A 57,671-nucleotide genomic window follows, 5' to 3' on the forward strand; every position below is an offset into this window, starting at 1 on the left:
GCTCAGCTTCTGGTCGTAGTACCTCGACAGCCCGGACGGCGTGGAACTCGGCAACGCGGCCAGCGCCGTCACCTTCGTCGTGGACGCCGCCGACGAACTCCCGGAGGAGCAGCCGGAGACGAGCAGCGCGGTGGCGGCGAGCAGCACGCCCCCCGCGAGGAGGGGCCGGGACGACCGATGAGTGCGCCTCATGTACATCTCGCGAGCCTAACCCTGAGCGATCGATTGATCACCTTCAGTGGCGACAGAGCCTCGTACGAGTGACTCCGTCAACTCATCCTGCGCTTCCGACGGCCGGGGCGCACCCGCCGGGCGGCCTCAGCCCGCGCGCAGCGCCATGGTCATCGCCTCCACCGCGAGCAGCGGAGCCACATTGCGGTCGAGGGCCTCCCGGCACGCGGCGATCGCGTCGATGCGGCGCAGCGTGGACTCCGGAGTGCCGGCGCCGGCCAGCCGCTCCAGGGTGTCCTCCATCTCCGTGTTGGCCAGAGCCAGACGGGAGCCGAGCTGGAGCGCCAGTACGTCGCGGTAGAGCCCGGTGAGGTCGGTGAGGGCCAGGTCCAGGCTGTCGCGCTGCGTACGCGTTCTTCGCCGCTTCTGCCGGTCCTCCAGCTCCTTCATGACGCCGGCGGTGCCGCGCGGCATGCGGCCGCCCTGGGCCGCACCGAGGGCGGTCTTCAGCTCCTCCGTCTCCTTCACGTCGACTTCCTCGGCGAGCTGCTTGGCGTCCTCGGAGGCCGTGTCGATCAGCTCCTGGGCCGCCTTGAGGCAGCCGCCGACGTCGCCGACCCGCAGCGGGAGCTTGAGGACGGCGGCCCGTCGCTCCCGCGCGCGCGGGTCGGTGGCGAGACGGCGGGCCCGTCCGATGTGGCCCTGCGTGGCGCGCGCGACGGCGGCCGCCACGTCGGGCTCGATGCCGTCACGGCGGACGAGGATGTCGGCGACCGCGTCCACCGGCGGGGTGCGCAGGGTGAGCAGGCGGCAGCGGGAGCGGATGGTGGGCAGGACGTCCTCGACGGACGGGGCGCACAGGAGCCAGACCGTGCGGGGAGCGGGCTCCTCGACGGCCTTCAGCAGGACATTGCCGGCGCCTTCCGTGAGGCGGTCCGCGTCCTCCAGGACGATGGCCTGCCAGCGCCCCCCCGCGGGCGACATCTGGGCACGGCGGACCAGGTCACGGGTCTCCTTCACACCGATGGAGAGGAGATCGGTACGGACGATCTCCACGTCGGCGTGGGTACCCACCAGGCTCGTGTGGCAGCCGTCGCAGAAGCCGCAGCCGGGGACTCCGCCGAGCGCGCGGTCGGGGCTCACGCACTGGAGCGCCGCCGCGAACGCCCGGGCCGCCGTGGAACGGCCCGAGCCGGGCGGGCCCGTGAACAGCCATGCGTGCGTCATCTTGGACGCCTCGGGAGGCGGAGCGTCCGTGGCGGCCGCCGTGACGAGGGCGTCGGCGTCCCGGGCGGCGGCGGCGAGCTGCTCGCTCACCTTCTCCTGACCCACCAGGTCGTCCCACACGGGCACGGGGCACCGCCCTTTCGTCGCACTTTGCCTTGCCGAGTCCATTGTGCGGGTCGCCACTGACATTCGGTCCCGCCCGGGACGGATCGTCCCGGGCCGGCGCCCGGCCCGCCGCCTTCACCCGCGCCGGGATCCGGTCCCGCCGACCGCGACGGGCGTCCCGCCGACCGGCACTCGCGACACCACCGGTCGTCCGCCCCCTGCGCGTCGGGGGACTCCCCCACCCGCCCCCGCAGTGGCCGCCTGCCGGCCCATTGCCGTGCCGATGCCGGTGCCGGACGCCGCGGCCGTCAGCGGCGGCGGCCGCCGCGTCCCTCGTCCCGGTCCTCGTCCTCGCGCGGGCCGAGCAGCTCGTCCGCCAGGGTCGGGAGGTCGTCGAGCGGCGTCTCCTCGGCCCAGTCGGAGCGGGGCCGCCGGCGCACGGTGCCCTCCTCGTCGACCTGGGGCAGCTCACGCGTGCGGTCGTCGGCGCCGTCCGCCCGCGGGGCCGGCCGCTCGTCCCGGAAGAATCCCGGCGGCACCCGGTCCGTCGCGTCCCCGGCCTGCGCACCCGCGCGCCCCTCCCGTACGGGAGGCAGGACGGCCGTCTCGTCGGCGGCACCCGGGGCCACCTGCGGAATCACCGCGGTCTCGTCGGCCGCTCCGGGAGTGACCGGCGGCAGTACGGCCGTCTCGTCGGCGGCGCCCTGCGGCACCGGCGGCTTCGGCAGCTTCGCCGTCTCCTCGCTGTCGGAGCGGGACCCGGTACGCCGACGGGAGCCGGACTCGGCGCGCGAACCGGCGGACCGGTCCTCCTCGTCCCGCACGGTCTCGTCGCCCCGCGGTCCGTCCGACGCGTTCGACGGGGTCACCACCGGGGTGGGCACCGTCGTCTCGTTGTCCGGAACGCCTCCCGGGCGCGTGCCCGACGAGGCGGCCGACGTCCCCGGGGCGGCGGAGGGAGCGACAGTGGGAGCCACGGACGAGGCCGCCGCCTCCGCGGAAGCGGCCGCCGCCGTCGAGGCGGCCGCGGCCTGCGTCGCCGCCCGCCGGGCCTCCTCGGCCCGCAGCAAGGCCTCCTCGGCCTTCCGCTGCTTCTCCAGCCGGCGCGCCTCCGCCTCGGCCCTCAGCCGGGCCTCCTCCTCGGCCTGCCTGCGCAGCCGCTCCTCCTCGGCGGCGCGGGCCTGCTCCTCGGCGAGTCGCCGTACCCGCTCCTCCTCGGCACGACGGCGCGCGTCCTCCGCGCGCTGCCGGGCCTCCTCGGCCTGGCGCTCGGCCTCGCGCCGCTGCGCCTCCTCCAGCTCACGCTGCTTGCGCTCCTCCTCCTCGGCCCGGAGCTTGGCGAGCTGCTCCTGGCGCTCACGCTCCAGCCGCTCCTCCTCGGCCTTGCGGGCGGCCTCTTCCTCGGCCTTGCGCCGGGCTTCCTCCTCGGCCGCCTTACGGGCCTCCTCCTGCGCCTTCACCTCGGCCTCGGACAGCGGCAGCATGATGTCGAGCCGGTGCCGGACGACGGTGGTGACCGCCTCGGGCTCCTGTGCGGCGTCGACGACCAGATAGCGCCCCGGGTCGGCGGCGGCGAGGGTCAGGAAGCCGGACCGCACGCGCGTGTGGAACTCGACGGGCTCCGACTCCAGCCGGTCCGGCGCCTCGGTGAACCGCTCGCGGGCCGCCTCGGGCGACACGTCGAGCAGGACGGTCAGATGCGGAACGAGTCCGTTCGTCGCCCACCGGTTGATGCGGGCGACCTCCGTCGGCGACAGATCGCGGCCGGCGCCCTGGTAGGCGACCGAGGAGTCGATGTACCGGTCGGAGATGACGACGGCACCGCGCGCCAGGGCCGGCCGCACGACGGTGTCGACGTGCTCGGCACGGTCGGCGGCGTACAGCAGGGCCTCGGCGCGGTGCGAGAGGCCCGCCGACGACACGTCCAGCAGGATGGACCTCAGCCGCTTGCCGACCGGGGTGGCGCCCGGCTCCCGGGTGACCACGACCTCGTGGCCCTTGGACCTGATCCACTCGGCGAGCGCTTCCGCCTGGGTGGACTTGCCGGCTCCGTCGCCGCCCTCCAGGGCGATGAAGAAGCCGCTCGTGGCGGGCGTCTGGGCCGGGTCGTCGCCGCCGCGCAGCGCGTCACGCAGGTCGTGCCGCAGCGGCACTCCGGAGCGGTCGTCGACCTTGGCGAGCACCACCACGGCGACCGGCAGCAGCAGGGCGCCGACGAGCATCAGCGTGAAGGCGGCGCCGCCGTGCGCGAACACGAACTTGCCGTTCTCCAGGCGGTGCGGGCCGATCCCGGCGGCCACCAGGGGCGCCAACAGCGCGCCGAGCGCCACGAAGACCCGGACCACGGCGTGCAGGTGCTCGGTGGTGCGGGGGCGGCGATACTCCTCCGTCTCCTGGTCGAGGAGGGTGTGCCCGGTGTTCGCGGCGATGCCGGCGCCGATGCCCGCGAGGGCGAGGATCAGCAGCACGGTGGTGACGTCGGGGACGAGGCCCGCGGCGAGCAGCGCGACGCCCGTGCAGGCGATGGCCAGCGCGAGCAGCCTGCGCCGGGACAGCGACGGCAGCACGGACGGCGCCGTGCGGATGCCGACGACGACGCCTCCCGTGAGGGCCAGTACGAGCAGCCCGTACGTCACCGGGCCGCCGCCCAGGTCCTTGGCGTGCAGCACGCAGACGGCGACGGCGGCGGAGATCGCCCCGGCGACCGCGGCGCAGGCGATCACGAGCAGCGGGATCGCCCCGGTGCGGCCCTTGTCGACGCCGGTGCCGGTCTTGGGGCGGCGCAGTCCTTCGAGCGGTGACCGCGCGCGCGGGGTGCGCGCGTCGGGCAGTTCGAGGAAGGTGAGCACGGACAGCGAGGCGGCGAACAGTCCGGCCGCGACGTACGAGGCGAGCGCCGCCTGGTGCTGGTCGAACCAGACGATCCCGGCGCCCAGCAGATTGTTGACCAGCGACGCGACGACGAGCGTGGCGGCGGCGAGCGGCACCGACAGGAACGCCGTACGCAGCGACAGGCGCCGCAGCGCGTCCATGTGGTCGGGCAGCGGGCGCACCGAGGCGCCCTCCAGCGGCGGCGCGGGCAGCAGGGCGGGGGCCGCGCTCTCCCTGCACACCGTCCAGAACCGCTCGGCGGTACCGGTCACGAACGCGGTGACGAGGAGGACGGCGAGCGCGTCCTCCGGGGCCCAGTCGATCCACAGCGGCGCGATGATGAGCAGCACGGCCCGCAGCGCGTCCGCGCCGACCATGGTCCAGCGCCGGTCGAGCGGCCCGTCCGGCGAGGTCAGCGAGGTGAGCGGCCCGAGGAGCACGGCTCCGAAGAGCAGCGTGGCGAGGATGCGGGCGCCGAAGACGGCTGCCACGGCGAGGGCGGCACCGCGATAACCACCGCCGAACGAGCCCTCGCTGATCGCCGCCTGGAGGACCAGGACGACGAGCACCAGCAGGGCCAGCGCGTCCGCGACACCTCCCACCAGGTGCGCGCTCCACAGTCGCTTCAGCTGCGGCTGGCGCAACAGCGCGCGGACTGCGCGCTCGCGGGAGTCCGCGACCAGGGCGTCGTCGGGGGCGGGATGGTGGGCCGTTGGCTGCTCGGCTCGCGTCATCCTGCAAGCCTATCCGGACCCACTGACTCCCCGAAGGGGTGCCCGAACATACGGCCGCCCCCACACCGGATGGTGTAGGGGCGTACGCATGTCCGGGGCGCGAGCCCCCGGGTCTCAGCCTTCGGAGGCCGCCGTCTTCTTCGCGGCGGTCTTCTTGGCCGGGGCCTTCTTGGCGGCCGTCTTCGAAGCCGTCGTCTTCTTGGCCGCCGTCTTCTTGGCGGGGGCCTTCTTCGCGGGCGCCTTCTTCGCGGCCGTCTTCTTCGCGGTCTTCTTGGCCGGGCCCTTGGCGCGCTTCTCGGCGAGCAGCTCGTAGCCGCGCTCCGGGGTGATGTCCTCGACGCTGTCGCCCGAGCGCAGGGTCGCGTTGGTCTCGCCGTCGGTGACGTAGGGACCGAAGCGGCCGTCCTTGACGACGACGGGCTTCCCGCTGACCGGGTCCTCGCCGAGCTCCTTCAGCGGCGGCTTGGCGGCCGCGCGGCCACGCTGCTTGGGCTGGGAGTAGATCTCCAGCGCCTCTTCGAGCGTGATCGTGAAGAGCTGGTCCTCGGACTGGAGGGAGCGCGAGTCCGTGCCCTTCTTCAGGTACGGCCCGTAGCGGCCGTTCTGCGCGGTGATCTCCACGCCCTCGGCGTCCGCGCCGACCACGCGCGGCAGGGACATGAGCCGCAGCGCGTCCTCCAGCGTCACCGTGTCGAGGGACATCGACTTGAACAGCGACGCCGTACGCGGCTTGACGGCGTTCTTGCCCGTCTTCGGGGTGCCCTCGGGGAGCACCTCGGTGACGTACGGGCCGTACCGGCCGTCCTTGGCGACGATCTGGTGGCCGCTGACCGGGTCGGTGCCCAGCTCGAAGTCGCCGCTCGGCTTGGCGAGCAGTTCCTCAGCGAGCTCGACGGAGAGCTCGTCCGGGGCGAGGTCCTCGGGGATGTCGGCGCGCTGGTGGTTCTCGGCGTCCTTCTCCCCGCGCTCGATGTACGGGCCGTAGCGGCCGACGCGCAGCACGATGTCGTTGCCGACCGGGAAGGACGACACCTCGCGGGCGTCGATGGCGCCCAGGTCGGTGACGAGTTCCTTGAGGCCGCCGAGGTGGTCGCCGTCGCCGTTCCCGGCCTCGGCGGCGCCCGTGGCGTCGCCCTCGCCGAAGTAGAAGCGCTTCAGCCACGGCACGGCCTGGGCCTCACCGCGCGCGATGCGGTCGAGGTCGTCCTCCATCTTGGCGGTGAAGTCGTAGTCGACGAGCCGCCCGAAGTGCTTCTCCAGGAGGTTGACCACGGCGAAGGAGAGGAAGGACGGCACCAGGGCCGTGCCCTTCTTGAAGACGTAGCCGCGGTCGAGGATGGTGCCGATGATCGACGCGTACGTCGACGGGCGGCCGATCTCGCGCTCTTCGAGCTCCTTGACCAGGCTGGCCTCGGTGTAGCGGGCCGGGGGCTTGGTGGCGTGCCCGTCGACCGTGATCTCCTCGGCGGAGAGCGGGTCGCCCTGGTTGACCTGCGGCAGCCGGCGCTCGCGGTCGTCCAGCTCGGCGTTCGGGTCGTCCGCGCCTTCGACGTACGCCTTCAGGAAGCCGTGGAAGGTGATCGTCTTGCCGGACGCGCTGAACTCGGCGTCGCGGCCGTCGGCGGCCGTGCCGCCGATCTTCACCGTCACGCTGTTTCCGGTGGCGTCCTTCATCTGGGAGGCGACGGTGCGCTTCCAGATGAGTTCGTACAGCTTGAACTGGTCGCCGGTCAGCCCCGTCTCGGCGGGCGTGCGGAAACGATCACCCGAGGGGCGGATCGCCTCGTGCGCCTCCTGCGCGTTCTTGACCTTCCCGGCGTACGTACGCGGCTGCGCCGGCAGGTAGTCGGCGCCGTACAGCTGCGTGACCTGCGCACGGGCAGCGGCGACCGCCGTGTCGGACAGGGTCGTGGAGTCCGTACGCATGTAGGTGATGAAGCCGTTCTCGTACAGCTTCTGCGCCACCTGCATGGTGGCCTTGGCCCCGAAGCCGAGCTTGCGCGAGGCCTCCTGCTGGAGCGTCGTCGTACGGAACGGCGCGTACGGCGAGCGGCGGTACGGCTTGGACTCGACCGAGCGGACCGAGAAGTCGGTGTTCTCCAGGGCGGCGGCGAGCGCGCGGGCGTTCGCCTCGTCGAGGTGGAGCGTGTTCGCGCTCTTGAGCTGCCCCAGCGAGTCGAAGTCGCGGCCCTGGGCGACGCGCCTGCCGTCGACCGTCGCGAGACGGGCGACGAGGGTGGACGGGTCGCTCGGGTCGCCGGCCCGGCCGGTGCCGAAGGTGCCGGTCAGGTCCCAGTACTCGGCGGAGCGGAAGGCGATGCGCTCGCGCTCCCGCTCGACGACGAGTCGGGTCGCCACGGACTGGACGCGGCCCGCCGACAGCCGCGGCATGACCTTCTTCCACAGGACGGGCGAGACCTCGTAGCCGTAGAGGCGGTCGAGGATGCGGCGGGTCTCCTGGGCGTCGACCATGCGCTTGTTCAGGTCGCGCGGGTTGGCGACGGCCTCGCGGATCGCGTCCTTGGTGATCTCGTGGAACACCATGCGCTTGACCGGGACCTTGGGCTTCAGGACCTCGAGGAGGTGCCACGCGATGGCTTCGCCCTCGCGGTCCTCATCGGTGGCGAGGAAGAGTTCGTCGGAGTCCTTCAGCAGGTCCTTGAGCTTCTTGACCTGGGCCTTCTTGTCGGCGTTGACCACGTAGATCGGCTGGAAGTCGTGCTCGACGTCCACGCCGAGGCGGCGCACCTCGCCGGTGTACTTCTCGGGCACCTCCGCGGCGCCGTTGGGAAGGTCACGGATGTGCCCGACGCTCGCTTCGACGACATAGCCGGGGCCGAGGTAGCCCTTGATCGTCTTCGCCTTGGCAGGCGACTCGACGATGACGAGTCGGCGGCCGCCATTTGCGGTGTCGCTGGTCGGGGACAACTTCGCTCTTCTCTCCGGTCGACGCGGGGGGGGCTCCCCGGGTTCTCGCTCCCGAGGGTCGGGTCGTGCTGACGCTGCGGAGTGTGACGGTACATCCCGCCCCCGTGTCAAACGGGAAAAGCCCGCAACGGCCACTCGAACGGTAACCCGACTACCGCCATTCCTGCCGCCCGGAGTGCCGACCAGGTCTTTCCGGCTTATCCGGAGTGTGACCTCCCAGTTACTGGAACCGGTGTGCTCACGCGCGCGTGAAACACCACATCCCGAGTGCCAGCGCACCTGTTCCGGCGACGCTCGCGAGGGCCGCCGATGCGACGCGGTTCACACCGTGGGCGACGGGCTCGCCGTGCCGCACCCGGACCGTCGTCCAGGCCAGCAGTCCGCCTCCGAACAGGGCGAACACCGTCCCCACGAAGATCGCCGGTCCGCTTTCCATGAGATCGTCCTTCCGCCCCCGGGTGCTCCGGATCGGGAGGCTGGCACGCCCCGGAAGCGCCCGTGCGAACCCACGGTGAACGCAGGGCGTCCGGCGTCCCATGGCCCGCTCAGACGGTGCCGGGCGTCGGTATCTTTCCGCTCGTCTTTTTCTCGTCGGAGCGGCCCACGGTGCACACGATGGTGGTGAACCCGTCGTTCCAGTCCTCCTCGTCGCCCAGCCATCCGTAGGTCTTCAGCTCCGGACCCGGCGCCCGACTCGACTCGAATTTGTTGCTGCAGAGCTTTCCGCCGTTGTCGATTCCGTTCTTGTACTCCATGTCCTCGGGCGCGGTGACGAATCCGACGACCTGGTCGGTGTGCGGCCGTGCACAGTCCGTGAGGAGGGACGAGAACGAGTCGCCCTCCTTGTCGACGTACGTCCAGCAGTCGCCCACGGCCATCTGCGCGGCGTACAGGTCCATGTCCTGGTCCCGGAACCGCGCCAGTTCGCCCCCGATGGGGACATGCCTGCCCAGTACGAGACATGCCGTACCGCCGTCCGCCGCGGTGAAGCCCGCCTTCGTCGGCACGAGGGCGTAGGAGCCCGCGTCGGGCAGGGCGGTGGCCACGGGCCGGGTCTGCCGCTCGCAGCGGGTCGTGCCCGCGGCGCGGGCGTCGGCGTAGTCGCCGGCCGTGTCGACGGCCACGACCTGGCCGTCCGGCCAGTCCTCGGCGCAGTCCACCACGCCCAGGTTCGGCACCGACTCGAACGGCGTGCCCGACCAGACCGCCTTCACGCAGTCACCGGCCCGCAACGGGTCGGTGAGGCCCGCCTCTTCGCCGTACGGGTACACCGGCCCCGTCGGCTGCGGCGTGCTCGCCGTGGTGGACGGACCCTTCTTCGCCACGGTGCCCTTCTTCTCCCCGTCGCCGTCGCTCAGCGACACGGCCGCCCAGGCACTTCCGGCGATCACCAGAACGACGGCCACGACGAGGGCGATCACGACGGCCGGCCTCTTGCGGCCCGGTCGGGCCGCGGGCGGCGCGACGGGACCACCGCCCAGGTAGGGGTTGCCGGAACCGCCGTACGCGGGCCGCTGGGCCGACGGGTTCCAGGCGGCGTACGGCGACGGGCCGCCGTGGCCGGGTCCCGGCGGACCGCCCGGTGCGGCGGGGCCGCCCGCCGCGGGGGTGTCGGATGCCGGGCCCGCCATGGGGACGGCCGGATCGCCCGGCGTCTGCGGGGTGTTCGGCGTCGGCGGCACCCCCGGGGTCTGCGGGGTGCGTGGCACGCCCGGGGTGTTCGGCGTCGGCCCTCCTGCCGGGACCCCGTACGGCCCTGCCGCCGGGACTCCGTACGGCCCTCCCGCCGAGGCGCCGTACGGGCCGCTCGGCCGGTCCGCGTACGGACCGGAGGGAGAGCCGGGACACGCGCCGCCGTAGGAACCCGGAGCGGGCCCGAATTCGCCCGGCACCGGCCCCTGTTCGGGCGGTGTCCCCCACCCCGGGGAAGCACCGGGCGCCGCGCCGGACGAGCCGCGCAGCACCCGCTGAAGCCCCCGCGCGACCGTCTCCGGCGAAGACCTGCGAACGGGATCCTTGACGAGCAATCCGGCGAGGACGGGCGTCAGTTCGCCGGCCCGGAGCGGCGGGGTGGGCTCCTCCGCGAGCAGGGCCGTCAGCGTGGCGTACTCGCCGTGGCGGTCGAACGGGCCCCGGCCCTCGACCGCGGCGTACAGCGTCGCGCCCAGGGAGAAGAGGTCGGCGGACGGGGTGGGCGGCTCGCCGCGGGCACGCTCGGGAGCCAGGTATCCGGGTGTGCCGAGGATGCCGGCCGTGGCGGTGAGCCGCGGCTCGCGGGACTCCGGCTGGAGCGCGATCCCGTAGTCGGTGAGCAGCACGCGCGCGTGCGGGTCGCCCGAAGCGTCGGGCGCCAGAAGGATGTTGGCCGGTTTCACATCCCTGTGCAGGATGCCGATCCGGTGTCCGGCGGTCAGCGCGTCGAGAACGGCGAGCCCGACCCGGGCGGCCCGGGCGGGCGACAGGGGACCCGCCCGCCGGACGACGGCCTGGAGGTCGACCGCGTCCGGCACGTACTCCATGACGATCCACGGCAGACCCTCGTGCATCACCACGTCGTGCACGGTGGCCACATGGGGATGCCCGCGCAGGCGTGCCGCGTGCCGGGCCTCGCTGCGCGCCCGCGCGATGCGCTGCGCGGGCTCGGCCGCGTCCACCGGGGCGTCCGGCAGGGCGATCTCCTTCATGGAGACCTCGCAGGCCAACTCCTCGTCGTACGCGAGCCATACGCGCCCCATGCCGCCCGCACCGAGCGTCCGCAGCAGTCGATATCGGCCATTGATGACCCGGCCCGCACCTTGATCCGGCGTATCCCCCATCACGCCTCCCCCGAGACAGCGCGCCTCCCCCGAGGACGCGTGGAATCCGTCTCTCGAAGGTAGCCTCGCACGCACCACCGACAGGAGCCCTTTTGCGGACCAATCCTGTCCAATCCCGTCAGAACGGGCACATGTGGCTCAGGGGTGCGAATGCGTCTCAGGAGCTACGCCTCCGCCGTCCCCGGCGCCGCGGGCGGCGGCCGGGGTGACGGGCTCTCACACGGCAGGCTCGAGGAATCCCTGCTCCACCAGCAGCCGGATCTGCGCGGGCGTCCGGTCGCGCAGCAACACCGGGTCCTCGCCGACCAGTTGCGCGATGGCGTCGAGGATCCGGCCCGCGCTCAGCGTGCCGTCGCAGACACCCGCGAAGCCCGCACCGACCGTGTCCACCTGGGTGGCCCGGCGCATTCCGCGGTGCTGACGCAGCACCACGTGCTCCGGGTCCTCCGCGCCCGGCAGGCCGACCTGTTCCTGGACGACCTCCGCCACCAGTCTGAAGTGGCCCGCGAGCAGGGCCGCGTCGTCGTGGGCGCGCAGGAAGTCGACGCGGTCGAAGTGCGCCCGCACTGTCTCGCCGAGCGGCTGCTCGACGGGGTGCGGCCACTCCTCGACCGTGACCGAGGGGTCGGCGGCCGACGTCCGGCGCAGCGTGATCCACCCGAATCCGACGGCCTTGACCTTCCGCGCCTCGAACTCGTCCAGCCATGCGTCGTACCGCGCCTGGTACTCGGCGGGATCGCCGCGATGGTCGCCCGCGTCCCGCAGCCACAACTCGGCGTACTGCGTGACGTCCTGGACCTCGCGCTGCACGATCCACGCGTCGCAGCCGCGCGGCACCCAGGAACGCAGCCGGTCCTGCCAGTCCTCGCCCTCCACGTGCTGCCAGTTGGCCAGGAACTGGGCGTACCCCCCTTCGTTCAACCGGTCGCCCACCTGCTGAACCAGCGTGCGGCACAGGTCGTCCCCGCCCATGCCGCCGTCCCGGTAGGTGAGCCGGGCGCCGGGGGAGATCACGAAGGGCGGGTTCGAGACGATCAGGTCGTACGTCTTGTCGCCGACCGGCTCGAAGAGGGAGCCCTCCCGCAGATCGGCCGCCGGGGCACCGGACAGCGCGAGCGTGAGCGCGGTGATGTGCAGCGCGCGGGGATTGAGGTCGGTGGCCGTCACACGCGTGGCGTGCTGCGCCGCGTGCAGGGCCTGGATCCCGGAACCGGTGCCGAGGTCGAGCGCGGAGGCGACCGGCATGCGGACGGTGATGCCGGCGAGGGTGGTGGAGGCCCCGCCGACGCCGAGCACGACGCCTTCGTCCCGGCTACCGATGCCGCCCGCGCCGCCGACGGCGCACCCGAGGTCGGACACGATGAACCAGTCCTCGCCGCCGGGGCCGCCGTACGGGCGGACGTCCACGGTGGCGGCGATCTCGTCGGCGCCCACCCGGGTCAGCCAGCCACTGTCCAGACACTCCTCGACCGGCAGCACGTCCGTCACGCGCGCGTGCGGCACCGGCTGCTGGAGCAGGAAGAGGCGTACGAGTGTCTCCAGCGGCGTGTCCCCACGGGTCGCCCGGAGCGCGGGGACGGTCTCGCTGCGCGCCAGCGCCGTGTACGCGGGGGCGCCGAGCAGGTCGAGCAGTCCGTCGGCGGTGAAGGAGGCGCCGAGCAGGGCGTCCCGCAGCCGCGCGGCGACATCGACGCGGTCGGACGAGGGCAACGGTGACAGGCTGGTGTTACTCACGCCTCCCATTGTGTCCGCTCACGCCGCCCGGCACGCACTCCTGTGGACGGCCCCACGCCGACGACCCGGTACGCGCGCGTACCGGGCCCTCCTTCGGTCGGTCGAACGATCGCCGTCCCGATCGCCGTCCGGGGTCAGCTCTTGGCGGCCGCCGTCGCGCCGCTGGACGCGGACTTGCAGCTCTGCTGCTGGGCCATCGCCTTGCCGACGTCGCCCTCCTCGAGCTTCTTCAGCGCGTCGTTGCCGCTCCGGCTCAGCTTGTTGAGCTGCGTCGCGATGTCCTTGAGGCCCTCGGCGAACTTGCCCTGGTCCTTGGTGTCGAGCTCGCCGACCTGCTTCTTCAGGTCGACGTACGCCGCGGAGAGGTCGTTGAGCTCCTTGACGGCGTTGGTCTGCTTGGTCTTGCCGTCGTCGACGTTCGGCGCGCCGGCCTTGTCGACCGCGTCGCTGATCGCCTTGTAGGCGTCGGCCATGTCCTGGAAGGCCTGCGAGTCCGTCTTCTTGACGTCCGCCGGTGCGCTGTTGTCCGAGGTCTCCTTCTGGATCGCGGCATTGGCTGCCTCGATCTTCTTGGCCTGCGGCTGCACCGCGCCGCAGACCTGCTTGGCCCAGGCGTTCAGCTTGTCGTTCTCACCGTCGTCGCTGCTGCATCCGGACAGCGCCAGTATCAGTACCGCACCGCCGGACAGCGCGGCCGTGAGCTTCTTGTTCACCGGATTGGTCCCTTCCATGGCCCTCGGCCCCGGAACATACACGCCGCACGGCCGGCAACCCCAGTCCGAATGTCCGCTAAGTGGGCTAATAACGCCTTTTACACCATGCGAGAGAAGGCTCACGAAGAGGGCGCGAACACGCACAGGGCGGGCGGGCGGCGCGTACCGACGCGCCGCCCGCCCGCCCTGTGGCCCGCACCTGACCAGGCACGAGAACGCATGCCTGTGCGGGTGGGACGCGGGAGCTAGGAAACCACCGCGGGGTCGGGCGACTTGCTCGACCGTTCCGCGTTGTCTTCGTCACCCACGGCGATTCCGCGCCGCTTGGAGATGTACACCGCGCCCACGATCACGAGGAGCGCGAGGACGGCGATGAGCACCCGTACCCCGACGTTCTTGTCGTCGCCGTACGAGAACTTGATGACCGCCGGTGCGATCAGCAGCGACACCAGGTTCATCACCTTCAGCAGCGGGTTGATCGCCGGGCCGGCGGTGTCCTTGAAGGGGTCGCCGACCGTGTCGCCGATCACTGTCGCGGCGTGGGCCTCGCTGCCCTTGCCGCCGTGGTGACCGTCCTCGACGAGCTTCTTCGCGTTGTCCCACGCTCCGCCGGAGTTGGCGAGGAAGACCGCCATCAGCGTGCCGGTGCCGATGGCGCCCGCGAGGAAGGAGCCGAGTGCGCCGACCCCGAGCGTGAACCCGATCGCGATCGGGGTGAGCACGGCGAGCAGGCCGGGCGTGGCCAGTTCGCGCAGCGCGTCCTTGGTGCAGATGTCGACGACGCGCCCGTACTCGGGCTTCTCGGTGTAGTCCATGATCCCGGGGTGCTCGCGGAACTGCCGCCGCACCTCGTACACCACGGATCCCGCCGACCGCGAGACCGCGTTGATCGCCAGTCCGGAGAAGAGGAAGACGACCGCGGCGCCCGCGATCAGGCCCACCAGGTTGTTGGGCTGCGAGATGTCCATCATCAGGTTCATCGGAGCACCCGCGCCGGAGACCTTCTCGCCCACGTCGTTCGCGGCCGAGACGATCGCGTCCCGGTACGAGCCGAAGAGGGCCGAGGCGGCCAGGACGGCGGTGGCGATGGCGATGCCCTTGGTGATGGCCTTGGTGGTGTTGCCGACGGCGTCCAGGTCGGTGAGGACCTGTGCGCCCGCGCCCTCGACGTCGCCGGACATCTCCGCGATGCCCTGCGCGTTGTCGGACACCGGACCGAAGGTGTCCATCGCCACGATGACACCGACCGTGGTGAGCAGACCGGTACCGGCCAGGGCCACCGCGAAGAGGGCCAGCATGATCGACGTACCGCCGAGCAGGAAGGCCCCGTAGACGCCGAGGCCGATCAGCAGGGCGGTGTAGACGGCCGATTCGAGGCCCACCGAGATACCGGCCAGGACGACGGTGGCCGGGCCGGTCAGCGACGTCTTGCCGATGTCCCGGACCGGGCGGCGATTGGTCTCCGTGAAGTAGCCGGTCAGCTGCTGGATCAGCGCGGCCAGCACGATGCCGATCGCCACGGCGACGACCGCGAGGATCCGCGGGTCTCCGTCCTTGGCCTTGATCGCCGCGTCGGTGACGCCGTCCAGGTCGGCGTACTTCGCCGGCAGGTAGGCGTAGACGGCCAGTGCCACCAGCGCCAACGAGATCACCGCGGAGATGAAGAAGCCGCGGTTGATCGCGGACATGCCGCTGCGGTCGGACCGCCGGGGCGCGACCGCGAAGATGCCGATCATCGCCGTGATCACGCCGATGGCGGGCACGATCAGCGGGAACGCGAGCCCGGAGTCGCCGAACGCCACCTTGCCGAGGATCAGCGCGGCGACGAGCGTGACGGCGTACGACTCGAAGAGGTCCGCCGCCATGCCCGCACAGTCTCCGACGTTGTCGCCCACGTTGTCGGCGATGGTCGCGGCATTGCGCGGGTCGTCCTCCGGAATGCCCTGCTCGACCTTGCCGACCAGGTCGGCGCCGACGTCGGCGGCCTTGGTGAAGATGCCGCCTCCGACACGCATGAACATGGCGATCAGCGCGGCACCGAGACCGAAGCCCTCCAGGACCTTCGGCGCGTCGGCCGCGTACACCAGCACCACGCAGGAGGCGCCCAGCAGACCGAGCCCCACCGTGAACATGCCGACGACGCCGCCCGTGCGGAAAGCGATCTTCATGGCTTTGTGCGAGACGGCGGTGAGATCCTTTTCGGGCTCACCCTCCGCCGGGGTCGCTTCCCTTGCCGCGGCGGCCACGCGGACATTGCTCCGTACGGCGAGCCACATACCGATATAGCCGGTGGTCGCCGAGAACGCCGCGCCGATCAAGAAGAAGATCGATCGGCCGGCGCGCTGATTCCAGTCGTCCGCGGGTAGCAGCATGAGCAGGAAGAACACCACGACGGCGAATGCGCCGAGCGTGCGCATCTGCCGGCCCAGGTAGGCATTCGCGCCTTCCTGCACCGCCGCCGCGATCTCCTTCATGCTGTCGGTGCCCTCGCCCGCCGCGAGCACCTGGCGCACCAGGACTCCGGCGACCACGAGCGCTGCCAGGGCGACGGCGCCGATCACCATGACGATGAGCCGGTTGTCGTCTGTCAGCACTGCGGCTGCGAAGGTTGTGGGGTGGTCAAACTGATGAGGGGTAGAAAGCCCCGCCATTCGTCCTCCTTGACGCTTGGGCTGAGCTCAAGATGTGGACGGATTGTAGGTACCGGAAGCTGATCAAAACAGTGCGCGGTAAACGGAATTGGCCTTCACATGCTCTTCAGCAAATGATCGACGGGCGTCCATGGAACCCGAAAGAGGTAATGCCCTAAAGGCGTTGACTCGTGATCAAATAATCGCGCGCGGGATCGTGAATTCATTCACGAAAAGGCGGGCGCGGGGCCGCGCGTGCAAAAGGGCCCTGCTCAGCAGGGCCCTTCAGGGTGTTGCGCGTGCGGTCGAGGAGGTCTGCGCGCGGTCAGGAGGCGAGCGTGGCGGGCGGCGTGGTCGGCCAGCTCATCCTGATCAGTCCGCCGTTCTCCCCGGCGGAGACCTCCAGATCGTCGACGAGACCGCTGATGACCGCGAGGCCCATCTCGTCCTCCTCGGCCTCCGCGTCGACGTCGCCGGGGGCGGCGCCGGACGTCGCGCCGCCGGGCAGCGCCCGCGGAGCCTCGTCACCGACCTCGATGGAGAACTGCTTCTCCTCCTCGATCAGCATCACCCGCACCGGCGCCGAGATACCGCTGCTCTGGTGCAGTCCGACGGCACGGGAACAGGCCTCGCCGACGGCGAGCCTGACCTCGTCGAGTACGGCCTCGTCCACTCCGGCCCTGCGCGCCACCGCTGCCGCCACCAGTCGGGCGGTCCTGACGTGCTCGGGCAGCGCGCTGAAGCGGAGTTCAACGGTGGCCATGCATCCCCCTCGGAACTACGGGCGTGCCATCAGGGGGCCGGGCCGCGGGCCCGGACCCCCGCTTCTGCGAACCCGGGCGCGCGACCCGGGGAGACCGGTGGTCAGTCGGTGGCGTTGACCGCCTCCTCCACCGAGGTGTGAATGGGGAACACCTTGGTGAGACCGGTAATACGGAAGATCTTCAGAATGCGCTCCTGGTTGCAGACCAGGCGCAGCGAGCCCTCGTGGGCCCGGACACGCTTCAGGCCGCCCACCAGGACGCCGAGGCCGGTGGAGTCGAGGAAGTCGACGCCCTCCATGTCGACGACGAGGTGGAAACTGCCGTCGTTCACCAGCTCGACCAGCTGCTCGCGCAGCTTGGGCGCGGTATATACATCGATTTCGCCGCCGACCTCGACGACCGTACGGTCGCCGTTAGGGCCGGACACATTGCGAGTCGACAGGGACAGGTCCACGGATCCTCCAGCACCTTGCTATCGAGCGGTCGCCCCATGGGACACCTCGGCAGAGCCCCCGGGACGGTTCGCCAGCCGCGATGGCATTCAATCACTTACCGGCAGGCGTGCACGACGCCTTAGGCCCATTGTCCGTCACGCCAGTGACACACTCGGTGCCGATGGCCAAGAATCACCGATCCGATCGATCCTCGACGGACACCGCTTCCCGCCCCTCGCCAGGCACGGTCCTGAACCGGCTCGCCTCGGGGCCGAGCCGGGCTTCGCGCATCACTCATACGGAGCACTTGCCCCCGCGCGAGGGTCGCCATGCCGTCTGGCCCGACCGGATCCGTCCGGAGGTCATCGCCGCGGTGCAGGCCGCGGGGATCGAACACCCCTGGGCCCATCAGGCACTGGCCGCCGAGCACGCCCTGGACGGCGAGTCGGTGATCGTCGCCACCGGCACGGCCTCGGGCAAGTCCCTGGCCTACCTCGCGCCCGTCCTGACGGCCCTGCTGGACGGCTCCGAGGCCCCGAACGGCCGTGGCGCCACCGCGCTGTACCTGGCGCCGACGAAAGCCCTCGCCGCCGACCAGTGCCGATCCGTGAAGGAACTTTCACAAAGTTTGGGCACTGCCGTACGCCCAGCCGTGTACGACGGGGACACTCCCGTCGAGGAGCGCGAGTGGGTGCGCCAGTACGCGAACTACGTCCTGACCAACCCCGACATGCTCCACCGCGGGATATTGCCCTCCCATCCCCGCTGGTCCTCCTTCCTGCGCGCCCTGCGCTACGTCGTCATCGACGAGTGCCACACCTACCGCGGAGTCTTCGGCTCCCACGTCGCCCAGGTGCTGCGCCGTCTGCGCCGCCTGTGTGCCCGCTACGGCGCCTCTCCCGTCTTCCTGCTGGCCTCCGCCACCGCCGCCGAGCCGTCGGTCGCCGCGGGCCGGCTGACGGGCCTGCCCGTCGTCGAGGTCGCCGACGACGCCTCCCCCCGCGGTGAACTGGTCTTCGCCCTGTGGGAGCCCCCGCTCACCGAACTGCACGGCGAGAAGGGCGCGCCGGTCCGCCGGACGGCCACGGCCGAGACCGCCGACCTGCTGACCGACCTGACCGTGCAGGGCGTGCGTTCGGTCGCCTTCGTACGGTCCCGGCGCGGCGCCGAACTGATCTCGGTGATCGCCCAGGAACGCCTCGCCGAGGTCGACCGCTCCCTCGCCCGGCGTGTCGCGGCCTACCGCGGCGGCTACCTCCCCGAGGAACGCCGCGCCCTCGAACGCGCCCTGCACTCCGGCGAGCTCCTCGGGCTCGCCGCCACCACCGCCCTGGAGCTCGGCGTCGACGTCTCCGGTCTCGACGCCGTCGTCATCGCCGGCTACCCCGGCACCCGCGCGTCGCTGTGGCAGCAGGCGGGGCGGGCGGGACGCTCCGGCCAGGGCGCGCTGGCCGTGCTGGTCGCCCGCGACGACCCGCTGGACACGTTCCTCGTCCACCATCCCGAGGCCCTGTTCGACCAGCCGGTGGAATCCACCGTCCTCGACCCGGACAACCCGTACGTCCTCGCCCCGCACCTGTGCGCCGCCGCCGCCGAGATCCCCCTCACGGAGCACGACCTCGAACTGTTCGGGCCCGCCGCGGCGGACCTGCTGCCGCAGCTGGAGGCCGCGAAACTGCTCCGCCGACGCACGAAGGCCTGGCACTGGACCCGACGGGAACGGGCCGCGGACCTGACCGACATCCGCGGCGAGGGCGGCAGCCCGGTCCAGATCGTCGAAGCCGGCACCGGCCGGCTGCTGGGCACGGTCGACGCCGGCGCCGCCCACACGACGGTCCACGAGGGCGCGGTCCACCTGCACCAGGGCCGTACGTACCTGGTGCGCACGCTGGACCTGGACGACTCCGTGGCCCTGGTCGAGGAGGCCAACCCGCCGTACTCGACGGTCGCCCGCGACACCACCTCCATCTCCGTGCTGGAGACCGACGTCGAAATCCCCTGGGGCGACGGCCGGTTGTGCTACGGCTCCGTCGAAGTGACCAACCAGGTCGTCTCCTTCCTCAGACGGCGCGTCATCACCGGTGAAGTGCTGGGCGAGTCGAAACTCGATCTCCCTCCGCGCACGCTCCGTACGCGTGCGGTCTGGTGGACGGTCACCGAGGACCAGCTGGACGCGGCCCGCATCAACCCGGAGATCCTCGGCGGCGCCCTGCACGCCGCCGAGCACGCGTCGATCGGCATGCTGCCGCTGTTCGCGACCTGCGACCGCTGGGACATCGGCGGCGTCTCCGTCCCCCTCCACCCGGACACGCTCCTGCCCACGGTCTTCGTGTACGACGGCCATCCCGGCGGCGCGGGATTCGCGGAGCGCGCCTTCCACACGGCCCGCGCCTGGCTCGACGCCACCCGGCAGGCCATCGCGTCCTGCGAGTGCGATGCCGGCTGCCCGTCCTGCATCCAGTCCCCCAAGTGCGGCAACGGGAACGACCCCTTGCACAAGAGAGGTGCCGTACGCCTCCTCACGGAGCTGCTGCGGGCGGCACCGGAGAGCTGATCCGGCGCACGGCCGACGGGGCACCACGGGCCGGGGGCCACCTACGGCTGAGCGGTGGCCGCGGGCGCCGGCCGGGACGGCGGACCAGCGGACGGCCCGGGTGGCTGCCCGAGGCCGGGCGAGGCGGCCGGGCCCGCCCTGGCTCTGACCTCCGCGGCGAACGGTCCCCGGCCCGACGCCGCCGTCACGTCCGAGACCTCACCCTCGACCCCGCAACGGACGAGCCGGGCACCCTGCGCCCTCGCCACCCGGTCCGCCAGCGCGCAGGCCCCCGTGCCGCCGTCCATCCAGTGGTCCGCCGCGGCGAGCGCCGCCAGGTCGGCGGCCCCGGCCGCACGATGGCGGACGACGACGGCCTGCCCCATGGCCAGGACAGCTCCGAACACGACGCACAGCGCGGTGATCGCCCCGACCGTCCAGACCGTCGCCGACCCGGCGTCGGAGGCACCCCGCTCCGGCCGGCCCGAGGCGTCCCACGCCAGCCGGCCTGAGGAATCCCACGCCATCCGGCCCGAGGAGCTCGACGGACTCCGGCCCGAAGCGCCCCACGCCGTCCGACCCGAGGAGCTCGACGGACTCCAGCCCGAGGCGCCCCACGCCGTCCGACCCGAGGAGCTCGACGGACTCCGAAGGTGCCGATGCACCCGCAGCGCCCGCGCGGCCAGGTCGTGCCCTCGCCTCTTCATCCGTCCGTCACCCCCGGCGTCGTCACCGTCTCCTCGGCCAGCGCCACGGCTTCGTCGCTCAGGTCCACGGAGAGCGCGCCCGGGCCCGGCGTGCGCGCGGTCACCGTCACGCGGACCAGGTCGTCCTCGCGGTGCACCACGACTTTCGCGCCGCGTGGCGCCGCTTGTCGGGCCGTCGCCAGCACCGCGTCCGGAGGGTCCTGGCGGGCCGCCGCGCGGGCACCCGCCCTCGCCGCGTCCACGCACTGGATCTGCGCGGACGCGGCCAACAGGGCCCAGACCAGCGCCATCCCGACGAGCACCAGCGAGGGCAGCACCACCGCGGCCTCGGCGGTCACAAAGCCCCGGTCCCTCCGCTGTCCAGGGCCTTCGCACCTGCCTCGGGGCGGAGCCGGACCTCGACGCCCGGCGCCCACTCGTGCCGGGACCAGATCCAGCCGCCCGGCGCCCTCGTGGCGCGGGCCCGGATCCCCGTCCTCGGCACCCGCCCGGCGCGCAGCCGAACCGGCGTCCCCCGCGACCCCATGTGCGGCCACCTCACATCCGGACATCGAGCGCCCGCCCCACGATGCCCTGCAGCTCCTCGCTGACCTGCCCGCTCGTCACCACCTTGTAGAGCACGGCCGCGAAGGCCACGGCGGCGATGATCCCCACCGCGTACTCGGACGTGACCATTCCCGTGTCCCGGCGCACCAACCGGAGCATCCACACCCGCATCCGTGCCGGTCCTCGTACGAGACCTCGTACTGTCCTGCGCATCACAACCCCCGTGTCTTTTCGTCTCGTTGTTCGCCTTCCGTGCACCGCGTCCGCCGCGCACGCCTTCCACCGAAACCGCTGGGCGACCGCGTCACCCCTCACCCACCTCCTCCGTGCAGCAGCCCTCCGGCCAGCCCGATCACCACGGGCAGCACGCCGATGGCGAGGAACGCGGGCAGAAAGCACAGCCCGACGGGTGCGGTGACCATGACGGCCGCCCTTCGCGCCCGGGCCGTCGCCGCGCGTCCCCGCTCGGCGCGGGACTCCGCGGCCAGCCGGCCCACCGGCGCCGCCGCCGGGACACCCGAGTCGCCCGCCCGCTCCAGCAGTCGCGCCAGGCCGGGAGCACCCGGCATCGAGGCCAACTTGGCCCACGCCTGCGCCGGTTCGCCCCCGAGCCGCACTTCTGCCGCGCCCCGTGCGAGACGGTCCCCGACCGGCCCGCCCAGGGCCTCGCCCACGGCGCGAGCCGCCACCACGGGGCCGGCGCCGGCCGCGACACAGGCCGCCACCAGGTCCGCCGCCAAGGGGAGTTGCCTGGCGGCATGCGCCCTGTCGTACTCCTCCACGGGCTCGGCCCGTCGGCGCCGCAGCCACTGCCGGGCCGCGCATCCGGCGGCCAGCCCGATCGCCGCCCCGGCGAGGCCCCCGATCAGCACCCAGCCGGCGCACCCCGCGCCCACCACGGGCAGCCATCGCCGTCCGCCACGCGGGATCGCGAAGCGCCGTCGGACGGGCGCTGCCCGCGAGTTCGCCAGTGCGGCGAGCCTCCGGCGCACTCTCCTCTCGTGGCGTGCCGCGCGAAGCGCATGGGCCGTCCAGCCGAGCGCCAGCACCCCGCACACCATTGCCCCCAGCCTGTGGACAACGTCCGCGATCATGCGTTCTCCGCCCCTCTCACGATCCTCAGTGCCCACCACAGCCCGGCCCCTTCCAGCGCCCCGCCGACGAGCAGACAGCCGAGTCCGGGGCCCGTGTGCAGCAGCACGTGCAGCGGGTCGGCGCCCAGCGCGGTGCCGAGCAGCAGGCCCAGGACGGGCAGGGCGGCGAGCATCGCGGCCGTGGAACGCGGTCCGGCCAACTGGGCTCGGAGATCGGCTCTTTGATCGCGTTCCGCGCGCAGCGCTCCCTCCAGCCGGTCGAGCCCCGCCGCGAGCCCCGCACCTCGGTCCACGGCCACCCGCCAGCACGCGGCCAGCCCCACCAGTCCCTCCGCACCGGGCTGCCGCGCCGCCTCGGTGAGCGCGGCGGGGACGTCGCCGCCGAACCGCGCGGCGGCCAGCACGGCCGGCTGTGCCTCGCCGAGCCCGCCCGAGTCGCGTGCGGCCCGCAGCAGTGCCTCCCCCGGCTGGCATCCCGCCCGCACCTCACCGGCAAGAGCACCGCACAGCGCGATGACCGCGTCGACGCGCCGGTCCCGCTCCTGCCACGCCTCGGCGGACCGCCGCACCCGTCGAAGCAGGGGGACGGCGACCGCTCCGAGGAGCAGCGGCACTACGGACGCGCCCAGCAGAGCGATCACCGATCCTGCGGCCGGCGCCCACGCTTCGGCCCGCAGTCGCGCTCGAAGCCGACGCCATCCGGCGACCGCCTTCGCCCAGAGTGGTGGGCCGTGTGCCACCACTCCCCCGCCCGGGCACAGCAGCGACGCCCTGCGCGCCGCCGCATCCCCGACGCTCGTCAACCAGACCGCCGCCCCGGCACACGCCACGGCCACCACCACCGTCGTCGCACCGATCTCCGTCACCACGACCCTCCCCCCTGCGTCCCGTCGCGGAGCAGCCCCTTCAGCCGCTCCCATCCCCGCTCGTGCGCGAAGGCGGCCTCGCCCCACCTCAGCGCCGGCACCGTCACCACCAGACCGGACACGTCGCGCTCCAGCACATGCACCTCGGCGATGCGCCGCCGCCCGGCACGGTCCCGTACCAGGTGCAGGACCACGGACAGCGCCGCCGCCAACTGGCTGTGCAGGGCGGCCCGGTCGAGTCCGGCGGCCGTGCCCAGCGCCTCCAGGCGGGCCGGGACCTGCGCGGCCGCGTTCGCGTGCACGGTGCCGCAGCCGCCTTCGTGACCGGTGTTGAGCGCAGCCAGCAGGGAGACGACCTCGGGCCCGCGGACCTCCCCGACGACCAGCCGGTCCGGTCTCATCCGCAGTGCCTGACGGACGAGGTCCTGGAGCTCGACGAGACCGGCGCCCTCCTGGTTGGCGGGGCGCCCCTCCAGGCGCACCACATGAGGGTGGTCGGGGCGCAGTTCCGCCGAGTCCTCGGCGAGCACGATCCGTTCACCGGCACCGACCAGACCCAGCAGCGCGCTCAGCAAGGTCGTCTTTCCCGAGCCCGTGCCCCCGCTGACGAGGAAGGACAGACGGGCGTCGAGCAGCTCTCTCAGCACCCGGTCCCCGCCGGGCGGCACGGTGCCCGCGGCGACCAGTTCGTCGAGGGTGAACGCGCGCGGCCGGACGACCCGCAGGGACAGGCAGGTGGATCCCACGGCGACCGGTGGCAGCACCGCGTGCAGGCGGGTCCCGTCGGGCAGCCGCGCGTCCACCCAGGGGCGTGCGTCGTCGAGCCGGCGGCCGGCGACGGCCGCGAGGCGCTGCGCGAGGCGCCGGACGGCCGCCGCGTCCGTGAAGGAGACGCCGGTCAGTTCCAGGCCACCGCCCCGGTCCACCCATACCCGGTCCGGGGCCGACACCAGTACGTCGGTCACCGAGGGGTCGGCGAGCAGCGGTTCCAGCGGGCCGCTGCCGACCAGTTCGGATCGCAGTCGCTCCGCCGCGCCGAGGACTTCGGCGTCCCCGAGCACGCGGCCCTGTTCCCGCAGTGCCTGGGCCACCCGCGCGGGTGTGGGCTCGGACCCGCTCTCGGCGAGCCATCGGCGAACGCCGTCCAGCAGTCCCGCGCCGCAGTCGGTGCCCACCGTGGGATCCCAGCTCATACGCCCCCTCCCTCTGCCGGAAGCCGCTGCCACAGGGCGGTGCAGAACCGGGCGAGCGGCCCCCGCGCCGCTCCACCGGGCGGCGCCCCGCCGTCCAACGCCATGGATTCGACGGGCACTTCTCCCACCAGAGGCAGGCCGAGCAGCCGCGCGACCTCCCGGTCGTCAAGGCCCGGCGCGTAGGGCCCGCGCACCGCGACCCGCAGATCGCGCAGGATCATGCCCACCACCGCCGCCACCCGAGCGGCCGCCGCGATCCCGCGCAGGTCGGCGGGGACCACCATGAGTCCCAGATCGATCTGGGCGAGTGCCTCGGCGACGCCCTCGTCGACACGTCGCGGCAGGTCGACGACGACGGTGCCGCCGCGCCGTCGAGCCGCGGCCAGGACCGCTCGGACGGCTTGAGGCGGGATGGCGACGGAGTCACCGCGGTCCCAGCTCAGGACGCGCAGCGCGTGCACTTCGGGCAGGGACTCCTCCAGAGCGCCGCCGCCGACCCGGCCGTGGGACGCGGCGAACGCCGGCCAGCGCAGGCCTTCGGCCGCCTCCCCTCCGAGGAGTACGTCGAGTCCGCCGCCCAGCGGATCCGCGTCGACCAGCAGGGTGCGCCTGCCCTCCCGCGCCGAGGTGACGGCGAGCGCGCACGCCAGCGTGGACGCCCCGGCCCCGCCGCGGCCACCGAGCACGCCGACGGTGAGGGCGGGCGGACCCACCCCTTCGGCCACGTCGGCGATGCGATCGACCAGCCATTGTTCGCCATCCGGCAGCATCAGGACGTGGTCGGCACCGATCTCCACGGCCCGCCGCCAGACCCCGGAGTCGTCCTGATCCCGACCGACCAGCACCACTCCCCGCCGCCGCGCGGCCCCGCGCACACGCCGCGCGGCGTCGTCGCCGACGAGCACGAGAGGCGCCGCCTCCCAGGTGCCCCGTCGCTCCGGAACTCCGTGATGGACCTCCGGTCTGGCGCCTGCCGCCGCGCACAGCCGCAGCAGGTCGTCCAGCAGTTCGGCGTCCTCCGTGACGATCAACGGTCCGCCCTGCCGCCCCTCGGCGGCGGGCGGCCGGTCATGTGTGATGGCTCCCACCACGATCTCCAGCCCCCTTCGCTGCTTGCGCCGCGGGGTCCGCTGCGACCCCGCGATTCCCGCTCGTGTGAAGAACCGGCAACCGGCCTCCATATGAACCGCCGATACGAACCGGCCATACGCGCACCACAATCGGAACCGGCCATGAACTCGCCGCGAGCGGAGCGCGTTGGAATCACAGTGGGGCGAGCCCGGAAATCATGTGGATCTTGGTCGAAAACTGTGGACAACTCAGTGGTTGTGAATATCGCGTTCACCCATACCGGTGACCCCTGTACGACTTCCGCAGAGCAGTCCCACAGCTACGCACAGTGACGAATCATGCGCATGCGACGAGCACGGCCACAGTGGTGCCGAGGAGGCTCCGAGGCCGTGCGAATGAGGGGGAAAATGCGTCCGGACATGCGACGACCCCCGCCGGGGGGGAGAGCGGGGGTCGTCCCCACGGCCGACTCGGGGGGGGAGGAGTCGGACCGGGTTAGCACGGTCGCGAACGATCCGTGACTTCCATGGTATACCCGAGAGCCCTCTCAGGCAAACCCACGCGCCTCACCTTACGCCGAATGGTGGGCGCATATGCTCAGCCTCGTGGAAAACCACTCCTTGCCTCGCACAGCAGCCTTCTTTGACCTGGACAAGACGGTCATTGCGAAGTCGAGCACGCTCACGTTCAGCAAGTCCTTCTACCAAGGCGGGCTGATCAACCGCAGGGCCGCGTTGCGTACCGCATATGCCCAGTTCGTGTTCCTCGCCGGCGGCGCCGACCACGACCAGATGGAGCGGATGCGCAAGTACCTGTCCGCGATGTGCCGCGGCTGGAACGTCCAGCAGGTCAAGGAGATCGTCGCCGAGACACTGCACGACCTGATCGACCCGATCATCTACGACGAGGCCGCGTCCCTCATCGAGGAGCACCACACAGCCGGACGCGACGTGGTGATCGTGTCCACGTCCGGGGCCGAGGTCGTCGAGCCGATCGGCGAGCTGCTCGGCGCGGACCGGGTCGTGGCCACCCGCATGGTCGTCGGGGACGACGGCTGCTTCACCGGCGAGGTGGAGTACTACGCCTACGGACCGACGAAGGCGGAGGCGATAAAGGAGCTGGCCGCCTCCGAGGGGTACGACCTGGACCGCTGCTACGCGTACAGCGACTCGGCGACCGACCTGCCGATGCTGGAGTCCGTCGGCCACCCGCACGCGGTGAACCCGGACCGTGCGCTGCGCCGCGAGGCGATCGCCCGTTCATGGCCGATCCTCGACTTCCACCGCCCCGTCCTGCTGAAGCAGCGACTGCCCTCCTTGTCCGTACCGCCGCGGCCCGCACTCGTCGCGGCCGCCGCCATAGGCGCGGCGGCGGCCACAGCGGGGCTCGTCTGGTACGCGAGCCGACGGCGCGCGACGGCTCTGTAGTCCCGTCAAACAGGTGCGTGCACGGCACATTGACGACCGTTTCACACCCGTTTGAACCTAAAAGTAAAGAAGTAGAGCCAGGGGTTTCACTTCCTCGGGACCTGGAGTACAAAGGGGTTAACGGCCCGCGAGACCAAGGACATCCGAGAGGATCACCTTTAAACGCAACCAAGGCCCCACGGACCGAGCATGAACACCAGGCACCCACGCGACGTCGACCCGTCGATTACGGGCCAGCCGCACCAGGTGACGGGCAACAGTTCCCGGCCTGATGGGCAACATATCGAGGACGCTTGGTAACCCGGTGAGCATGCCAGCGGCGGTACGAGATCTCGTACCGCCGCAACCCTGTTCAGGCAGTCTTCCGCCTCACGCCGCCCCGCGCTGGAGCGCCTCGCAGACCGCCGTCGACTCCCTGGCCCCCAGCACGACCGCCTTGCCGCAGTGCGCGATCCAGGCCGCCATGCCGTCAGGGGTCCCGGAGACATATCCGTCCAGGGCCGCCAGATAGGCCGCGCGGCCGAGCTCGGCGTGGCCCACCTCCGCCGGGCAGATCGACTTCGGGTCGAGGCCGCTGCCCACCAGGACGATCCGCTCGGCCGTGCGTGCCACCAGGCCGTTGTGGGAGGTGAAGGGGCGCAGCGCGAGCAGTTCGCCGTGGACGACCGCCGCGGTCACCAGCGCGGGGGCCGAACCGCCCGCGACGATCAGCCCGGACAGCCCTTCGAGGCGGCCGGCCACCTCGTCCGCGTCCGGCAGCGGCAGCTCGACCAGGGGCTCGTCGACCGGCTCGCCGTCCTGCCGCGGGCGGCCGATCTCGTCGTCCTTGCCCGCAGCCGCCACCAGGTGCAGCCGGGCCAGCACCCGCAGGGGCGACTGCCGCCAGATGGACAGGAGTTGGCCCGCCTCCGCGGTCAGCCGCAGGGCCGCACCGACCGTACGTTCCTCGTCGCCCGCGCTGAAGTCGGTGCGGCGACGCACCTCTTCGAGAGCCCAGTCCGCGCCCGACAGCGCCGCGGAGCCGCGCGCGCCGCGAAGCGCCGCCTCGGAGGTGATCTCGTTGCTGCGGCGCCGCATGATCCGGTGCCCGTAGACCCGGTCCACCGCTTTGCGGACGGACTCCACGGATTCGGCCACTCCGGGAAGGGAACCCAGGGCCGCGAGCGGATCGGCGTGCGCACCTGTCGTACTCATGAGTACGACACTACGCACCCCGGACCCCCGCCCCACGAAGGAGTGGTCTTCTTCACGTGACCCTGACACTCAGGGCGATCGAGCGACTACGCTTGGTGAACATGAAAATTGCTTTCGTCGGGAAGGGCGGCAGCGGCAAGACGACCCTGTCCTCTTTGTTCATCCGCCACCTCGCGGCCACGGGGGCGCCGGTCGTCGCCATCGACGCCGACATCAACCAGCACCTGGGGGCCGCGCTGGGCCTCGAGGAGGCGACAGCCGCGGCACTGCCCGCCATGGGCGAGCGGCTGCCCGTGATCAAGGACTATCTCCGCGGCTCCAACCAGCGCATCGCGTCCGTGGAGACGATGATCAAGACGACCCCGCCCGGCGAGGGTTCGCGCCTGCTGCGGCTGAACGAGAACAATCCGGTCTACGACGCCTGCGCGCGTCCGGTGGAACTGGACGGCGGCACCGTCCGTTTGATGGTCACCGGCCCGTTCACCGAGGCCGACCTGGGAGTGGCCTGCTATCACTCCAAGACCGGTGCAGTGGAGCTCTGCCTGAACCATCTCGTCGACGGCCGCAGCGAGTACGCCGTCGTCGACATGACAGCGGGCTCGGACTCCTTCGCGTCCGGCTTGTTCACCCGCTTCGACATCACCTTCCTGGTCGCCGAGCCGACCAGGAAGGGAGTCTCCGTCTACCGCCAGTACAAGGAATACGCACGCGACTTCGGCGTGGTCCTGAAGGTCGTGGGCAACAAGGTGCAGGGCCAGGACGACATCGACTTCCTGCGCGCCGAGGTCGGCGACGACCTCCTGGTCACGGTCGGGCACTCGGACTGGGTGCGCGCCATGGAGAAGGGCCGCCCGCCCCGGTTCGAGCTCCTGGAGGACTCCAACCGCCGTGCGCTGCGCACGCTGCAGACCGCCGCGGACGCCACGTACGAGCTGCGCGACTGGGAGCGCTACACGCATCAGATGGTGCACTTCCACCTGAAGAACGCCGGGAGTTGGGGCAACGCGAAGACCGGGGCCGACCTGGCCGCGCAGGTCGACCCTGGGTTCGTACTGGGCGAGGGCCTGGTGGCCACCGCGTGAGCCGCGGCCACCAGGCCGCCGTCACGGCTTGACGGCCGGCGCCCCGGGGACACCCTTCGGGGCCGGGGCAGGGCGGCCCGAGAGGAAGGACGCCCAGCCCTGCTTCGGGGCCTCACCGACCTTGAGTCCGCGGAGCCTGTCGAGCGTGGCGGGGTCCTGGGCGTCGAGCCAGTCGGCGAGCTGCCTGAAGGAGACGCAGCGCACCTCGGACTTGGTGCAGACGCTCTCGACGACCTGGTCGATGGCCCGCATGTAGGTGCCGCCGTTCCAGGACTCGAAGTGGTTGCCGATGACCAGCGGCGCACGGTTGCCGTCATAGGCGCGCTGGAAGCCCTTGAGCAGCCCGTCGCGCATCTGGTCGCCCCAGTACTCCTGCTTGTCGGGATCGCCCTGGGTCTCGGTTCCCGACTGGCTGACCATGAAGTTGTAGTCCATGGTCAGCTGCTCGTAGTTGTGGCCGGGGAAGGGCACCAGCTGCATCGACAGGTCCCACAGGCCTTCCTTCTTCTTGGGCCAGACCTGGTTGTTGATGCCGCTGGTGTCGTAGCGGAAGCCCAGCCGGCCGGCCGCCTTGCGGAAGTTCTCCTTGCCTTCCAGGCACGGCGTCCGGGCGCCGATGAGCTCCTTGTCGTAGTCGAACGGCAGCGGTGACGCCTTCGTCATGCCGGTGTTGGTCTTCCAGGACTTCACGAACGACTTCGCCTGGGAGATCTCGCTCTTCCAGTCCGCGACCGACCACTCGCCGACACCGCCGTCGGTCCCGCAGAAGTGGCCGTTGAAGTGCGTGCCGATCTCATTGCCCTCCAACCACGCCCCGCGCAGCTGCGTCACGGTGTCCTTGATGCCCTGCTCGTCGTTGAAGCCGATCTCCGAGCTGCCGGGCGAGTGCTGCGGCGGCCTGTACAGATCGCGCTTGTCCTCCGGCAGCAGGTACAGGCCGCTCAGGAAGTACGTCATCGTCGCGTTGTTGGCCTTGGAGATCTTGCGGAAGTGCGAGAAGAGCTTCTGGCTGTCCTCGCCGGCACCGTCCCACGAGAACACCACGAACTGCGGAGGCTTCTCACCCGGCTTCAGCTTCTTCGGCTCCGGCAGATGCGGCTGCGGACCGGTGAACGCGGTGGACCCGTCACCGATCAGACGGATCGCGCTCTTGGGCGCCGGGGCTCCCGCGCCCTCCTTGGTGCCGTGCGCGCCTTCCTTCGAACCGGTGGCGCCCGTCCCGCAACCTGCGAGCGCCGATGCGCAGGCCGCGGCGACTGCCACGCCCGCGGCGATCCTCTGAGTGGCGGCCATCTTCCGCCCTCCTTCTTCCTTCGGTCGGGGCAACGCCGATCAGGGCGTTCTGTGGTGATGTGCAGTGATCTGCCGACAGCGCCGCCAAGGTCGCACGGGACCGAGAAATGAATAAATATGACAAGCCGATGAAATGCCTGGTTCACTCGCGTGAGTGAATTAATGCCCCATTTGCTCTGATTTCTGGCAAGAATCCTTTACTCTGCATTACGATCCATTTACCGAGCGTTGAAAATCCCGCCGCTGCACGCCGTGACCCACGGCCGCGATCCACCCCCGTCACCTCGGACGGGGGACCACTCGTTCCGCGACCGCGCTGCCCCGGAGGAGACGGGAACCATGTCCGCCTGCGTCCCCACCCGCGCCGCCGACTCGACTCGGCCCGCCCACACCCACCAGCCCCACAGCCCCCCACCGCCCCCGCCCCGCCGATTCCATGTCGCCGGGCCGGACCTGTCGGCCTCGATCGCCGTCTTCCTGATCGCCCTGCCCCTGTCCCTCGGCATCGCTCTCGCCACCGGCGCGCCGCTCCAGGCCGGCCTCGTCGCCGCGGCCGTGGGAGGAATCGTCGCCGGACGGCTCGGTGGCTCACCGCTCCAGGTGAGCGGGCCCGCCGCCGGACTCACCGTCGTCACCGCCGAGCTCATCCATCGCTACGGATGGCGGACGACCTGCGCCATCACCGTCCTCGCCGGAGTCGCCCAACTGGGCCTGGGCTGCCTGCGCGTAGCCCGCACGGCGCTCGCCGTCAGCCCCGCGATCGTGCACGGCATGCTCGCCGGCATCGGCGTGACCATCGCCGTCGCCCAACTGCACATCGTGCTGGGCGGCACGCCGCAGAGCTCCGTCCTCGACAACATCCGCGCGCTGCCCGACCAGCTGGCGCACGTACACCCCGCCGCGGTGACGATGAGCGCGCTGACCCTCGCACTCCTCTTCGCCTGGCCCCGTATCCCCGGCCAGGCCGGGAAGCTCCTGCGCACCATCCCCACCGCGCTCGTCGCCGTCGCCGGAGCCACCGCCGCGGCCACGCTCGCGGGACTGACCCTGCCCAAGGTCGACCTGCCGTCATGGAGCAGCCACGCTCTGGCCGGACTGCCCGAAGGGCCGGTGCTCGGGGTCGCCGCCGCCGTGCTCACCACCACGCTGGTGTGCAGCGTGCAGTCGCTGCTCGGCGCCGTCGCCGTGGACAAGCTCATCGCCGGCCGGCCCGCACAGCAGACCCGGGTGGGCCGCTCCGACCTGAACCGCGAACTGCTCGGTCAGGGCGCCGCCAACATCGCCTCCGGCGCGCTCGGCGGACTGCCGGTCGCCGGCGTGGCCGTACGAAGTTCCGCGAACGTGAACGCCGGCGCCGTGAGCCGGAACTCCACGATGCTGCACGGCGTTCTCGTAGTGATCGCCGCGCTGCTGATGGTCCCGATCCTCGAGCTGATCCCCCTCGCATCGCTCGCCGCCCTGGTGATGGCCGTCGGCATCCAGATGGTGTCCCTGAATCACATTCGCACGGTGACCCGCCACCGCGAGGTCCTGGTCTACGCCGTCACCACCCTCGGCGTCGTCCTCCTGGGAGTCCTCGAAGGCGTGGCGCTGGGGGTCTCCGTGGCCGTCGGCGTCGCCCTGCACCGCCTCGCCCGCACCCGCATCACGCACGAGGAGAGGGGAGATGTCCATCACGTACGCGTACGAGGGCAGCTGACGTTCCTCGCGGTGCCGCGGCTCAGCCGGGCCCTCCACCTCATCCCCCAAGGAGCGCACACCGTGGTCGAGTTGGACGGTTCCTTCATGGACCACGCGGCGTACGAGTCACTGCAGGACTGGCAGAACTCGCACGTCGCGCGGGGCGGCACGGCCGAGTTCACGGGCCGGGCCGGGAGCAGGATCGCGGAGCCCGCGGGCTCCGCGCACTGCCGCTGCAGGCCCTGGACCCCCTGGCGCAATCACCACTGCGAGCCGTCCGCCGCCCCGCAGGGCAGGCCCGCCCGCGAACCCTCCGCCGCCCCGGACGAGGAGGGCTGTCCCCCCGGACCGAGCGGTCATCAACTGGCGCGCGGCATCAGCGCGTTCCAGCGCAACACCGCACCCCTGGTGCGGGGCGAGCTGGCCCGGCTGGCCCGGGAGGGGCAGCGGCCGTCCCAGCTGTTCCTCACCTGCGCCGACTCCCGGCTCGTCACGTCGATGATCACCTCCAGCGGCCCGGGCGACCTCTTCGTCGTACGGAACGTGGGCAATCTCGTGCCGCCGCCCGGGGACGAGAGCGGCGACGACTCGGTCGCCGCCGCGATCGAGTACGCGGTGGACGTGCTGAAGGTGCGGTCCATCACGGTGTGCGGGCACTCCGGGTGCGGGGCGATGCAGGCCCTGCTGGCTTCGGAGCCCGGAGGGGCGCTGACCCCGCTCAAGCGCTGGCTGCGGCACGGGCGCCCGAGTCTGGAGCGGATGGCCGCCGAGGACCGCCCGGGAGCACGGTTCGCCGGACGCGAGCCCGCCGACGCGGTGGAACAGCTCTGCCTGACCAACGTGGTGCAGCAGCTGGAGCACCTGCGGACCCACGAATCCGTGGCACGAGCCCTACGGGAGGGTGCGCTCGAACTGCACGGGATGTACTTCCACGTCGGGGAGGCGCAGGCGTACCTGCTGGACGATCGCGAGGGGACCGAGCTGTTCGAGCACGTGGGGGCGACGGAGGAGCTGCGCCACCCGGCATGACCGCACCACGCCACCCGGCGTGACCGGCTGATGGTGCGCGGCCCCTGTCCGAAGGGGCCGCGCACAGCATGGGTGCCTCCCGCGCGTCGGGGGGCACTTCGTGCGTTCCGGGGGCCGAAGCGGGGAAGCTGAGCCGGTGAACCCGACGGCCGGACCGTACGTGCCCCAGAGTGTGGCCCTCCTCGGCCCGCACGAGGGATGTGCGGGACGTGCCCGAGGGCCAGGACGCGCGGCGAGAGCCGGCTGCCTGGACCAGCACCACTCAACAGGTCTAAACCAATTTGGGATCGGCCCTTGTCATCGAGGCCCCCGGTCTGATGAGCTGTGGCCTGGGACACAACGGACACCCTGGGAAAGGGAGATGTCGTGAGCAACGAAAGCCTGGCCAACCTGCTGAAGGAAGAGCGCAGGTTCGCGCCGCCCGCCGACCTGGCCGCGAACGCCAACGTCACCGCGGAGGCGTATGAGCAGGCCAAGGCTGACAGGCTCGGCTTCTGGGCCGAGCAGGCCCGCCGGCTGACCTGGGCCACCGAGCCGACCGAGACGCTGGACTGGTCGAACCCGCCGTTCGCCAAGTGGTTCAAGGACGGCAAGCTCAACGTCGCGTACAACTGCGTGGACCGGCACGTCGAGGCCGGACACGGCGACCGCGTGGCCATCCACTTCGAGGGCGAGCCGGGCGACGGCCGCGCCATCACCTACGCCGAGCTCAAGGACGAGGTCTCCAAGGCCGCGAACGCCCTGACCGAGCTGGGAGTCGGCAAGGGCGACCGGGTCGCCGTCTACCTGCCGATGATCCCCGAGGCCGTCGTCGCGATGCTGGCCTGCGCCCGCATCGGTGCCGCGCACTCCGTCGTCTTCGGCGGATTCTCCGCGGACGCCATCGCCACCCGCATCAAGGACGCCGACGCCAAGCTGGTCATCACCTCCGACGGCGGCTACCGGCGCGGCAAGCCGTCCGCGCTCAAGCCCGCCGTCGACGAGGCCGTGAACCGCGTCGACGGGGTCGACAAGGTCCTGGTCGTACGGCGTACGGGCCAGGAGGTCGACTGGACCGAGGGCCGCGACGTGTGGTGGCACGAGATCGTCGAGCGGCAGTCGGCCGAGCACACCCCGGAGGCGTTCGACGCCGAGCACCCGCTCTTCATCCTCTACACGTCCGGGACGACGGGGAAGCCGAAGGGCATCCTGCACACCTCCGGCGGCTACCTCACCCAGGCGTCGTACACCCACCACGCCGTCTTCGACCTCAAGCCCGAGACCGACGTCTACTGGTGCACGGCCGACATCGGCTGGGTCACCGGACACTCGTACATCACGTACGGCCCGCTCTCGAACGGCGCGACGCAGGTCATGTACGAGGGCACGCCCGACACCCCGCACCAGGGGCGCTTCTGGGAGATCATCCAGAAGTACGGCGTCACGATCCTGTACACGGCGCCCACGGCCATCCGCACGTTCATGAAGTGGGGCGACGACATCCCCGCGAAGTTCGACCTGTCGTCGCTGCGGGTGCTGGGGTCGGTCGGCGAGCCGATCAACCCCGAGGCCTGGATCTGGTACCGCAAGCACATCGGCGGCGACCGCACCCCGATCGTGGACACCTGGTGGCAGACGGAGACCGGCGCGATGATGATCTCGCCGCTGCCCGCAGTCACCGAGACCAAGCCGGGCTCCGCGCAGCGCCCGCTGCCGGGCATCGCGGCGACGGTCGTCGACGACGAGGCCCACGAAGTACCGAACGGCGGCGGCGGTTACCTCGTCCTGACCGAGCCGTGGCCGTCGATGCTGCGCACCATCTGGGGCGACGACCAGCGGTTCATCGACACGTACTGGTCGCGCTTCGAGGGCAAGTACTTCGCCGGGGACGGCGCCAAGAAGGACGAGGACGGGGACATCTGGCTGCTCGGCCGGGTCGACGACGTCATGCTCGTGTCCGGGCACAACATCTCGACGACCGAGGTCGAATCGGCTCTCGTCTCGCACCCGTCGGTCGCCGAGGCGGCGGTCGTCGGCGCCGCGGACGAGACGACCGGGCAGGCGATCGTGGCCTTCGTGATCCTGCGGGGCTCGGCCTCGGCGGACGACGAGGGACTCGTCGCCGACCTGCGCAACCACGTGGGCTCCACGCTCGGGCCGATCGCCAAGCCCAAGCGGATCCTTCCGGTGGCGGAACTGCCGAAGACGCGGTCCGGCAAGATCATGCGCCGGCTGCTGCGCGACGTGGCCGAGAACCGCGAGCTCGGTGACGTCACCACCCTCACGGACTCCACGGTGATGGACCTCATCCAGGCCAAGCTCCCGGCGGCGCCGAGCGAGGACTGACGACGCGGACTCACCCCGAGGACTCGCGAAGCGGCCGGACGACAAGGTCTCACGACGAGACCTGACGACCCGGCACCGTCCGTTCGGGGGCACCCGGCGCGGCTCTCCCCCAGCCGCGCCGAGTGCCCCCTTTCGCGGTTCATGTGAGGATCGTCGTACAGCAACGGCCACCTGTTAGGTAACCTAAGGAAAGCGTCGACGACGCGACAAGATCCTCATGGTGTGCCGGGAAGTCTGGTCGGCAGGTACTCAGCCCTGCCCACCGACCGGAGGTCTCACCGTGACCGCGCTCCGCGCCCCCGCCCGCAAGTTCCTCGGCCGACTCTCACTGCCCGAGCGGACCTTCGTCGCGGACGCGCTGCGCACCGAGACCGTCGGCGGCGTCCTGCTGCTCCTCGCCACGATCGCCGCGCTGATCTGGGCGAACACGCCACTGCACGACAGCTACGCGAGCGTCGCCCACTTCCACCTCGGCCCCGCCGCGCTCGGGCTCGACCTGTCCGTCGAGCACTGGGCGGCCGACGGCCTGCTCGCCGTGTTCTTCTTCGTCGCCGGCATCGAGCTGAAACGCGAACTGGTGGCCGGTGACCTGCGCGACCCGAAGGCCGCGCTGCTGCCCGTCGTCGCCGCGGTCTGCGGCATGGCCGTGCCCGCGCTCGTCTACGCCCTCACCAACGCGCTCGGCGGCGGCTCGCTCGACGGATGGGCCGTCCCGACCGCCACCGACATCGCCTTCGCGCTCGCCGTCCTCGCCGTCATCGGGACATCGCTGCCGTCCGCCCTGCGGGCCTTCCTGCTGACCCTCGCCGTCGTCGACGACCTGTTCGCCATCCTGATCATCGCGATCTTCTTCACCGAGGACATCGACCTCGCCGCGCTCGGCGGCGCGGTCATCGGCCTCGCCGTGTTCTGGCTGCTGCTGCGCAAGGGCATACGCGGCTGGTACGTGTACGTGCCGCTCGCCCTCGTCATCTGGGGGCTGATGTACAACAGCGGCGTCCACGCCACGATCGCCGGCGTCGCGATGGGCCTGATGCTGCGCTGCCACCGGCGCGAGGGCGAGGAGCACTCCCCCGGCGAGCACATCGAACACCTCGTACGGCCGCTGTCCGCCGGGCTCGCGGTGCCGCTGTTCGCCCTGTTCAGCGCGGGCGTGGTGGTGTCCGGCAGCGCGCTGGGCGACGTCTTCACCCGCCCCGAGACGCTGGGTGTCGTCCTCGGACTCGTCGTCGGCAAGGCGGTCGGCGTCTTCGGCGGCACCTGGCTGACGGCGCGATTCACCCGGGCGACCCTCAACGAGGACCTGGCCTGGGCCGACGTCGCCGCCGTCGCCACCCTGGCCGGCATCGGCTTCACCGTCTCGCTCCTGATCGGCGAACTCGCCTTCCAGGGCGACGAGGCGCTCACCGACGAGATCAAGGCCGCCGTACTGGTCGGCTCGGTCATCGCCGCCGCCCTCGCCACCGCACTGCTGAAGATCCGCAACGCCAAGTACCGCGCACTGTGCGAGGTCGAGGAGCGCGACGACGACCGCGACGGCGTCCCCGACATCTACGAGGAGGACGACCCGGCGTACCACCTGCGGATGGCCGAGATCTACGAACGGAAGGCCGCCGAGCACCGCAGGCTTGCCGAAGTGAAGGGCGGGGCAGGCGCGGGAGACGACGGTCCGGCATGATCTGACCAGACGGTACAAACAGAAGCAGAAGCCGGACCGCACAGACTCAGCAGAAAAGGGAGAACGCGATGAGCGCACCCGACGGCAGCCCGGTCGGCGCCGAACGCAGCATCGGCCAGCTGTTCGCCTCGGCGACGACCGAGATGTCCGCCCTGGTGCACGACGAGATCGCGCTGGCGAAGGCGCAGCTCAAGCGGGACGTCAAGCGCGGCGCGACCAGCGGCGGCGCGTTCTCGGTGGCCGCCGCGGTGCTGATCTTCTCCCTGCCAATGCTGAACTTCGCCCTCGCCTACGGCATCCGGACCTGGAGCAACTGGAACCTGGCGATCTGCTTCCTGCTGTCGTTCGCCGCGAACGTGCTGGTCGCCGCCGTACTGGCGCTGATCGGTGTCGTCTTCGCCAAGAAGGCCAAGAAGAGCCAGGGCCCGCAGAAGGTCGCCGCCTCGATGAAGGAATCGGCGAGCGTCCTGCAGAACGCCAAGCCGCACCCCCGCGCCGAGCGGGTCGATGACGCGGTCGAGGCTGTGGCACGCTCATCCTCATGACCGACCCCGCCACACCTTCGGCGCAACCCGCCTCCGCCGTACGCATCGACCTGCCCGGCGGACGCGAGGTGACCCACCGTGACGTCGCGGCGAACGGTGCCCGCTTCCACATCGCCGAACTGGGGGACGGTCCGCTCGTCCTGCTGCTGCACGGCTTCCCCCAGTTCTGGTGGGCGTGGCGGCACCAGATGACCGCGCTCGCCGACGCCGGGTTCCGGGCCGTGGCCATGGACCTGCGGGGTGTCGGGGGCAGCGACCGCACGCCCCGCGGTTACGACCCCGCGAACCTCGCGCTCGACATCACGGGCGTCGTACGGTCCCTCGGCGAGCCCGACGCCGCACTCGTCGGGCACGACCTGGGCGGGTACCTGGCGTGGACGGCGGCCGTCATGCGCCCCAAGCTGGTCCGCCGGCTCGCCGTGTCGTCCATGCCGCACCCGCGGCGCTGGCGCTCCGCGATGCTGTCCGACGTCAAGCAGACGGCGGCCGGCTCCTACATCTGGGGATTCCAGCGCCCCTGGATCCCGGAACGTCAACTCGTCGCGGACGACGGCGCCCTGGTGGGCCGTCTGGTACGCGACTGGTCCGGGCCGCGACAGCCGGACGACGAGGCCGTGGAGACGTACCGCCGCGCCATGTGCATCCCGTCCACGGCGCACTGCTCGATCGAGCCGTACCGGTGGATGGTGCGGTCCATGGCACGCCCGGACGGCATCCAGTTCAACCGGCGCATGAAGCGGCCCGTGCGGGTGCCGACGCTGCATCTGCACGGCTCGCTCGACCCGGTGATGCGGACGCGGAGCGCGGCGGGATCCGGGGAGTACGTCGAAGCGCCCTACCGCTGGCGGCTGTTCGACGGGCTCGGGCACTTCCCGCACGAGGAGGACCCGGTGGCGTTCTCCACCGAACTGGTCAACTGGCTCAAGGACCCCGAACCGGACAGGTGACCGGGCCGGGGCGGACACCCCGGGCGGACCGACGACCCGCCAACAGCCGCCCGACACTCCGTCAGGAGCGCCCGGGCCCCGCGCGCGGAAGCCGTGACGCGCCCGCGCCGACAGCCGTCGCGCCCGCGCGGACAGCCGGGAGTGACCGCGCGGACGCGCCCGGTATGCGAACGGGAACATCTGTGCTTCGAACGGCCAATTGCCTGGCGCATAGGCCAATTGAGGGCCCCGGGCGCGGTTATGGACCTTGGGGCGGGGGCAGACGTCGGGGTATGGGCTGGACGCACGACTACAGTGACGCAGCACGCAATCGCCGCTCGGCCACGGGCCTGAGCTCCCATCGGAGGGGTGCCCCGCAGATGCCGGGCGCGGACCCTCGCGTGGGGATTCCGCACATCCTGCGCCGCCGGGCCCGCTGGGTCTCGGTACGACTGCGCCACCCGCGCGGCTGAGCGACGGCCCGCCCCCGCGGGGGCGGGCTCAGAGCGCGCAGCTGTCGCTGTCCACCTGCTGGTTGGCGGTACGCCCCTTGGCGACGTCCTCCGCGACCTCGTCCGCGGTGAGCGCGTATCCGGTGTTGGCGTCGTCGAGCGACTTCGCGAAGACCACGCCGTACACCTTGCCTTCGGGTGTCAGCAGCGGGCCGCCGGAATTGCCCTGGCGGACGGTCGCGTAGAGCGAGTACACGTCTCGGCGCACCGTCTTGCGGTGGTAGATGTCCGGGCCGTTGGCCGTGATGCGACCGCGTACGCGTGCGGGCTGGACGTTGTACGCGCCGTTCTGCGGGAAGCCGGCGACGATGGCATCGCTGCCGCTCGTCGCGTCCTGCCGGCTGAACTGCAGCACGGGCGCGTGCAGGTTGGGCACGTCGAGTACGGCGATGTCGCGCTCCCAGTCGTACAGGACGACCGTGGCGTCGTACTTCTTGCCCTCGCCGCCGATCTGCACGGTGGGCTCGTCGACCCCGCCGACGACGTGCGCGTTGGTCATCACACGGCGGTCGCTGAAGACGAACCCGGAGCCTTCGAGCACCTTGCCGCAGCTCTGCGCGGTACCCATCACCTTGACGATGGACCTCTGGGCGCGGGTGGCGACGGGACTGCGGGCGAGCGCCGGGTCGGGCGGCTGCACCTCGGTGATGGGCTCGTTGGCGAAGGGGCTGAAGACCTGGGGGAAGCCGTTCTGCGCGAGCACCGAGGAGAAGTCGGCGAACCAGGTGTTCGCCTGGGTGGGCAGCGCGCGGGACACCCCCAGCAGCACCTTGGAGTTGCGGACCTCCTTGCCGAGCGTCGGCAGCGTCGTACCGGCGAGGGCGGAGCCGATCAGCCAGGCCACGAGGAGCATCGCGACCACGTTCACCAGGGCGCCGCCCGTCGCGTCCAGGGCGCGGGCCGGCGACCAGGTGATGTACCGGCGCAGTTTGTTGCCCAGATGGGTGGTCAGGGCCTGTCCGACCGAGGCACAGACGATCACGACGATCACGGCGACCACGGCGGCGGTCGTACTCACCTCGGTGTCGTCGGTGGCCCACCCCCAGATCAGTGGGAGCAGATAGACGGCGACGAGGCCGCCGCCCAGGAAGCCGATCACCGACAGGATGCCTACGACGAAGCCCTGGCGATAGCCGACGATCGCGAACCACACGGCGGCGACCAGCAACAGGATGTCCAGCACGTTCACTGCTTCAAGCCTCGCCTCATCACTTTCCGGTCGCGATCGTCCGGCCGGGGGTCCAGGGGTCGCCCCCCGGAAAAACACAGCACGGGGGCCACCCTGTCATGAGCGCCAGTCGAGCGGGACCTGCTTCGCGCGGTCCCAGGGACGCTCCCAGCCGGAGTAATGCAGGATCTTGTCGATCACACCGGCCGTGAAACCCCAGACAAGAGCCGATTCGACCAGAAATGCCGGACCTCTGTGGCCGCTGGGGTGCACGGTGGTGGCGCGGTTGGCGGGGTCCGTGAGATCCGCCACGGGGACCGTGAAGACCCTGGCCGTCTCGGCGGGATCGACGACGCCGACCGGTGTCGGACGGCGCCACCAGCCCAGGACCGGAGTCACCACGAAGCTGCTCACCGGGATGTACAGCTTGGGCAGCACGCCGAAGAGCTGGACGCCGCTCGGGTCGAGCCCGGTCTCCTCCTCGGCCTCGCGCAGGGCGGCCCGCAGCGGCCCGTCCCCCTTCGGGTCGCCGTCCTCGGGGTCGAGGGCGCCACCGGGGAAGGAGGGCTGCCCGGCATGCGATCTGAGCGAGCTGGCGCGCTCCATCAGCAGCAGCTCGGGACCTCGCTCCCCCTCGCCGAAGAGGATGAGGACGGCCGACTGGCGCCCCGCCCCGTCCGCCGGCGGCAGGAAGCGGCTCAACTGGAGCGGCTCCACCGTCTCGGCGGCGTGCACGACCGGGGCCAGCCAGTCGGGCAGACCGTCCTTGCTGAGCGTCACCGGCCCGCCCTGCGTGTCACTCGCGTGCGTCATCGCCACCCCCGTTCTGCTGTTCCCAACGCCTGTCGGTGCCGTGTTCGTTCCGTCATCCGGCACCCAGTGGGGGTGCGGGGATGCCGCCGGCGTCCAGATACGACTGCGGCGGCTTGAGCCGCTGGCCGGGGAAGCCGCCCTTCTCGTACTTCAGGAGCTTCTTCGCCTTCTCCGGATCGGTCTCGCCCTCGCCGTACGCCGGGCAGAGGGGCGCGATGGGGCAGGCGCCGCAGGCGGGCTTCCTGGCGTGGCAGATACGGCGGCCGTGGAAGATCACGTGGTGGGACAGCATCGTCCACTCGCTCTTCGGGAAGAGCGCGCCGACGGCCGCCTCGATCTTGTCCGGGTCGGTCTCGTCCGTCCACTGCCAACGGCGCACGAGCCGCTGGAAGTGGGTGTCCACGGTGATCCCGGGCCGCCCGAAGGCATTGCCGAGGACGACGAAGGCGGTCTTGCGCCCCACGCCCGGCAGTTTGACGAGGTCTTCGAGCCTGCCGGGCACCTCGCCGCCGAACTCGTCCCGCAGGGCCTTGGACAGCCCTATCACCGACTTGGTCTTGGCCCGGAAGAACCCGGTCGGGCGCAGGATCTCCTCGACCTCCTCCGGGTTGGCCGCGGCCAGGTCCTCCGGGGTCGGGTACTTGGCGAAGAGCGCCGGGGTCGTCTGGTTCACCCGCAGGTCGGTGGTCTGCGCCGACAGCACCGTGGCGACGATGAGCTGGAAGGGGTTCTCGAAGTCCAGCTCCGGGTGGGCGTACGGGTAGACCTCGGCGAGCTCGCGGTCGATACGGCGGGCGCGGCGCACGAGGGCGGTGCGCGACTCGTTCCTCGGGGGCTTCGCGGCGGCCGCGACGGTCTTCTTGGCGGCGGCGGCTTTCTTCGCGGCGGCAGCCTTCTTCGCGGGAGCGGCGGCGCCCTTCGCCGCGGCCTTCTTCGCGGGAGCGGCGGCGCCCTTCGCCGCGGCCTTCTTCGCGGGAGCGGCCTTCTTCGCGGCCGTGGCCTTCTTCGCGGCCGTGGCCGTCTTCTTCGCCGGAGCCTTCTTCGCCGGCGTCACCTTCTCGGCCGCACCACCGGCTCTCTTCGTGGGCACGGCGGCGGCCTTCTTCCCTGCCCCCGCGGTCACCCGCCCGGCGGACTTCTCAACTGCCGTCCCGGCGGTCTTCTTGGCGGTCTTCTTCGCTGCCGTCGTGTCGGCTGCTGCTGTGTCGGCTGCCGTCTTCTCGGCTGCCGTACTGGCGGTCTTCTTCGCTGCCGGCGTCACGCCGTCGTCCCTTCCCCGCCTTCCGGCGGCAGAGTCGCCCCCGTCACCGGCAGGAGCTTTGCCCCTTTTGTCGGTTTCTTGAATCCGTCGAGAGCTTGTTCGCCCACAGCGGAATCGCGACGTACAACCACCCGCCCAGCCCCCTTGGCCTGTGCTCTCACCGGCGATTTGGACACCCGGCCAGCCTAAAGCCCGGCACCGACATCCGCCCTGGACCCGGAAGATCGGCGCCCAATTGGCCCCCTGCCGCACTCCCTGGGACGCCAGTGCGGCAGACTTGTGACTGATCACACTGTTTGGACGGTCCGGCAAGATGGGGAACACGGTCCCCTGGTACCAAGGGGGAGCAAGATCCCCTGAGCAGGTCGACAAGGAGAGAACTCGTGGACGACGTTCTGCGGCGCGCCCCGCTCTTCGCGGCGCTCGATGACGAGCAGGCCGCGGAGCTCCGCGCCTCCATGAGTGAGGTGACCCTCGCGCGAGGTGACGCTCTCTTCCACGAGGGCGATCCCGGAGACCGCCTCTATGTGGTGACCGAGGGCAAGGTGAAGCTCCACCGCACCTCCCCCGACGGCCGCGAGAACATGCTCGCGGTCCTCGGCCCCGGCGAGCTGATCGGCGAACTGTCGCTGTTCGACCCGGGCCCGCGCACGGCGACCGCCACCGCGCTCACCGAGGTCAAGCTGCTCGGCCTCGGCCACGGCGACCTCCAGCCCTGGCTGAACGCACGGCCCGAGGTGGCCGCCGCGCTGCTGCGCGCCGTCGCCCGCCGTCTGCGCAAGACCAACGACCAGATGTCCGACCTGGTCTTCTCCGACGTCCCGGGCCGTGTCGCCCGCGCGCTCCTGGACCTGTCGCGCCGCTTCGGCGTGCAGTCCGAGGAAGGCATCCACGTCGTGCACGACCTCACGCAGGAGGAACTCGCCCAGCTGGTGGGCGCGTCGCGTGAGACCGTCAACAAGGCACTCGCCGACTTCGCCGGCCGCGGCTGGCTGCGCCTGGAGGCGCGCGCGGTGATCCTGCTGGACGTGGAGCGCCTCGCGAAGCGCTCACGCTGACGCGTACTTCGTACGAGGAGGGGCCCCGCCGTGCGGCGGGGCCCCTCCTCGTTTCGGCCACCCGACGCGGCCGTACGCCCCGTTCAGCACTGCGCCCCACTCCCCCGTGGCCGACCGGGCAGCCGGAGCCGGAGCTCTCAGATCAGGCCGTGCTCGCGCAGATAGTCCATCTGGGCGCGCACCGACAGCTCCGCCGCGGGCCACAGGGAACGGTCGACGTCCGCGTACACATGGGCGACGACCTCGGCGGGCGACCGGTAGCCGTTCTCCACGGCCGTCTCCACCTGGGCCAGCCGGTGGGCACGGTGCGCGAGGTAGAACTCGACGGCGCCCTGGGCGTCTTCGAGGACGGGCCCGTGGCCCGGCAGGACGGTGTGGACGCCGTCGTCGACCGTCAGGGAGCGCAGTCGGCGCAGGGAGTCGAGATAGTCGCCCAGGCGGCCGTCCGGGTGGGCCACGACGGTCGTGCCGCGCCCGAGGATGGTGTCGCCGGTGAGCACCGCCCGATCGGCGGGGATGTGGAAGCACAGCGAGTCGGCGGTGTGGCCGGGCGTCGACACGACCCGCAGTTCGAGACCGCCGACGCTGATGACGTCGCCCTGTCCGAGCCCCTCGTCGCCGAGACGCAGCGCGGGGTCGAGCGCCCGCACCTCAGTGCCCGTCAGCTCGGCGAAACGCGAGGCGCCCTCGGCGTGGTCCGGGTGCCCGTGGGTGAGCAGGGTGAGCGCGATCCGCTTGCCTGCCTTCTCCGCCGTGTCCACGACGTTCCGCAGGTGTGCGTCGTCCAGGGGGCCGGGATCGACCACGACCGCCGACGCGGAGTCGGGCTCGGAGAGGATCCAGGTGTTGGTGCCGTCCAGGGTCATGGCGGACGCGTTCGGGGCCAGCACGTTGACGGCGCGTGCGGTGGCGGGACCGGACTCGACCCCGCCGCGGGGCTGGCCGGGGAGGGCGGTTGCGTCGGTCATGCGGAGGCTCCACCGGTCGGGATGTGCTTGGTGAACTCGTCGTGGCCGGGCCAGGCGAGGATCAGTTCGCCGTTCTCCAGTCGGGCCTTGGCCAGGACGGGCGTCAGATCGCGTTCGGGTGCGGCGGCGAGGGCGTCGGCGGCGGTGCCGTACGGAACGAGCTGGCGCAGGGTCGCGATGGTCGGCGGCATCATGGTCAGCTCGCCCTTGTCGTACGAGGCCGCCGCGTCCGCCGGGTGGATCCACACGGTGCGGTCGGCCTCCGTGGAGGCGTTCCGGGTGCGCTGGCCCTCCGGGAGGGCGGCCACGAAGAACCATGTGTCGTAGCGGCGGGACTCGAACTCCGGGGTGATCCAGCGGGTCCAGGCGCCCAGCAGGTCGGAGCGGAGCACCAGACCGCGGCGGTCGAGGAACTCGGCGAAGGACAGGTCGCGGGCGACCAGGGCGGCGCGGTCGGCCTCCCACTCGTCGCCCGTGGTGTCGCCGACCACGGTGTCCGGGGTGGGCCCGGCGAGCAGGACGCCCGCCTCCTCGTACGTCTCCCGCACGGCCGCGCAGACCACGGCCTGGGCGGAGGTCTCGTCCACGCCCAGCCTGTTCGCCCACCACGCGCGCGTGGGGCCCGCCCAGCGGATCTGGTGCTCGTCGTCCCGGGGGTCCACTCCGCCGCCCGGGTAGGCGTACGCGCCGGCGGCGAAGGCCATGGAGGCGCGTCTGCGGAGCATGTGCACGACGGGGGTGGTGTCGGTGTCCTTGAGCAGCATGACCGTGGCCGCGCGTCTGGGGGGCACCGGTGTGAGGGTGCCCTCCGCGAGCGCGCGGATTCGCTCTGGCCACTCCGGTGGATACCACTGCCCATTCGCCATGGCCGGAGGCTATCCCGAGCCGGGCGGATGTTCGAGTGCCTCTCGCCCCAGTGGGCGCGCACCAGGTCTTTCGCCCCCTCCGCCCCTACCCGACCCGAACCCCGGGGGCTCCGCCCCCGAACCCCCGATCGGCCTGAACGGCCTCGTCCTCAAACGCCGGACGGGCTGAACAGTGCCCCCCGGCCCCAGAGGTGTGCGGGAACCCGCGATGGACGCACCCGCAGCCGCCATCTCACCGAAGGGGCCGTGCCGGTGAATCAAATGCCCGTTGCGGACGGCGCCACGCACCCACCGAGGTCCTACCAGCACCGCCCCGCACAAGGGCTGCAACGGGCGGATCACCGGCACGGACCCGACCCACCCACCGGACAGACAGCGAAACGCCCACGGCTACGGCTACGGCTACGGCGCCGTCAGCTCCACCTGGATCTCGACCTCCACAGGAGCGTCCAGCGGCAGAACAGCCACACCGACCGCGCTGCGCGCGTGCACGCCCTTGTCGCCCAGCACGGCGCCCAGCAGCTCGCTCGCGCCGTTCAGGACACCCGGCTGCCCGGTGAAGTCCGCGGCGGACGCCACGAAGCCCACGACCTTCACGACGCGCGCGATGCGGTCCAGGTCGCCGGCGACCGACTTGACCGCCGCCAGCGCGTTCAGCGCGCACGTGCGGGCCAGCTCCTTGGCCTCCTCGGCCGTGACCTCGGCCCCCACCTTCCCGGTCACGGGAAGCTTGCCGTCCACCATCGGCAGCTGCCCCGCGGTGTACACGTACACCCCGGACTGCACGGCCGGCTGATACGCGGCCAGCGGCGGGACGACGTCCGGCAGGCTCAGCCCGAGCTCCGCGAGCTTCGACTCGACGGTCCCGCTCATGCCGACTTCTCCCGCTTCAGGTAGGCCACCAGCTGCTCGGGGTTGTTCGGCCCGGGCACGACCTGGACGAGCTCCCAGCCGTCCTCGCCCCAGGTGTCCAGAATCTGCTTCGTGGCATGGACGAGCAGCGGCACGGTTGCGTATTCCCACTTGGTCATGTGGCCGACTGTAGCCCCTGCCGCCCCACCCCTCGCGCACACGTTGTCCACAGCCTCCTGCGTAGTCCGGCGGCGGACTGGTTAGGCTCGAATACGTGAGCAGGCTCCAGGTCGTCAGCGGCAAGGGCGGTACCGGCAAGACCACGGTGGCCGCGGCCCTCGCGCTCGCCCTCGCGACCGAGGGCAAGCGCACCCTCCTCGTCGAGGTCGAGGGCAGACAGGGCATCGCGCAGCTCTTCGAGACAGAAGCGCTGCCCTACGAGGAGCGGAAGATCGCCGTCGCTCCCGGCGGCGGGGAGGTGTTCGCCCTCGCCATAGACCCGGAACTGGCGCTCCTGGACTACCTCCAGATGTTCTACAAGCTGGGCGGCGCGGGCCGCGCCCTGAAGAAGCTCGGCGCCATCGACTTCGCGACCACCATCGCGCCGGGCCTGCGTGACGTGCTTCTGACCGGCAAGGCGTGCGAGGCCGTACGGCGCAAGGACAAGAGCGGACGGTTCACGTACGACTACGTGGTCATGGACGCCCCGCCCACGGGCCGCATCACCCGCTTCCTGAACGTGAACGACGAGGTCGCGGGCCTCGCCAAGATCGGCCCGATACACAATCAGGCACAGGCCGTGATGCGCGTCCTCAAGTCCCCGGAGACGGCCGTCCACTTGGTGACGCTCCTGGAGGAGATGCCCGTCCAGGAGACCGCGGACGGCATCGCCGAGCTGCACGCCGCGAACCTGCCGGTGGGCAGGATCATCGTGAACATGGTGCGGCCCCAGGTCCTCGACGCGACGGACCTGGAACTCACCCGCGCGGCCCCGCACACGGCGATCGCCCGGTCCCTGTCCGCGGCCGGTCTGGGCGGAGCACGCCGCGGCGGGAACGCCGAGCGGCTCGTCGACCCGCTGCTGGAGCAGGCCGAGGAGTACGCCGAGCGGTACGCCCTGGAGCACGAGCAGCGCGGGGTCCTGGCCGAGCTGGGCCTGCCGCTGCACGAACTGCCCCTGCTCGCCGAGGGAATGGATCTGGCGGGCCTGTACGAATTGGCCGCACAGCTGCGGAAGCAAGGGATGTCATGAGTCTGGACCCCGCCCGCGTCCTCGACGTCGATCCGCTGCTCGACGACCCGCAGACCCGCATCGTGGTGTGCTGCGGCTCGGGCGGCGTCGGCAAGACGACCACGGCGGCGGCCCTGGGGCTGCGCGCCGCGGAGCGTGGCCGCAAGGTCGTCGTGCTCACCATCGACCCGGCGCGCCGGCTCGCCCAGTCGATGGGCATCGACTCGCTGGACAACACTCCACGCCGGGTGAAGGGCATCGAGGGCGACGGCGAGCTGCACGCCATGATGCTCGACATGAAGCGCACGTTCGACGAGATCGTCGAGGCGCACGCGGACCCGGAGCGGGCCGCGGTCATTCTGAACAACCCCTTCTACCAGTCGCTCTCCGCGGGCTTCGCGGGCACGCAGGAGTACATGGCGATGGAGAAGCTGGGTCAGCTGCGAGCGCGGGACGAGTGGGACCTCATCGTCGTCGACACACCGCCGTCGCGTTCGGCGCTGGACTTCCTGGACGCCCCGAAGCGGCTGGGTTCGTTCCTCGACGGGCGGCTGATCCGGCTGCTGACGGCGCCGGCGAAGCTGGGCGGCCGGGCGGGCATGAAGTTCCTGAACGTCGGGATGTCGATGATGACGGGCACCCTGGGGAAGCTGCTCGGCGGGCAGCTCCTCAAGGACGTGCAGACGTTCGTGGCCGCGATGGACACCACGTTCGGCGGGTTCCGTACGCGGGCGGACGCCACGTACAAGCTGCTCCAGGCGCCCGGCACTGCGTTCCTGGTGGTGGCGGCCCCGGAGCGGGACGCGCTCCGCGAGGCCGCGTACTTCGTGGAGCGGCTGGCCGCGGAGGACATGCCGTTCGCGGGTCTGGTGCTCAACCGGGTACACGGCAGCGGCGCCGCCCGGCTGTCCGCGGAGCGGGCGCTCGCCGCCGCGGAAGATCTTGATTCCGAGGCTGCAGAAAATCTTGACGACGCCCGCATTGTGGATCAGGGGGACGGGAAAGCTGGACTTCGTAACTCTCCCGACACGTACGACAGTTCAGAACCCTCCGCTTCCGCAGCACCGGCCTCCGAGGAAGGCTCCCCCGCCGCCACGGACCAACCCGCCCCGAGCCGGACCGCCGCCGCGGACGGGACCACCGAGGACCACACCGCCGCCACGGACAGCACCTCCCGGGACCGGACGGACGCACAGGACACACCGGACGCGCCCGACACGGGCGGCGCACACGGCACGGCCGAAGCGCAGGACGAGACGGACACGGCCGAAGCGCAGGACCCGACCACCACGGCGGGCGAGACCCGCTCCGACGCGGACGGCACGGCCCGAACCGTCGACCAGCTCACCGCAGGCCTGCTGAGGTTGCACGCCGAGCGCATGCAGCTACTCTCCCGCGAGCAGCGCACGCGTGACCGGTTCACCGCGCTCCACCCCGAGGTGGCGGTGGCCGAAGTGGCGGCACTTCCCGGCGATGTGCACGACCTCGCCGGGCTGCGGAACATCGGGGACCGACTCGCGGCCAATCGGCCGGAGCTGCCCGAAAGCTGAGTGTCCGGGGCGACCCGAGGGGAAGCCCCTCAGCCCACCGCGGCGTAGCGCTCGTACACCTCTTCCTCGTCGAGGGGCAGCAGGCCCGCGCCGCGCTCGTACTCCGTACGCGCGGTCTCCAGCAGGCGACGCCACGAGGTGACGGTCGGCCGGCGGCGCAGCAGCGCGCGGCGCTCCCGCTCCGTCATGCCACCCCACACGCCGAATTCGACGCGGTTGTCGAGCGCATCGGCGAGGCACTCCGTGCGTACCGGACACCCGGTGCACACTGCCTTGGCCCTGTTCTGCGCTGCTCCTTGAACGAACAGTTCATCCGGATCGGTAGTGCGGCAGGCCGCCTGCGCACTCCAGTCGGTTACCCAGCCCATACCGGCGCCGTCCTCTCCCGAATCGAGGCTCCCCCACGGCGGCAGCGGCATATTCACCGCCGCCAGTTGAGGACGTTACGGAAGGTGGGCACAGCGCAACACCCCCTTCGGGCCCAATCTTGAATGGCCCGAACGGACTATGCGTAAGCGGCAGATCACCCGGGGGAGTGAGCTGGGGACATGCACGACAATCCCAGCAAACCGGGACACTTCAGTTGAGTCACAACGGACGCCAGGTGACACACAAGGCGGAGTCGGACACGCGCCCCACAGAAATCGGGGAACCTCCGGAACGATTCGGGGTCGCCGGACGTATTGATACGTGGCCGCACTGCTGTGACAGTTGAGAGCAGCTTAGGCCAAGGCATATACGCGTGTCCGGCGAATGAGAACGTAGGCTGCCCTCATGCCAAAGAAGCGCTCGGGCGGTGGTCTGTCCCCTACGCAGCAGGCCGCCAAGTTCCTCGGTGTCAGCGTGCTCGCGGGCGCCGTCATGGCCGGAATCGCACTGCCCGCCGCGGGCGCACTCGGTCTCGCGGCCAAGGGCTCCGTCAAAGGGTTCGACGAGATCCCCGACAACCTGAAGAGTCCCGCGCTGAGTCAGCGGACCACGATCCTGGACAATCAGGGCGGCCAGATCGCGACGGTCTACTCGCGCGACCGCACGGTGGTCGACCTCAAGGACATCTCGCCGTACATGCAGAAGGCGATCGTCGCGATCGAGGACTCCCGCTTCTACCAGCACGGCGCGGTGGACCTGAAGGGCATCCTGCGCGCCGTGAACCAGAACGCGCAGAACGGCGGGGTCGCCCAGGGCGCCTCCACCCTCACGCAGCAGCTGGTGAAGAACTACTTCGTGGAGGAGGCCGGCGACGACCCGACGAAGGTCGCCCAGGCCACCCAGCAGACCCTCGGCCGCAAGATCCGCGAGCTCAAGTACGCGATCCAGCTGGAGGAGAAGCTCGGCAAGAAGAAGATCCTCGAGAACTACCTGAACATCACGTTCTTCGGCGAGCAGGCCTACGGCATCGAGGCCGCCGCCCAGCGCTACTTCTCCAAGCCCGCCAAGGAGCTGAACCTCCAGGAGTCGGCACTGCTCGCGGGCATCGTCCAGTCGCCCAGCCGGTACGACCCGGTCAACGACGAGGCCGAGGCCGTCAAGCGCCGCAACACCGTGCTCCAGCGCATGGCCGAGGTGCACGACATCTCGCAGCAGGAGGCCGACACGGCCAAGGCGAAGAAGATCGAGCTGCACGTGAGCAAGCCGAAGAACGGCTGCATCACGGCGGCGAAGGGCGCCAGCTTCTTCTGCAAGTACGTGGAGCACGTCTTCCTGACCGACCCGGTCTTCGGCAAGACGAAGGAGGAGCGGGCGAAGATCTGGAACCAGGGCGGTCTGACGATCCGCACCACCCTCGACCCGCAGTCGCAGGAGTCCGTCCAGACGTCACTGAAGGACCACGTCTACAAGTCGGACAAGGTCGCCGCGGCGGCCACCCTGGTCGAGCCGGGCACCGGGAAGATCGTCGGCATGGGCCAGTCGAAGCCGTACGGCTACGGGAAGAACGAGACCGAGTACAACTACTCGGTCGACTACAGCATGGGCGGCTCCAACTACGGCTTCCCGACCGGTTCGACGTTCAAGCCGTTCGTGGCCGCGGCAGCGATCGAGCAGGGCCGGCCGCCGACGCAGGAGTACTCGTCGCCGAACAAGATGCCGTACCCCAGCCCCGTGCAGACGTGCAGCAGCAAGCCGTGGACCAACCAGGCGAACGAGCAGGTGCCGAACGAGGACGCCTCGGAGGTCGGTCCGTACCGGCTGAAGGAGGCGATGGCCAAGTCGGTCAACACCTACTTCGTGCAGATGATCTCCGACATCGGCCTGTGCCCGGTGATGAAGCAGATCGACAAGCTCGGCGTCGTCCAGGGCAACGGCGACAAGCTCCCCGAGGTCCCCTCCATCGCCCTCGGCGCCAAGGGCATCTCCCCGCTGACGATGGCCACGGCGTACGCGGCCTTCGCCTCCCGCGGCATGTACTGCACGCCGATCGCCGTCGAGTCGATCACGCAGAAGGTCGGCAACACGCAGAAGTCCCTCGAAGTTCCGAAGTCGACGTGCTCGCGCGCGATGTCGGAGAAGACCGCGGACACCATCAACACCCTGCTGAGCGGCGTGGTCGACTCCGGTACGGGTCAGCAGGCGGGTCTGACCGACCGCGCCAACGCCGGTAAGACGGGTACGACGGACCAGCGCAAGAACGCCTGGTTCGTCGGCTACACGCCGAACCTGTCCGGCGCGGTCTGGGTCGGCAGCGCCACCCAGAAGGTCCAGATGCGGGGCATCCGCATCGGCGGCGTCTACCGCGACAAGGTCTACGGCGGACAGGTTCCCGGCCCGATCTGGCGGGACCTGATGACCGGCGCCCTGGTCGGCAAGGACTCGCCGTCCTTCAACCTGGTCGACATTCCCGACGAGGACAAGAACCGGGACCACGACGGGAACGACGACGACCACGGTCGCGGAGACGACCACGGAAACGGAAACGGAAACGGCGGGAATGGCGACCCCCTCGGCGGCCTGACCAACGGCGGATCGCTCCCCACGCCTTCCTTCTCCATTCCAGAGGGATGGATTCAGGGCACCACCGGCAGGGGTAACGGAAACGGCGGTCAGCGCTGATGACCCATATCCGCCGATCCACCCCGCATCCCCCGGCTGACCTGCGGCTGAAGCGTCCGGCGTAATTACGTCAGCTTCCCGGTAAGGGCACTCTCTCGGCGGAGGCCGTGACATATTCACCTCCGGCCCCGCCTTGAGGGTGCCCTTGCTGTTTTTCCAGCCCGTCCGGAGGGGACATGAAACTCAGATCGCGGCTCAGTGTCACGTTCAGCGCGTTGCTCGGCGCCCTGACCCTCGCCCTCGCCGTACCGAATTCGGCGGCGGCCGCCACCTGCGACAACTTCGGCTGCGACGGTCACGACCCGAACGTCCAGACCTGGCAGACCGGTCCGGTCAGCCCTTACGGCCCGTACGACCTCGGCGGGTCGTTCATGTACGAGCTGCGCTGGGGGAAGACGGACGGCGACCAGTACAGCTGGGGCCGCCTGTGGTACATCAGCGGCTCTGACGAGCAGAAGTACACCGTGTACGTGCAGCGCTGCACGAAGAGCCACTCCACCTGTTACTGGCGTCTGGGCGAGAAGAAGGGCGGCGCTTCGGGTTGGACCGCGAAGGTCCCCGAGGGCACGAACTACTACTACACACGCACGCCGATGTACTACAACCCGTCGGGTTACGAAATGCGGGCCTGCGTGGAGGACCCGTCGGGCGACGAGTCGTGCACGCCGTGGTACTGAGCCGGCCCGGCCGTCCGACGTACGGATGAAGCCAATGCGAGCGGGGATGGCGCAAATACGTCATCCCGCTCGCCCCGTTAACAGTCTTTGGTGAGATTTATTCAGCTGTTCGCGCTCACAAGCGGTTCCTAGACTTGCCCTACCAGATGCAGTGATCCACTGCTGCTACTTGGGGGGAAGGCGAATTGACCGTTACGCCAGAACTTGACGTCAATAAACCGAGAATAGAAGCCAACGACCAGAAGATTCTGAACCTGCTGTATGCGGGGCTGAACGATGCATCGATCGCCCGGCATTTAGGAGTAGGTCACCGCACGATACAGCGCAAAGTGCACCGACTCATGGAACTTCTCGAAGCCAATGGCCGCGTGGCCCTGGGCGCTCGGGCGCAGGAACTCGGCCTGTTGGTGGGCGCGTCCCGCCAGCCGCCACGGCCGAGGGAACTGACCTCCCGGGTGACGGACGGCGCCCTGCGGGCGGGGTTCGGCTGACCCCGCGACGGGCAGTGCCGCCGGCTCATTCACGGACGCGCACGACGGGAGCGTGCGCTGGAGAGAACGCCGAGCGGGACAAGGGTGTCCGGCCGGGACAATGACGTCCGAGCCGCATGCCGACGCCGGAACAGGACTCCGGCGCCACGAGCCGCCACCGACACCGGATTGTGACGAGCCGCCACCGACGCCGGATCGGGACAACGACGTGACGACGTCCGGTCAGGACAACGACGTCCGACCGGACCGACGACGTCCAGCAGGGGCAACGACGCCCGGGCCGCATGCCGACTCCGGACGGGACACCACACCGGGAACGTCGGTCCGCGTACACCCCGCAGGGAAACCTCTTCACCCCGCGGGACATCACCTGCCGAAGGGGTGGTGACCGCCGCACCGCGGAGGCCACCACCCCCGTTCCGCCGATGCCCCACGGGGACGTTCCGGCCTTCTGCCGGAGTGCGGGCAGCGGGCAGCGGGCAGCGGGTGAACTCGACACCCGCAGCCCCGTCCTGACAGGCTCTCAGCCCGCGAGCAGCTTCTTCACGACGGCCGCGACACGGCCGCCCTCGGCCTGACCGGCCACCTTCGGATTCACGATCTTCATGACCTGACCCATGGCGCGCGGCCCCTCGGCGCCGGCCGCCCTGGCCTCCTCGACCGCCTGGGCGACGATCTGCTGGAGCTCGTCGTCGGACAGCTGCTTGGGCAGGTACGCGGCGAGAACCTCGCCCTCCGCCTTCTCCCGCTCGGCCGACTCGGCGCGCCCGCCCTGAGCGAAGGCGTCGGCGGCCTCACGCCGCTTCTTCGCCTCGCGGGTGATCACCTTCTGCACCTCGTCGTCGGAGAGTTCGCGCTTGGTCTTGCCCGCGACCTCCTCCTTGGTGATCGCGGCGAGGGTCAGCCGGAGCGTCGAGGAGCGGAGCTCGTCGCGCTCCTTGATCGCGGCGTTGAGGTCTTCCTGCAGCTTCGACTTGAGCGTGGTCATGCCGTCGATTGTCGCAGGTGCGGTGCGCGGGTCGCCTGCTGATTTCGGAGCGGACGCCCTGCGCCGGCGGGAGAGCGCGTCCCGTGCCCTCCCGCGACCGCGTCCCCGTGCCCTCGCGAGGGGGTCGCGTCGTGACGGGGACCCGCCCGGCGCACCCCCGTGCCCCGCGGGGACGCGCCCCAAGCCCTGCGGGCACGAAGGGCCGCAGGGGTCTGACACGATGGAGGTATGCGCGCGCGATACGGAGTACCCCTGGCAATCACGGCGGTGGGCGCCGCCGGTCTGTTGTACTCGGCCGGTTTCGAGGCCCGGTCCTTCCGCCTTCGGCGGGTGACGGTGCCGGTCCTGCCGGCCGGGATGCGGCCCTTGCGCATCCTCCAGGTCTCCGACATCCACATGGTGAGCGGCCAGCGCAAGAAGCAGCGCTGGCTGCGGTCCCTGGCCGGGCTGCGCCCCGACTTCGTCATCAACACCGGGGACAACCTGTCCGACCCCGAGGGCGTCCCCGAGGTCCTGGACGCCCTCGGCCCCCTGATGGAGTTCCCGGGGGCGTACGTCTTCGGCTCGAACGACTACTACGGCCCCACACTCCGCAACCCCGCCCGCTACTTGATCGAGAAGACCCAGGGCCGCCACGGCCTGAACGGCAACAAGCCCGTCGTGGGCGCCGTCCACAACCCGTGGGAGGACCTGCGCGACGGCTTCGACACGGCGGGCTGGCTGAACCTGACGAACACCCGCGGGTCGCTGAAGGTCGAGGGCGCCGAGATCGAACTGACCGGCCTGGACGACCCGCACATCAAGCGGGACCGCTATGCGCGCGTGGCCGGTGGACCGTCGGAGTCGGCCGACTTCTCGATGGGCGTGGTCCACGCCCCGTACCTCCGCGCCCTCGACGCCTTCACCGCCGACGGCTACCCGCTGATACTCGCGGGCCACACCCACGGTGGCCAGATCTGCCTCCCCTTCTACGGCGCCTTCGTCACCAACTGCGACCTGGACACGGACCGCGTGAAGGGGCTGTCGACGCACACGGCGGACGGCCGTACGTCGTACATGCACGTCTCGGCGGGCTGCGGCACGAGCCGCTACACGCCGGTACGTTTCGCGTGCCCCCCGGAGGCGTCGCTGCTGACGCTGGTGGAGCGCAGGTAGCGGTCGTCCCGGGGCGCCCCGGGACCGGGGCGCCTTACGACTCGGGGTGACTCCCACTCGACGAGCCGGACACGGGTGAGGGTGCGGGGCCGGGACCGGCCCCGCACCCTCACCCGTTTGTAACCCACCCGGACGACCCATATCGCCCGATTCGTCCGGGCTCCTTAGCGTGGGGCCATGACCGCCCCCATACCCAGGGACATACCCGATCTCCCCGCGATACCGGGTATCGCTCCGCCGATCACCTCGTCCTTCGTCCCCGCGACGGCGGTGGTGGCACCCACCCGCCGCCCACGGGCGACCGCCTTCCGCATCTTCGTGGCCCTTGTCGCGGCGGCGGGCGTGGCGATCGACCTGCTCGCCGGCAGCGCACTCCACGTCCTGGCGTACTTCACGATCCAGGCCAACATCCTGGTGGCCGTGACCTTCGCGGTCTCGGCCCGGCGGGCCTGGGCGGCCCGCCGCCCCCTGTCGGGTGCGGTGACGGGCGCCACACTCCTCTACATCGTGACCACAGGCCTGGTGTACCACCTGCTCCTCGCGGACCGGCCCGGTGGCTTCTCCATGACCGGGGAGGCCGGCGCCCCCACCGGATGGCCCTGGGTGGCCGACCAGCTCCTGCACACGGTGACGCCGATCGTCGTGATCGCCGACTGGCTGCTGCTGACCCACCCCGGCCGGATGGCGCTGCGCCACGCGGTGACCTGGGTGCTCTACCCCCTCTTCTACCTGCTCTTTTCCCTGATCCGCGGCGCAATGCTCGCCCCCGGGACGCCCGACCGCTACCTCTATCCCTTCGTCGACGTGGACCGGCACGGCTACGTCGGCATCCTCGGCAACACGGCCATCCTCGGCCTCGGCTTCTACGTCCTGGCCCTCGTCACCATCGCCGTGGACCACCTGCGCCCCGACCCGGTCCGCCCCCGCGCGCGACGCCCGTAAAACCGGATTTCGTCTCAGGCCACCGGTGGGCTAAAGTAAACGTCGTCGCCGCGACAAGCAGTGACATCGGGGTGTAGCGCAGCTTGGCAGCGCGCTTCGTTCGGGACGAAGAGGTCGTGGGTTCAAATCCCGCCACCCCGACGCCGTAGTACCAGGTCAGGGGCCTGATCCGCTTCGCGGGTCGGGCCCCTGAGTGGTTCCATGGGACGTTTTGGGAGCCGTTTGGGAGCCGAGTTCAGGTCACGGCTCCCCGTGGCCCAGATGCCGCCGCGCTTTGGGGATGAGGCGTGGCAGCTGGTCCGGCAGAGTGGGGGGCGCCCTGGGCCGCCCGGGCGCCACGAATAGACCACCTCACGATGTCGCGCGTCCCGGATGGACGTGGTCCCGAGGCTCCCGCCCAGCACGATGCCTCAGACACTGCCGTCGCCCTCGCGCGGCACGGCGGTAGAGATGACGGCGCGATCGGGCCTGTCGCTGTTCCCGGGGCACAAGTCACCGTGCGCTGTGAGTCGCTCGGCCTCCGGACGAGAGGCCCATTCGCCCCTCCTTCGCCTACCAGAACACAGCCACCGTGAAGGCGAGTTCGCCAGGTTCTTCCCGAACGCCCCCTCCAATTCTGCCGTTTCAGCGGAGTCTAGGGCCACACTGGTGGTGGATTCGCTTCGGGGGTCACTCCGCAGGCCGTGCGAGCGCCGAACGGCGCAGGCACGCGACGGGACTTGGGAATCGCCCAGTACTGATCGTCTCGCACGTCCAGAGACTCGAACGGCGCCAAGCAACGATCAAGGGAACGTGGGTGTGACCCCCTCGTCCTCACACGCCACGCGACCCGTGGTCTGAGGAGGAGCGCCGTGGAGCCCCACGACGAGATCGAGAACGTACTTCCACCGGAGGCCCTGTTCTGGGCGATGGAGCCCTTCGGACCGCCCTTGGGTGAGGCCGCGTGTAGCACGTGGGACCTGAAGCGGTTCCCCGATATGAGGGTGCAGCAGGCGGCCTTCGACGGGGAGCCGGCCGTACCGAAGCGGGACATCCCGCAGGCCCGGGCCATGTGCCATACGTGCCCACTGCTGGATGGCTGCCGCCGTTACGCCCAAGACAGCCGGGACGAGCACGTATTTCTGGCCGGGGAGACCGCCGAGGAGCGGCGTAAGAAGTGGCGGAAGACCGGCGAGATCGCCAAACGGCGTCGACGGGTGGCTGAGCTGTACGCCCTGAATGTGCCGACGGCGATCATCGCACGGTTGCTCGGGCACGCCGAGAGGTCGATTCGCAGCGACCTGTACGAGCTCGGGAAGCGCTCACACCTGCCCCCCACTGCTTGAAACGACCGGCCGCCAGCGGACCAAGCTCCGCTGGCGGCATTCACACAGACCCTTCATTTCCGGCGGTACCCCGCGCCCCCTATGCCGATCAGCCCTCATGGAGGACGACGTGACAGGTCAGGACGCCACCGAATACGAGGCGATGACCGATGAAGTGGAAGAGTTCGACGCCGTGGACGACGAACTTGATGCAGACGAGGGCACAGACCAAGAAAGCGCGATGATCTGGTCGCGGTTCGGCAACAGCGACCTGCCGACGTTGCCGAAGATGGCGGCGGTAATCCGCGCCGCCAGAGCAGGCACTGAGGCCGGACTGCCTCCAGAGTTCGCGACCGCCCTGGCCCACGCAGCTGTCGACCCCAGTGAGCTGAGGGCATTGCTGAGGCGTCCGACTCGCGTCAACATCGCCGGAGGCGTCATCGAGGCAATCGACCTCGACCTCTACGTCCC

The 57,671-nt window shown here is 71.0% G+C and carries 47 protein-coding genes, 1 tRNA gene and 1 pseudogene (2 of these 49 running past the window's edge); 20 read left to right on the plus strand and 29 right to left on the minus strand.

Annotated elements, in window-relative coordinates; translation table 11 throughout:
- The 11 genes from ABEB03_RS00500 to bldG all read right to left on the minus strand — a co-directional run.
- Positions 1 to 198, minus strand: the 5' portion of a protein-coding gene (locus ABEB03_RS00500) for an alpha/beta hydrolase (protein ID WP_345639614.1). The gene continues 1,386 nt to the left of window position 1, outside the view; 198 of the gene's 1,584 nt are visible here — the first part of the coding sequence; it begins with the start codon at positions 196 to 198; its stop codon lies off the left edge, out of view.
- Between the two features lie 120 nt (positions 199 to 318).
- On the minus strand, positions 319 to 1,524 hold the full coding sequence (locus tag ABEB03_RS00505; protein ID WP_345639616.1) for a DNA polymerase III subunit delta': 1,206 nt from the start codon (positions 1,522 to 1,524) through the stop codon (positions 319 to 321).
- Between the two features lie 287 nt (positions 1,525 to 1,811).
- A complete protein-coding gene (gene tmk, locus ABEB03_RS00510; RefSeq protein WP_345639618.1) occupies positions 1,812 to 5,108 on the minus strand; it encodes a dTMP kinase in 3,297 nt (1,098 codons plus the stop codon).
- A gap of 114 nt (positions 5,109 to 5,222) precedes the next feature.
- Complete coding sequence (topA, locus tag ABEB03_RS00515; RefSeq protein ID WP_345639621.1) at positions 5,223 to 8,036, minus strand: type I DNA topoisomerase; 2,814 nt, start codon at positions 8,034 to 8,036, stop codon at positions 5,223 to 5,225.
- A gap of 238 nt (positions 8,037 to 8,274) precedes the next feature.
- On the minus strand, positions 8,275 to 8,472 hold the full coding sequence (locus ABEB03_RS00520; RefSeq protein WP_095935680.1) for a hypothetical protein: 198 nt from the start codon (positions 8,470 to 8,472) through the stop codon (positions 8,275 to 8,277).
- Positions 8,473 to 8,581: 109 nt separating this feature from the next.
- A complete protein-coding gene (locus tag ABEB03_RS00525) occupies positions 8,582 to 10,852 on the minus strand; it encodes a protein kinase domain-containing protein (RefSeq protein ID WP_345639624.1) in 2,271 nt (756 codons plus the stop codon).
- 216 nt (positions 10,853 to 11,068) lie between these two features.
- Entirely contained in the window at positions 11,069 to 12,586 is a 1,518-nt protein-coding gene (locus ABEB03_RS00530) for a DUF7059 domain-containing protein (protein ID WP_345639626.1), read from the minus strand.
- A gap of 134 nt (positions 12,587 to 12,720) precedes the next feature.
- Positions 12,721 to 13,317, minus strand: coding sequence for a small secreted protein (locus ABEB03_RS00535; protein WP_345639628.1), 597 nt, complete (start codon positions 13,315 to 13,317; stop codon positions 12,721 to 12,723).
- A gap of 227 nt (positions 13,318 to 13,544) precedes the next feature.
- Positions 13,545 to 15,950, minus strand: coding sequence for a sodium-translocating pyrophosphatase (locus tag ABEB03_RS00540; RefSeq protein ID WP_345639630.1), 2,406 nt, complete (start codon positions 15,948 to 15,950; stop codon positions 13,545 to 13,547).
- A gap of 304 nt (positions 15,951 to 16,254) precedes the next feature.
- Positions 16,255 to 16,692, minus strand: coding sequence for an ATP-binding protein (locus ABEB03_RS00545; RefSeq protein WP_345639632.1), 438 nt, complete (start codon positions 16,690 to 16,692; stop codon positions 16,255 to 16,257).
- Between the two features lie 101 nt (positions 16,693 to 16,793).
- A complete protein-coding gene (gene bldG / locus ABEB03_RS00550) occupies positions 16,794 to 17,147 on the minus strand; it encodes an anti-sigma factor antagonist BldG (protein ID WP_028799135.1) in 354 nt (117 codons plus the stop codon).
- Between the two features lie 80 nt (positions 17,148 to 17,227).
- Here bldG and ABEB03_RS00555 point away from each other — a divergent pair, with 80 nt between their 5' ends.
- Complete coding sequence (locus ABEB03_RS00555) at positions 17,228 to 19,681, plus strand: DEAD/DEAH box helicase (protein WP_345639635.1); 2,454 nt, start codon at positions 17,228 to 17,230, stop codon at positions 19,679 to 19,681.
- 41 nt (positions 19,682 to 19,722) lie between these two features.
- Here the strand turns inward: ABEB03_RS00555 and ABEB03_RS00560 are convergent, their stop codons facing one another.
- The 7 genes from ABEB03_RS00560 to ssd all read right to left on the minus strand — a co-directional run bounded on the left by ABEB03_RS00560 (position 19,723) and on the right by ssd (position 25,157).
- On the minus strand, positions 19,723 to 20,187 hold the full coding sequence (locus ABEB03_RS00560; RefSeq protein WP_345639637.1) for an Rv3654c family TadE-like protein: 465 nt from the start codon (positions 20,185 to 20,187) through the stop codon (positions 19,723 to 19,725).
- A 176-nt stretch (positions 20,188 to 20,363) separates the two neighbouring features.
- The gene (locus tag ABEB03_RS00565) at positions 20,364 to 20,705 is read right to left on the minus strand and encodes a TadE family type IV pilus minor pilin (protein ID WP_345639639.1); all 342 of its coding nucleotides are present in this window, start codon (positions 20,703 to 20,705) and stop codon (positions 20,364 to 20,366) included.
- A 199-nt stretch (positions 20,706 to 20,904) separates the two neighbouring features.
- Positions 20,905 to 21,084 (minus strand): DUF4244 domain-containing protein, encoded by a 180-nt coding sequence (locus ABEB03_RS00570; RefSeq protein WP_028799138.1) that lies wholly within the window; start codon positions 21,082 to 21,084, stop codon positions 20,905 to 20,907.
- 140 nt (positions 21,085 to 21,224) lie between these two features.
- Entirely contained in the window at positions 21,225 to 22,007 is a 783-nt protein-coding gene (locus ABEB03_RS00575; RefSeq protein WP_345639643.1) for a type II secretion system F family protein, read from the minus strand.
- A complete protein-coding gene (locus ABEB03_RS00580; protein ID WP_345639646.1) occupies positions 22,004 to 22,876 on the minus strand; it encodes a type II secretion system F family protein in 873 nt (290 codons plus the stop codon). Before ABEB03_RS00580 ends, ABEB03_RS00575 begins: the two co-directional genes overlap by 4 nt.
- Positions 22,870 to 24,066 (minus strand): TadA family conjugal transfer-associated ATPase, encoded by a 1,197-nt coding sequence (locus ABEB03_RS00585; protein ID WP_345639649.1) that lies wholly within the window; start codon positions 24,064 to 24,066, stop codon positions 22,870 to 22,872. The genes ABEB03_RS00580 and ABEB03_RS00585 overlap by 7 nt, the downstream gene beginning before the upstream one ends.
- Positions 24,063 to 25,157, minus strand: coding sequence for a septum site-determining protein Ssd (ssd, locus tag ABEB03_RS00590; protein ID WP_345639651.1), 1,095 nt, complete (start codon positions 25,155 to 25,157; stop codon positions 24,063 to 24,065). Before ssd ends, ABEB03_RS00585 begins: the two co-directional genes overlap by 4 nt.
- A 573-nt stretch (positions 25,158 to 25,730) precedes the next feature.
- Between ssd and ABEB03_RS00595 the strand changes: the two genes are divergently transcribed.
- A complete protein-coding gene (locus tag ABEB03_RS00595) occupies positions 25,731 to 26,564 on the plus strand; it encodes an HAD family hydrolase (protein ID WP_345639653.1) in 834 nt (277 codons plus the stop codon).
- A gap of 369 nt (positions 26,565 to 26,933) precedes the next feature.
- Here ABEB03_RS00595 and ABEB03_RS00600 read toward each other — a convergent pair whose 3' ends face one another.
- The gene (locus ABEB03_RS00600; RefSeq protein WP_345639655.1) at positions 26,934 to 27,758 is read right to left on the minus strand and encodes a Fic family protein; all 825 of its coding nucleotides are present in this window, start codon (positions 27,756 to 27,758) and stop codon (positions 26,934 to 26,936) included.
- A 101-nt stretch (positions 27,759 to 27,859) separates the two neighbouring features.
- On the opposite strand from ABEB03_RS00600, the gene ABEB03_RS00605 reads away from it, so the two are divergent.
- Positions 27,860 to 28,840, plus strand: coding sequence for an ATP-binding protein (locus tag ABEB03_RS00605; RefSeq protein ID WP_345639657.1), 981 nt, complete (start codon positions 27,860 to 27,862; stop codon positions 28,838 to 28,840).
- 21 nt (positions 28,841 to 28,861) lie between these two features.
- On the opposite strand, the gene ABEB03_RS00610 is transcribed toward ABEB03_RS00605, so the two are convergent.
- Positions 28,862 to 30,133, minus strand: a complete 1,272-nt coding sequence (locus tag ABEB03_RS00610; protein ID WP_345639659.1) for a polysaccharide deacetylase family protein — start codon at positions 30,131 to 30,133, stop codon at positions 28,862 to 28,864.
- A gap of 339 nt (positions 30,134 to 30,472) precedes the next feature.
- Between ABEB03_RS00610 and ABEB03_RS00615 the strand changes: the two genes are divergently transcribed.
- The 6 genes from ABEB03_RS00615 (at position 30,473) to ABEB03_RS00640 (ending at position 38,789) form a co-directional block, all read left to right on the plus strand.
- On the plus strand, positions 30,473 to 32,842 hold the full coding sequence (locus ABEB03_RS00615; RefSeq protein ID WP_345639661.1) for a bifunctional SulP family inorganic anion transporter/carbonic anhydrase: 2,370 nt from the start codon (positions 30,473 to 30,475) through the stop codon (positions 32,840 to 32,842).
- A gap of 324 nt (positions 32,843 to 33,166) precedes the next feature.
- Positions 33,167 to 35,167, plus strand: coding sequence for an acetate--CoA ligase (acs, locus tag ABEB03_RS00620; protein ID WP_345639663.1), 2,001 nt, complete (start codon positions 33,167 to 33,169; stop codon positions 35,165 to 35,167).
- 280 nt (positions 35,168 to 35,447) lie between these two features.
- A complete protein-coding gene (gene nhaA / locus ABEB03_RS00625) occupies positions 35,448 to 36,845 on the plus strand; it encodes a Na+/H+ antiporter NhaA (RefSeq protein ID WP_345639666.1) in 1,398 nt (465 codons plus the stop codon).
- Positions 36,846 to 36,913: 68 nt separating this feature from the next.
- The gene (locus tag ABEB03_RS00630; RefSeq protein ID WP_345639668.1) at positions 36,914 to 37,390 is read left to right on the plus strand and encodes a phage holin family protein; all 477 of its coding nucleotides are present in this window, start codon (positions 36,914 to 36,916) and stop codon (positions 37,388 to 37,390) included.
- Positions 37,387 to 38,337, plus strand: a complete 951-nt coding sequence (locus ABEB03_RS00635) for an alpha/beta fold hydrolase (protein WP_345639670.1) — start codon at positions 37,387 to 37,389, stop codon at positions 38,335 to 38,337. Before ABEB03_RS00630 ends, ABEB03_RS00635 begins: the two co-directional genes overlap by 4 nt.
- Positions 38,338 to 38,609: 272 nt before the next feature.
- Positions 38,610 to 38,789, plus strand: a complete 180-nt coding sequence (locus ABEB03_RS00640; protein ID WP_345639672.1) for a hypothetical protein — start codon at positions 38,610 to 38,612, stop codon at positions 38,787 to 38,789.
- Positions 38,790 to 38,817: 28 nt separating this feature from the next.
- Here the strand turns inward: ABEB03_RS00640 and ABEB03_RS00645 are convergent, their stop codons facing one another.
- From ABEB03_RS00645 to nth, 3 genes are all read right to left on the minus strand, one after another.
- On the minus strand, positions 38,818 to 40,017 hold the full coding sequence (locus tag ABEB03_RS00645) for a MarP family serine protease (protein ID WP_345639674.1): 1,200 nt from the start codon (positions 40,015 to 40,017) through the stop codon (positions 38,818 to 38,820).
- Positions 40,018 to 40,113: 96 nt separating this feature from the next.
- Positions 40,114 to 40,809, minus strand: coding sequence for an NUDIX hydrolase (locus ABEB03_RS00650; protein WP_345639676.1), 696 nt, complete (start codon positions 40,807 to 40,809; stop codon positions 40,114 to 40,116).
- Positions 40,810 to 40,861: 52 nt separating this feature from the next.
- Complete coding sequence (nth, locus tag ABEB03_RS00655; protein WP_345640548.1) at positions 40,862 to 41,932, minus strand: endonuclease III; 1,071 nt, start codon at positions 41,930 to 41,932, stop codon at positions 40,862 to 40,864.
- 521 nt (positions 41,933 to 42,453) lie between these two features.
- Here nth and ABEB03_RS00660 point away from each other — a divergent pair.
- Positions 42,454 to 43,128, plus strand: a complete 675-nt coding sequence (locus ABEB03_RS00660) for a Crp/Fnr family transcriptional regulator (protein ID WP_006382668.1) — start codon at positions 42,454 to 42,456, stop codon at positions 43,126 to 43,128.
- A 137-nt stretch (positions 43,129 to 43,265) separates the two neighbouring features.
- On the opposite strand, the gene ABEB03_RS00665 is transcribed toward ABEB03_RS00660, so the two are convergent.
- The 4 genes from ABEB03_RS00665 to ABEB03_RS00680 all read right to left on the minus strand — a co-directional run bounded on the left by ABEB03_RS00665 (position 43,266) and on the right by ABEB03_RS00680 (position 45,993).
- Positions 43,266 to 44,096 carry an MBL fold metallo-hydrolase gene (locus tag ABEB03_RS00665; RefSeq protein ID WP_345639679.1) on the minus strand — a complete coding sequence of 277 codons (831 nt, stop codon included), beginning with the start codon at positions 44,094 to 44,096 and terminating at the stop codon, positions 43,266 to 43,268.
- Positions 44,093 to 44,962, minus strand: a complete 870-nt coding sequence (locus tag ABEB03_RS00670; protein WP_095935656.1) for an NUDIX hydrolase — start codon at positions 44,960 to 44,962, stop codon at positions 44,093 to 44,095. Before ABEB03_RS00670 ends, ABEB03_RS00665 begins: the two co-directional genes overlap by 4 nt.
- A 402-nt stretch (positions 44,963 to 45,364) precedes the next feature.
- Positions 45,365 to 45,835 (minus strand): RidA family protein, encoded by a 471-nt coding sequence (locus tag ABEB03_RS00675; RefSeq protein WP_095935655.1) that lies wholly within the window; start codon positions 45,833 to 45,835, stop codon positions 45,365 to 45,367.
- Entirely contained in the window at positions 45,832 to 45,993 is a 162-nt protein-coding gene (locus ABEB03_RS00680; protein WP_075033571.1) for a DUF4177 domain-containing protein, read from the minus strand. Before ABEB03_RS00680 ends, ABEB03_RS00675 begins: the two co-directional genes overlap by 4 nt.
- A 95-nt stretch (positions 45,994 to 46,088) precedes the next feature.
- Here ABEB03_RS00680 and ABEB03_RS00685 point away from each other — a divergent pair, with 95 nt between their 5' ends.
- Entirely contained in the window at positions 46,089 to 47,066 is a 978-nt protein-coding gene (locus tag ABEB03_RS00685; RefSeq protein WP_095935654.1) for an ArsA family ATPase, read from the plus strand.
- Positions 47,063 to 48,595 carry an ArsA-related P-loop ATPase gene (locus tag ABEB03_RS00690; protein ID WP_345639687.1) on the plus strand — a complete coding sequence of 511 codons (1,533 nt, stop codon included), beginning with the start codon at positions 47,063 to 47,065 and terminating at the stop codon, positions 48,593 to 48,595. Before ABEB03_RS00685 ends, ABEB03_RS00690 begins: the two co-directional genes overlap by 4 nt.
- A gap of 29 nt (positions 48,596 to 48,624) precedes the next feature.
- On the opposite strand, the gene wblA is transcribed toward ABEB03_RS00690, so the two are convergent.
- A complete protein-coding gene (gene wblA / locus ABEB03_RS00695; RefSeq protein ID WP_028799159.1) occupies positions 48,625 to 48,963 on the minus strand; it encodes a transcriptional regulator WblA in 339 nt (112 codons plus the stop codon).
- A gap of 406 nt (positions 48,964 to 49,369) precedes the next feature.
- On the opposite strand from wblA, the gene ABEB03_RS00700 reads away from it, so the two are divergent.
- The 3 genes from ABEB03_RS00700 to ABEB03_RS45270 all read left to right on the plus strand — a co-directional run bounded on the left by ABEB03_RS00700 (position 49,370) and on the right by ABEB03_RS45270 (position 52,811).
- Positions 49,370 to 51,643 (plus strand): transglycosylase domain-containing protein, encoded by a 2,274-nt coding sequence (locus ABEB03_RS00700; RefSeq protein ID WP_345639689.1) that lies wholly within the window; start codon positions 49,370 to 49,372, stop codon positions 51,641 to 51,643.
- A 176-nt stretch (positions 51,644 to 51,819) separates the two neighbouring features.
- Complete coding sequence (locus tag ABEB03_RS00705; protein WP_028799161.1) at positions 51,820 to 52,320, plus strand: hypothetical protein; 501 nt, start codon at positions 51,820 to 51,822, stop codon at positions 52,318 to 52,320.
- Between the two features lie 341 nt (positions 52,321 to 52,661).
- Positions 52,662 to 52,811, plus strand: coding sequence for a hypothetical protein (locus ABEB03_RS45270; RefSeq protein ID WP_425589156.1), 150 nt, complete (start codon positions 52,662 to 52,664; stop codon positions 52,809 to 52,811).
- Positions 52,812 to 53,334: 523 nt separating this feature from the next.
- Here ABEB03_RS45270 and ABEB03_RS00715 read toward each other — a convergent pair.
- Positions 53,335 to 53,799 carry a GatB/YqeY domain-containing protein gene (locus ABEB03_RS00715; protein WP_028799163.1) on the minus strand — a complete coding sequence of 155 codons (465 nt, stop codon included), beginning with the start codon at positions 53,797 to 53,799 and terminating at the stop codon, positions 53,335 to 53,337.
- Positions 53,800 to 54,027: 228 nt separating this feature from the next.
- Between ABEB03_RS00715 and ABEB03_RS00720 the strand changes: the two genes are divergently transcribed.
- The 5 genes and pseudogenes from ABEB03_RS00720 to ABEB03_RS00740 all read left to right on the plus strand — a co-directional run.
- Positions 54,028 to 54,954 carry a metallophosphoesterase gene (locus ABEB03_RS00720; RefSeq protein WP_095935650.1) on the plus strand — a complete coding sequence of 309 codons (927 nt, stop codon included), beginning with the start codon at positions 54,028 to 54,030 and terminating at the stop codon, positions 54,952 to 54,954.
- 177 nt (positions 54,955 to 55,131) lie between these two features.
- Positions 55,132 to 55,930 (plus strand): annotated as a pseudogene (locus ABEB03_RS00725) (Pr6Pr family membrane protein).
- Between the two features lie 33 nt (positions 55,931 to 55,963).
- A tRNA-Pro gene (locus ABEB03_RS00730) sits at positions 55,964 to 56,037 on the plus strand.
- A gap of 710 nt (positions 56,038 to 56,747) precedes the next feature.
- On the plus strand, positions 56,748 to 57,221 hold the full coding sequence (locus ABEB03_RS00735; RefSeq protein ID WP_345639696.1) for a WhiB family transcriptional regulator: 474 nt from the start codon (positions 56,748 to 56,750) through the stop codon (positions 57,219 to 57,221).
- 97 nt (positions 57,222 to 57,318) lie between these two features.
- On the plus strand, positions 57,319 to 57,671 hold the 5' end (the start) of the coding sequence (locus tag ABEB03_RS00740) for a hypothetical protein (protein ID WP_345639699.1). It continues 1,696 nt past the right edge of the window; the window shows 353 of its 2,049 coding nt (coding positions 1-353); the start codon lies at positions 57,319 to 57,321; the stop codon falls past the right edge of the window.

The organism is Streptomyces siamensis (assembly GCF_039543605.1).
In the GTDB taxonomy this organism is placed as follows: domain Bacteria; phylum Actinomycetota; class Actinomycetes; order Streptomycetales; family Streptomycetaceae; genus Streptomyces; species Streptomyces siamensis.

Coding starts and splice junctions, on each gene's coding strand:
- ABEB03_RS00545 (WP_345639632.1), bottom strand. CDS start 16,692: ATGGCCACCGTTGAACTCCGCTTCAGCGCGCTGCCCGAGCACGTCAGG.
- ABEB03_RS00690 (WP_345639687.1), top strand. CDS start 47,063: ATGAGTCTGGACCCCGCCCGCGTCCTCGACGTCGATCCGCTGCTCGAC.
- ABEB03_RS00535 (WP_345639628.1), bottom strand. CDS start 13,317: ATGGAAGGGACCAATCCGGTGAACAAGAAGCTCACGGCCGCGCTGTCC.
- tmk (WP_345639618.1), bottom strand. CDS start 5,108: ATGACGCGAGCCGAGCAGCCAACGGCCCACCATCCCGCCCCCGACGAC.
- ABEB03_RS00675 (WP_095935655.1), bottom strand. CDS start 45,835: ATGAGCGGGACCGTCGAGTCGAAGCTCGCGGAGCTCGGGCTGAGCCTG.
- ABEB03_RS00640 (WP_345639672.1), top strand. CDS start 38,610: ATGGGCTGGACGCACGACTACAGTGACGCAGCACGCAATCGCCGCTCG.
- ABEB03_RS00525 (WP_345639624.1), bottom strand. CDS start 10,852: ATGGGGGATACGCCGGATCAAGGTGCGGGCCGGGTCATCAATGGCCGA.
- ABEB03_RS00700 (WP_345639689.1), top strand. CDS start 49,370: ATGCCAAAGAAGCGCTCGGGCGGTGGTCTGTCCCCTACGCAGCAGGCC.
- wblA (WP_028799159.1), bottom strand. CDS start 48,963: ATGGGCTGGGTAACCGACTGGAGTGCGCAGGCGGCCTGCCGCACTACC.
- ABEB03_RS00560 (WP_345639637.1), bottom strand. CDS start 20,187: ATGGCGTGGGATTCCTCAGGCCGGCTGGCGTGGGACGCCTCGGGCCGG.
- ABEB03_RS00680 (WP_075033571.1), bottom strand. CDS start 45,993: ATGACCAAGTGGGAATACGCAACCGTGCCGCTGCTCGTCCATGCCACG.
- ABEB03_RS00520 (WP_095935680.1), bottom strand. CDS start 8,472: ATGGAAAGCGGACCGGCGATCTTCGTGGGGACGGTGTTCGCCCTGTTC.
- ABEB03_RS00665 (WP_345639679.1), bottom strand. CDS start 44,096: ATGACCGACGCAACCGCCCTCCCCGGCCAGCCCCGCGGCGGGGTCGAG.
- ABEB03_RS00670 (WP_095935656.1), bottom strand. CDS start 44,962: ATGGCGAATGGGCAGTGGTATCCACCGGAGTGGCCAGAGCGAATCCGC.
- ABEB03_RS00605 (WP_345639657.1), top strand. CDS start 27,860: ATGAAAATTGCTTTCGTCGGGAAGGGCGGCAGCGGCAAGACGACCCTG.
- ABEB03_RS00635 (WP_345639670.1), top strand. CDS start 37,387: ATGACCGACCCCGCCACACCTTCGGCGCAACCCGCCTCCGCCGTACGC.
- ABEB03_RS00555 (WP_345639635.1), top strand. CDS start 17,228: ATGGCATTCAATCACTTACCGGCAGGCGTGCACGACGCCTTAGGCCCA.
- ABEB03_RS00585 (WP_345639649.1), bottom strand. CDS start 24,066: ATGAGCTGGGATCCCACGGTGGGCACCGACTGCGGCGCGGGACTGCTG.
- ABEB03_RS00705 (WP_028799161.1), top strand. CDS start 51,820: ATGAAACTCAGATCGCGGCTCAGTGTCACGTTCAGCGCGTTGCTCGGC.
- ABEB03_RS00540 (WP_345639630.1), bottom strand. CDS start 15,950: ATGGCGGGGCTTTCTACCCCTCATCAGTTTGACCACCCCACAACCTTC.
- ABEB03_RS00715 (WP_028799163.1), bottom strand. CDS start 53,799: ATGACCACGCTCAAGTCGAAGCTGCAGGAAGACCTCAACGCCGCGATC.
- ABEB03_RS00610 (WP_345639659.1), bottom strand. CDS start 30,133: ATGGCCGCCACTCAGAGGATCGCCGCGGGCGTGGCAGTCGCCGCGGCC.
- ABEB03_RS00650 (WP_345639676.1), bottom strand. CDS start 40,809: ATGACGCACGCGAGTGACACGCAGGGCGGGCCGGTGACGCTCAGCAAG.
- ABEB03_RS00570 (WP_028799138.1), bottom strand. CDS start 21,084: ATGCGGGTGTGGATGCTCCGGTTGGTGCGCCGGGACACGGGAATGGTC.
- ABEB03_RS45270 (WP_425589156.1), top strand. CDS start 52,662: ATGGAACTTCTCGAAGCCAATGGCCGCGTGGCCCTGGGCGCTCGGGCG.
- ABEB03_RS00720 (WP_095935650.1), top strand. CDS start 54,028: ATGCGCGCGCGATACGGAGTACCCCTGGCAATCACGGCGGTGGGCGCC.
- ABEB03_RS00615 (WP_345639661.1), top strand. CDS start 30,473: ATGTCCGCCTGCGTCCCCACCCGCGCCGCCGACTCGACTCGGCCCGCC.
- ABEB03_RS00595 (WP_345639653.1), top strand. CDS start 25,731: ATGCTCAGCCTCGTGGAAAACCACTCCTTGCCTCGCACAGCAGCCTTC.
- ABEB03_RS00600 (WP_345639655.1), bottom strand. CDS start 27,758: ATGAGTACGACAGGTGCGCACGCCGATCCGCTCGCGGCCCTGGGTTCC.
- ABEB03_RS00575 (WP_345639643.1), bottom strand. CDS start 22,007: ATGATCGCGGACGTTGTCCACAGGCTGGGGGCAATGGTGTGCGGGGTG.
- ABEB03_RS00630 (WP_345639668.1), top strand. CDS start 36,914: ATGAGCGCACCCGACGGCAGCCCGGTCGGCGCCGAACGCAGCATCGGC.